The sequence below is a fragment of the Streptomyces sp. CBMA152 genome, from assembly GCF_014596475.1.
Taxonomy (GTDB): Bacteria; Actinomycetota; Actinomycetes; order Streptomycetales; family Streptomycetaceae; genus Streptomyces.
Window position 1 is genome coordinate 113,078 of sequence record NZ_MECJ01000002.1, and the last position, 56,644, is coordinate 169,721.

50 protein-coding genes and 2 riboswitches (1 of these 52 only partly in view) are annotated in these 56,644 nt (G+C 70.7%); of the genes, 24 read left to right on the forward strand and 26 right to left on the reverse strand.

Translation table 11 applies throughout. The features are described from left to right. Nucleotides 1–116 precede the first annotated feature (116 nt). Nucleotides 117–1,223: an esterase family protein gene (locus BG418_RS01535; protein WP_188271788.1), complete on the forward strand. Its 1,107-nt coding sequence runs from the start codon at nt 117–119 to the stop codon at nt 1,221–1,223. 63 nt (nt 1,224–1,286) lie between these two features. Here the strand turns inward: BG418_RS01535 and BG418_RS01540 are convergent, their stop codons facing one another. Next, nucleotides 1,287–2,150, reverse strand: a complete 864-nt coding sequence (locus BG418_RS01540) for a hypothetical protein (RefSeq protein ID WP_188271789.1) — start codon at nt 2,148–2,150, stop codon at nt 1,287–1,289. Between the two features lie 247 nt (nt 2,151–2,397). Here BG418_RS01540 and BG418_RS01545 point away from each other — a divergent pair, with 247 nt between their 5' ends. Further along, nucleotides 2,398–3,117, forward strand: a complete 720-nt coding sequence (locus BG418_RS01545) for a YcnI family protein (protein ID WP_188271790.1) — start codon at nt 2,398–2,400, stop codon at nt 3,115–3,117. Nucleotides 3,118–3,315: 198 nt separating this feature from the next. Next, nucleotides 3,316–5,691, forward strand: coding sequence for a penicillin acylase family protein (locus BG418_RS01550; RefSeq protein WP_223184203.1), 2,376 nt, complete (start codon nt 3,316–3,318; stop codon nt 5,689–5,691). A gap of 15 nt (nt 5,692–5,706) precedes the next feature. On the opposite strand, the gene BG418_RS01555 is transcribed toward BG418_RS01550, so the two are convergent. After that, the gene (locus BG418_RS01555; RefSeq protein WP_188271792.1) at nt 5,707–6,453 is read right to left on the reverse strand and encodes a hypothetical protein; all 747 of its coding nucleotides are present in this window, start codon (nt 6,451–6,453) and stop codon (nt 5,707–5,709) included. Between the two features lie 132 nt (nt 6,454–6,585). Beyond that, complete coding sequence (locus tag BG418_RS01560; RefSeq protein WP_188271793.1) at nt 6,586–7,347, reverse strand: TetR/AcrR family transcriptional regulator; 762 nt, start codon at nt 7,345–7,347, stop codon at nt 6,586–6,588. Nucleotides 7,348–7,835: 488 nt separating this feature from the next. Beyond that, nucleotides 7,836–8,043, forward strand: a riboswitch (cobalamin riboswitch). Between BG418_RS01560 and BG418_RS01565 the strand changes: the two genes are divergently transcribed. Further along, nucleotides 8,041–9,201 (forward strand): HoxN/HupN/NixA family nickel/cobalt transporter, encoded by a 1,161-nt coding sequence (locus tag BG418_RS01565; protein WP_188271794.1) that lies wholly within the window; start codon nt 8,041–8,043, stop codon nt 9,199–9,201. It overlaps the preceding riboswitch by 3 nt. On the opposite strand, the gene BG418_RS01570 is transcribed toward BG418_RS01565, so the two are convergent. Continuing rightward, nucleotides 9,194–10,033, reverse strand: coding sequence for an NAD(P)H-binding protein (locus tag BG418_RS01570; protein WP_188271795.1), 840 nt, complete (start codon nt 10,031–10,033; stop codon nt 9,194–9,196). The genes BG418_RS01565 and BG418_RS01570 overlap by 8 nt on opposite strands. Before the next feature lie 116 nt (nt 10,034–10,149). On the opposite strand from BG418_RS01570, the gene BG418_RS01575 reads away from it, so the two are divergent. Continuing rightward, entirely contained in the window at nt 10,150–11,151 is a 1,002-nt protein-coding gene (locus tag BG418_RS01575) for a YafY family protein (RefSeq protein WP_188271796.1), read from the forward strand. Nucleotides 11,152–11,212: 61 nt separating this feature from the next. On the opposite strand, the gene BG418_RS01580 is transcribed toward BG418_RS01575, so the two are convergent. Beyond that, nucleotides 11,213–12,082 (reverse strand): GyrI-like domain-containing protein, encoded by an 870-nt coding sequence (locus tag BG418_RS01580; RefSeq protein ID WP_188272291.1) that lies wholly within the window; start codon nt 12,080–12,082, stop codon nt 11,213–11,215. 294 nt (nt 12,083–12,376) lie between these two features. On the opposite strand from BG418_RS01580, the gene BG418_RS01585 reads away from it, so the two are divergent. From BG418_RS01585 to BG418_RS01595, 3 genes are all read left to right on the forward strand, one after another. Then, nucleotides 12,377–12,577 (forward strand): hypothetical protein, encoded by a 201-nt coding sequence (locus BG418_RS01585; RefSeq protein WP_188271797.1) that lies wholly within the window; start codon nt 12,377–12,379, stop codon nt 12,575–12,577. 149 nt (nt 12,578–12,726) lie between these two features. After that, on the forward strand, nt 12,727–13,824 hold the full coding sequence (locus BG418_RS01590; RefSeq protein WP_188271798.1) for a SagB/ThcOx family dehydrogenase: 1,098 nt from the start codon (nt 12,727–12,729) through the stop codon (nt 13,822–13,824). Beyond that, on the forward strand, nt 13,821–15,083 hold the full coding sequence (locus BG418_RS01595) for an MFS transporter (protein WP_188271799.1): 1,263 nt from the start codon (nt 13,821–13,823) through the stop codon (nt 15,081–15,083). The genes BG418_RS01590 and BG418_RS01595 overlap by 4 nt, the downstream gene beginning before the upstream one ends. Nucleotides 15,084–15,130: 47 nt before the next feature. Here the strand turns inward: BG418_RS01595 and BG418_RS01600 are convergent, their stop codons facing one another. From BG418_RS01600 to BG418_RS01615, 4 genes are read right to left on the reverse strand one after another with little or no spacing between them, the layout of a single operon-like run. Next, on the reverse strand, nt 15,131–15,562 hold the full coding sequence (locus BG418_RS01600) for a hypothetical protein (protein WP_188271800.1): 432 nt from the start codon (nt 15,560–15,562) through the stop codon (nt 15,131–15,133). Further along, nucleotides 15,559–17,511 (reverse strand): FAD/NAD(P)-binding protein, encoded by a 1,953-nt coding sequence (locus tag BG418_RS01605; RefSeq protein WP_317453461.1) that lies wholly within the window; start codon nt 17,509–17,511, stop codon nt 15,559–15,561. Before BG418_RS01605 ends, BG418_RS01600 begins: the two co-directional genes overlap by 4 nt. Nucleotides 17,512–17,531: 20 nt before the next feature. Further along, nucleotides 17,532–18,635 carry a 3-dehydroquinate synthase II gene (locus BG418_RS01610; protein ID WP_188271802.1) on the reverse strand — a complete coding sequence of 368 codons (1,104 nt, stop codon included), beginning with the start codon at nt 18,633–18,635 and terminating at the stop codon, nt 17,532–17,534. Next, nucleotides 18,632–19,417, reverse strand: a complete 786-nt coding sequence (locus BG418_RS01615) for a 2-amino-3,7-dideoxy-D-threo-hept-6-ulosonate synthase (protein WP_223184277.1) — start codon at nt 19,415–19,417, stop codon at nt 18,632–18,634. Before BG418_RS01615 ends, BG418_RS01610 begins: the two co-directional genes overlap by 4 nt. Nucleotides 19,418–19,910: 493 nt before the next feature. On the opposite strand from BG418_RS01615, the gene BG418_RS01620 reads away from it, so the two are divergent. Further along, the gene (locus BG418_RS01620) at nt 19,911–20,729 is read left to right on the forward strand and encodes an AfsR/SARP family transcriptional regulator (protein ID WP_188271804.1); all 819 of its coding nucleotides are present in this window, start codon (nt 19,911–19,913) and stop codon (nt 20,727–20,729) included. A gap of 107 nt (nt 20,730–20,836) precedes the next feature. Here BG418_RS01620 and BG418_RS01625 read toward each other — a convergent pair whose 3' ends face one another. Continuing rightward, nucleotides 20,837–21,889, reverse strand: coding sequence for a winged helix-turn-helix transcriptional regulator (locus BG418_RS01625; protein ID WP_188271805.1), 1,053 nt, complete (start codon nt 21,887–21,889; stop codon nt 20,837–20,839). Nucleotides 21,890–21,970: 81 nt separating this feature from the next. Continuing rightward, nucleotides 21,971–22,450 carry an Rrf2 family transcriptional regulator gene (locus BG418_RS01630; protein ID WP_188271806.1) on the reverse strand — a complete coding sequence of 160 codons (480 nt, stop codon included), beginning with the start codon at nt 22,448–22,450 and terminating at the stop codon, nt 21,971–21,973. A gap of 91 nt (nt 22,451–22,541) precedes the next feature. Between BG418_RS01630 and BG418_RS01635 the strand changes: the two genes are divergently transcribed. The 4 genes from BG418_RS01635 (at nt 22,542) to BG418_RS01650 (ending at nt 27,892) form a co-directional block, all read left to right on the forward strand. Continuing rightward, the gene (locus BG418_RS01635) at nt 22,542–23,819 is read left to right on the forward strand and encodes a CynX/NimT family MFS transporter (protein WP_188271807.1); all 1,278 of its coding nucleotides are present in this window, start codon (nt 22,542–22,544) and stop codon (nt 23,817–23,819) included. Nucleotides 23,820–23,989: 170 nt separating this feature from the next. Next, nucleotides 23,990–25,207, forward strand: a complete 1,218-nt coding sequence (locus tag BG418_RS01640) for an FAD-dependent monooxygenase (protein WP_188271808.1) — start codon at nt 23,990–23,992, stop codon at nt 25,205–25,207. 1 nt (nt 25,208) lies between these two features. Next, nucleotides 25,209–26,858 carry a class I adenylate-forming enzyme family protein gene (locus BG418_RS01645; protein WP_188271809.1) on the forward strand — a complete coding sequence of 550 codons (1,650 nt, stop codon included), beginning with the start codon at nt 25,209–25,211 and terminating at the stop codon, nt 26,856–26,858. Nucleotides 26,859–26,860: 2 nt separating this feature from the next. Further along, the gene (locus BG418_RS01650) at nt 26,861–27,892 is read left to right on the forward strand and encodes a methyltransferase (RefSeq protein ID WP_188271810.1); all 1,032 of its coding nucleotides are present in this window, start codon (nt 26,861–26,863) and stop codon (nt 27,890–27,892) included. A 4-nt stretch (nt 27,893–27,896) separates the two neighbouring features. Here the strand turns inward: BG418_RS01650 and BG418_RS01655 are convergent, their stop codons facing one another. Further along, nucleotides 27,897–29,213, reverse strand: a complete 1,317-nt coding sequence (locus BG418_RS01655; RefSeq protein WP_188271811.1) for an aldehyde dehydrogenase family protein — start codon at nt 29,211–29,213, stop codon at nt 27,897–27,899. A 289-nt stretch (nt 29,214–29,502) separates the two neighbouring features. Between BG418_RS01655 and BG418_RS01660 the strand changes: the two genes are divergently transcribed. Continuing rightward, nucleotides 29,503–30,150 carry an HAD family acid phosphatase gene (locus BG418_RS01660; protein ID WP_188271812.1) on the forward strand — a complete coding sequence of 216 codons (648 nt, stop codon included), beginning with the start codon at nt 29,503–29,505 and terminating at the stop codon, nt 30,148–30,150. A 63-nt stretch (nt 30,151–30,213) separates the two neighbouring features. Here the strand turns inward: BG418_RS01660 and BG418_RS01665 are convergent, their stop codons facing one another. From BG418_RS01665 to BG418_RS01675, 3 genes are all read right to left on the reverse strand, one after another. Next, nucleotides 30,214–31,527 carry an FAD-binding oxidoreductase gene (locus BG418_RS01665; RefSeq protein WP_188271813.1) on the reverse strand — a complete coding sequence of 438 codons (1,314 nt, stop codon included), beginning with the start codon at nt 31,525–31,527 and terminating at the stop codon, nt 30,214–30,216. Nucleotides 31,528–31,645: 118 nt separating this feature from the next. Beyond that, nucleotides 31,646–31,936, reverse strand: coding sequence for a hypothetical protein (locus BG418_RS01670; RefSeq protein ID WP_188271814.1), 291 nt, complete (start codon nt 31,934–31,936; stop codon nt 31,646–31,648). A gap of 20 nt (nt 31,937–31,956) precedes the next feature. Next, complete coding sequence (locus BG418_RS01675) at nt 31,957–33,627, reverse strand: sodium:solute symporter family protein (RefSeq protein WP_188271815.1); 1,671 nt, start codon at nt 33,625–33,627, stop codon at nt 31,957–31,959. A 295-nt stretch (nt 33,628–33,922) separates the two neighbouring features. Here BG418_RS01675 and BG418_RS01680 point away from each other — a divergent pair, with 295 nt between their 5' ends. Further along, nucleotides 33,923–35,590, forward strand: coding sequence for an alkaline phosphatase family protein (locus tag BG418_RS01680; RefSeq protein WP_188271816.1), 1,668 nt, complete (start codon nt 33,923–33,925; stop codon nt 35,588–35,590). Between the two features lie 11 nt (nt 35,591–35,601). Here the strand turns inward: BG418_RS01680 and BG418_RS01685 are convergent, their stop codons facing one another. Next, nucleotides 35,602–35,799 carry a hypothetical protein gene (locus tag BG418_RS01685; RefSeq protein WP_188271817.1) on the reverse strand — a complete coding sequence of 66 codons (198 nt, stop codon included), beginning with the start codon at nt 35,797–35,799 and terminating at the stop codon, nt 35,602–35,604. An 18-nt stretch (nt 35,800–35,817) separates the two neighbouring features. Here BG418_RS01685 and BG418_RS01690 point away from each other — a divergent pair, with 18 nt between their 5' ends. The 4 genes from BG418_RS01690 (at nt 35,818) to BG418_RS01705 (ending at nt 38,987) form a co-directional block, all read left to right on the forward strand. Further along, nucleotides 35,818–36,372 carry a DinB family protein gene (locus BG418_RS01690; RefSeq protein WP_188271818.1) on the forward strand — a complete coding sequence of 185 codons (555 nt, stop codon included), beginning with the start codon at nt 35,818–35,820 and terminating at the stop codon, nt 36,370–36,372. A 205-nt stretch (nt 36,373–36,577) separates the two neighbouring features. Continuing rightward, nucleotides 36,578–37,252, forward strand: coding sequence for a class I SAM-dependent methyltransferase (locus BG418_RS01695; RefSeq protein ID WP_188271819.1), 675 nt, complete (start codon nt 36,578–36,580; stop codon nt 37,250–37,252). Nucleotides 37,253–37,592: 340 nt separating this feature from the next. Beyond that, nucleotides 37,593–37,777, forward strand: a riboswitch (cyclic di-AMP (ydaO/yuaA leader). A 4-nt stretch (nt 37,778–37,781) separates the two neighbouring features. Continuing rightward, the gene (locus BG418_RS01700; protein ID WP_188271820.1) at nt 37,782–38,597 is read left to right on the forward strand and encodes a transglycosylase SLT domain-containing protein; all 816 of its coding nucleotides are present in this window, start codon (nt 37,782–37,784) and stop codon (nt 38,595–38,597) included. A gap of 117 nt (nt 38,598–38,714) precedes the next feature. After that, entirely contained in the window at nt 38,715–38,987 is a 273-nt protein-coding gene (locus BG418_RS01705; protein ID WP_188271821.1) for a metal-sensitive transcriptional regulator, read from the forward strand. A 211-nt stretch (nt 38,988–39,198) separates the two neighbouring features. Here BG418_RS01705 and BG418_RS01710 read toward each other — a convergent pair whose 3' ends face one another. Together BG418_RS01710 and BG418_RS01715 are read right to left on the reverse strand one after the other, a co-directional pair. After that, the gene (locus BG418_RS01710; protein ID WP_188271822.1) at nt 39,199–39,402 is read right to left on the reverse strand and encodes a hypothetical protein; all 204 of its coding nucleotides are present in this window, start codon (nt 39,400–39,402) and stop codon (nt 39,199–39,201) included. 1,362 nt (nt 39,403–40,764) lie between these two features. Continuing rightward, nucleotides 40,765–41,409 carry a beta-glucanase gene (locus BG418_RS01715; protein WP_188271823.1) on the reverse strand — a complete coding sequence of 215 codons (645 nt, stop codon included), beginning with the start codon at nt 41,407–41,409 and terminating at the stop codon, nt 40,765–40,767. 364 nt (nt 41,410–41,773) lie between these two features. Between BG418_RS01715 and BG418_RS01720 the strand changes: the two genes are divergently transcribed. Continuing rightward, nucleotides 41,774–41,977, forward strand: a complete 204-nt coding sequence (locus BG418_RS01720; protein WP_018536328.1) for a cold-shock protein — start codon at nt 41,774–41,776, stop codon at nt 41,975–41,977. Nucleotides 41,978–42,236: 259 nt separating this feature from the next. Further along, nucleotides 42,237–43,763: a DEAD/DEAH box helicase gene (locus BG418_RS01725; protein WP_188271824.1), complete on the forward strand. Its 1,527-nt coding sequence runs from the start codon at nt 42,237–42,239 to the stop codon at nt 43,761–43,763. Nucleotides 43,764–43,797: 34 nt separating this feature from the next. On the opposite strand, the gene BG418_RS01730 is transcribed toward BG418_RS01725, so the two are convergent. From BG418_RS01730 to BG418_RS01745, 4 genes are all read right to left on the reverse strand, one after another. Beyond that, the gene (locus BG418_RS01730; protein WP_188271825.1) at nt 43,798–44,208 is read right to left on the reverse strand and encodes a GntR family transcriptional regulator; all 411 of its coding nucleotides are present in this window, start codon (nt 44,206–44,208) and stop codon (nt 43,798–43,800) included. Between the two features lie 12 nt (nt 44,209–44,220). After that, nucleotides 44,221–45,204: an ABC transporter permease gene (locus BG418_RS01735; RefSeq protein ID WP_188271826.1), complete on the reverse strand. Its 984-nt coding sequence runs from the start codon at nt 45,202–45,204 to the stop codon at nt 44,221–44,223. After that, nucleotides 45,201–46,145: an ABC transporter ATP-binding protein gene (locus BG418_RS01740; RefSeq protein ID WP_398997234.1), complete on the reverse strand. Its 945-nt coding sequence runs from the start codon at nt 46,143–46,145 to the stop codon at nt 45,201–45,203. The genes BG418_RS01735 and BG418_RS01740 overlap by 4 nt, the downstream gene beginning before the upstream one ends. Nucleotides 46,146–46,230: 85 nt before the next feature. Then, entirely contained in the window at nt 46,231–47,283 is a 1,053-nt protein-coding gene (locus tag BG418_RS01745) for a nitronate monooxygenase (RefSeq protein ID WP_317453462.1), read from the reverse strand. Nucleotides 47,284–47,834: 551 nt separating this feature from the next. Here BG418_RS01745 and BG418_RS01750 point away from each other — a divergent pair. Then, nucleotides 47,835–49,127: a helix-turn-helix transcriptional regulator gene (locus BG418_RS01750; RefSeq protein WP_188271829.1), complete on the forward strand. Its 1,293-nt coding sequence runs from the start codon at nt 47,835–47,837 to the stop codon at nt 49,125–49,127. A 188-nt stretch (nt 49,128–49,315) separates the two neighbouring features. Beyond that, entirely contained in the window at nt 49,316–49,981 is a 666-nt protein-coding gene (locus BG418_RS01755; RefSeq protein ID WP_188271830.1) for a DUF4232 domain-containing protein, read from the forward strand. Between the two features lie 6 nt (nt 49,982–49,987). Here the strand turns inward: BG418_RS01755 and BG418_RS01760 are convergent, their stop codons facing one another. After that, nucleotides 49,988–51,106, reverse strand: a complete 1,119-nt coding sequence (locus BG418_RS01760; protein ID WP_188271831.1) for a sulfite oxidase — start codon at nt 51,104–51,106, stop codon at nt 49,988–49,990. A gap of 199 nt (nt 51,107–51,305) precedes the next feature. Between BG418_RS01760 and BG418_RS01765 the strand changes: the two genes are divergently transcribed. Further along, a complete protein-coding gene (locus BG418_RS01765; RefSeq protein WP_188272292.1) occupies nt 51,306–52,685 on the forward strand; it encodes an FAD-binding oxidoreductase in 1,380 nt (459 codons plus the stop codon). A gap of 92 nt (nt 52,686–52,777) precedes the next feature. On the opposite strand, the gene BG418_RS01770 is transcribed toward BG418_RS01765, so the two are convergent. The 3 genes from BG418_RS01770 to BG418_RS01780 form a co-directional block, all read right to left on the reverse strand. Beyond that, nucleotides 52,778–54,127 (reverse strand): VWA domain-containing protein, encoded by a 1,350-nt coding sequence (locus tag BG418_RS01770; RefSeq protein ID WP_188271832.1) that lies wholly within the window; start codon nt 54,125–54,127, stop codon nt 52,778–52,780. Beyond that, nucleotides 54,124–54,993, reverse strand: coding sequence for a MoxR family ATPase (locus tag BG418_RS01775; protein ID WP_188271833.1), 870 nt, complete (start codon nt 54,991–54,993; stop codon nt 54,124–54,126). Before BG418_RS01775 ends, BG418_RS01770 begins: the two co-directional genes overlap by 4 nt. A gap of 132 nt (nt 54,994–55,125) precedes the next feature. Continuing rightward, nucleotides 55,126–56,644, reverse strand: the 3' portion of a protein-coding gene (locus tag BG418_RS01780) for a SpoIIE family protein phosphatase (protein WP_188271834.1). Its footprint extends 1,088 nt past the window's final position; 1,519 of the gene's 2,607 nt are visible here — the last part of the coding sequence; the start codon falls outside the window, past its right edge; it ends in the stop codon at nt 55,126–55,128.

Genomic DNA, 56,644 nt, shown 5'->3' on the forward strand with positions numbered 1-56,644 from the left:
TCAAGCCTTGATCTCGGTTCGGCAAATTTGGAACCCTTGTCCCGCCTTCGTCCATCCCCGGAGGCGGAACACGACCGTCGTGCCCCGCGGGGCAGAAGCAAGCCGGAGCCATTCTGATGTCGCACGCGTCCACCAGGACCAGGAGCGAGACATACCAGTCCCAGGGCCACCGCCGCGCCTCGAAGGCCCGGAGGTGGTTCTTCGTCGTGGCATCCCTCGTCCTGTTGGGGGCGATCGCCTGGCCGGTCATGAGCTATTTCCAGATACCGCCCTTCACGGACAAGGGCGACCCGATCTCGTACGGCAAGATCGACAACAAGCCCGGTGGCACCCCGCAGCAGCCCGCGGACTCCAAGACGCTCATGCCGACCGGACCGGAGGCCAAGTTCAAGATCTCCAGCACGCTCAGTAACGGCACGCACGTCGGTGTCGTGACGATCACCGGCAAGAAGTCGGGCTTCACCGGCAAGGTGTGGGTCTGGGCGCCGAAGGAGTACGACGACCCGAAGTACGAGAAGAGCGGTTTCCCCGTGCTGATCGCGCTTCCGGGCGGCCCCGGCTACCCCAACAACTACTGGATGGACAACAACCTCAAGCTGGAGTCGTCCATCTCCAAGTGGGCCGAGAGCGGCAAGGGCAAACCGTTCCTGCTGGCGATGCCGGTGCTCAACCCGCACCCCGACGACGGCGGGCTCTACTGGGACGGCAGCGACATCCCCAACCAGCCGAAGATGGGCACCTGGCTGACCGAGGACGTGCCGCAGCTGATGAAGGAGAACTTCCGCACGATCAAGTCGCGGGACGGCTGGGCGTTCATGGGTTCGTCCTCCGGCGGCTTCGCGGGCCTCAAGGCCGTCCTGAAGCACCCGGACAAGTTCAAGGCCGTCATCGCCTCGGGCCCGGACATCGTGCCCGACTCGCGGCTGTGGAACGGCCACCCGAAGGAGAAGGCCGAGAACAACCCCGAGGTGCTCTCCAAGCAGCTGATAGCCGCCAAGGGACCGGACGTGTACCTCGCGTTCCAGTACGGGACGAAGGAGAAGTCCGTCATCCCCAAGGTCGATAAGTACATCGCCACGTACGGGAACAAGGGGCCGATCCATACGCATCTGGAGGTCATCCAGGGCGGCGAGCACAACGCGGTCTCGTACATCAAGGGGATGGACGAGAGCAGCATGGCCTGGATCAGCGAACAGATCGAGGGACCCACTGCCTCGCAGTGACGCGGGGTGTGAGGTGTGAGCGGCGGCCGGGCTTGTGCCCGGCCGCCGTTTCCTTTGCGGCGGTCAGGCCGGGGTGCGGCGTATGCGGGCGCGGCGGCGCAGTACGCCGACGGTGCCCAGCGCGAGCGCCCCGGCGACCGCCCCTCCGATCAGCCAGGGGCCGGAGTGCGAGACCGGCTCACCGGCGACGGTGACCTGTGCGGTCACGGGTCGATGGCCGTGGCCGGCCATCACGGTGAGCGGGTACGTCCCCGGCCGAAGGTCGTGGCGCAGGTTGATGTGTCCCGCGTACAGCGTGGACCCGTCGTCGCACTTGCAGCCGGGGTCGTCCGGGCTGTCCGTCCGGATGGTCACGTCGTGCTCGAAAGCGGGTGACCTGACGACACGCGAGCCCCCGCTCTCGGAGAAGTGCTCGTCCGCGAGAACCACGACGACCTTGCTGCCCGGCCGTACGGGCTCGCCCATGCGCGTGGAGGGCGTCAGGACGCCGAACCGGCGGATCGTGAGCGAGTTGACCGGCGCGACCTCCAGCGGCGCCGTGGCGATGGCCCGGCCGTGGCTGGTGGCGGTGAGCGTGTACGTGCCCGGCTTGGCGTCGGCGCGTACGGGGTAGCCGCCCCTGGCCGGGACGAGAGCGGAGTCCCGGGAGCCCTTGCCTTCCGGGGTGAGGTGGATCGGCTTCGCCAGTGCGGGCGAGGTGACGGTGACCTCGTCCCACCCGGCGGGCATGTTCCGGATGCCGACCCCGAAGGAGTCACCGGCCTCGACGCGGTTGCCGCTGAAGAAGTCCAGCTCAGGCTTGGAGACGGCGCTCGCCGAGGCCGTGGGTGCGGGCGCGTCGGCCGACGCACCGGAGGCCGGGACCCACCAGGGGGTCAGCAGGGCGAGACCGATGACGGTCGCGGCCCGAACCGTGCTGCGCGACACCGTCGTTCCTTCCCCCGGATTCCTCCCGGGAAGTCTTCACCGGCGCTCACCGGCTTCTCCCGGAAGGGCGCTCAGAGGAGAAGAGCCCGGGCGGCCTTCGTGGGTTGCGTCGCTTTAACCAACCTTTACCTCATGGCCGTTGGGGGCGTCGGCGCCGGGCGGGTGGGGCTGTGTGCCCCACAGAGGCGGATGACACAATCCGCTGACCACGAGGGTCCCCACCCCACAGCGATACGGAGTTCCGGCCATGTCCCAGTACCACACCGCGCTCCGGCGCGCCCTGTCCCGCAGTGCCGTCGTCGCCGGGCTCGCGGCCGCCGGGGTGCTCACCGCCACGGGCGCGGCGTTCGCGCATGTCACCGTCCACGCGGACAACGCCGCCAAGGGGGCCACGGACGGTGTTCTGACCTTCCGGGTGCCCAACGAGGAGAGCGGCGCGGACACGACCAAGGTCCAGGTGGTCGTGCCCACCGATCACCCGGTGCTGTCGATGCTGGTGACCCCGGAGGGGGGCTGGACCGCGCAGGTGACCACCACCAAGCTGAAGACTCCGGTCAAGACCGACGACGGCACCATCAGCGAGGCGGTCTCGGAGATCACCTGGACCGGCGGCGCCATCAAGCCCGGCCAGTACATGGACTTCCATGTCGCATACGGGCAACTTCCCGACAACGCCGACCAGTTGACCTTCAAGACGCTCCAGACGTACTCCGACGGCAAGGTGGTCCGCTGGATCGACGAGAGCCGGCCGGGCCAGGACGAGCCCGCGAACCCGGCGCCCGTCCTCAAGCTCACCCAGCCGTCCAAGCCCGGAACCCAGCCGTCCGCCTCGGCCGCCTCCAAGGCCGACGCGTCCAGCAGCGACTCCACGGCCCGGGGCCTCGGCATCGCGGGCCTGGTCGTCGGAGTGCTCGGCGTCGCCGCGGCAGCCTTCGCGATCCGCAGCGCGAGGTCCGCACGCGGCTGACGTCGTCGGTGGGCGCGCCCGTACGCCCGTATCGCAGGCGAAATCCTTCTCAGGGTGTACATCCTTGGAGGCAGCGCCACGCGTCGATCTCGACCGCCGGGGTGATGGCGGCTGCCCGCCGCTCACGGCAGCCTTGCCCGCATGGTGAGAATGAGAAGCTCTGTGACGAGGCGTCAGAAGAGCGTATCCACACGGAGGTTGGCGCCGTCCGTCGTCGCGCTCTGTCTGGCGTCGGTCACGGCGGCGCTGCTGCCCGGATCCGCGTCCGCCGCCGCGTCGGGCCCGGCCGCGCGCCAGCCCACCGGTGACCACGGCTACACCGCCCAGATCCGCCGCACCGAATACGGCATCCCGCACATCCTGGCCTACGACTACGCGGGCCTCGGATACGGGTACGGCTACGCCTTCGCCCAGGACAACGTGTGCCAGCTGGCCGACGAGGTGGTGACGCTGCGGGGCGAGCGCTCCACGTATTTCGGCGCCACGGCCGACTCCGGCGACGGCACCCCCAACCTCGCGAGCGACACGTACTACCAAGGGGTGCGCAAGGCCGATACCGTACGGCAGTTGCTCGACCGCCCGGCACCGCTCGGGCCGACGCCCGAACTGCGCCGCATGGTCGAGGGCTACGCCGCCGGGTACAACCGCTATCTGTGCGACACCGGTGTGGCGAAGCTGCCCGATCCGACCTGCAAGGGAAAGCCGTGGGTCGGCCCGATCACCGCCACCGACATCTGGAGCCTCGTCCACGACGTCAACGCCAGCAGCGGAGCCGCCTCGTTCAAGCAGGCCATCGGCACCGCGACCCCGCCGGGTACGGCCAAGTCTTCGAAGCCCAAGCCGCTGTCGTCCCGTACGACCTCGGCCGAACGCGCCAAGAGCGACCTCGGCAGCAACGGATGGGCCCTCGGCCGTGATCTGACGCGCGGGCGGGACGGCATGCTGCTCGCCAATCCGCATCTGCCCTGGATCGGCAACTACCGCTTCTACCAGGTGCAGTTGACGATCCCGGGTGTCGTCGACGTCTCGGGTGCGGGCATCTACGGCACACCCGTCGTCGAGATCGGCCACAACCAGAACGTGGCCTGGACGCACACCACCAGCTACACCGACCACGCCGCCGTCTACCGCCTCACGCTCGCGCCCGGCGACCCGACGAGCTACCTCGTGGACGGCAAGGCGGTCCCGATGACCCGCAAGACCGTACCGGTCACGGTCCGGGGCGCCGATGGCAAGCAGTCCATCGTCACACGCACCCTCTACACCTCCCGTTACGGGCCGGTTCTCGCGGATGGCTGGACGGCCACCGAGGCGTACTCCCTGCGCGATGCCAACGCCGACAACCTGCGCTCGATGAACGAGTGGCTGGCGATGGGGAGATCGAAGAACCTCGCCGAGCTGAAGCAGGCGCAGCGCACCTACCAGGGCGTGCCCTGGACGTACACGATCGCCACCGACAGCAGCGGCACGGCGTACTTCACGGACTCCTCCGTCGTCCCGCACGTCGGCGACGACCAGCTGAAGCAGTGCGCCGTGCCGGGCGGCCACGACGATCTGCCCGTCGTGCTGGACGGCTCGCGCACCACCTGCGACTGGGGCAGCGACCCGGACGCGCTCGTGCCCGGCCTCTTCGGCCCGGCTCACCAGCCCCAGTTGACGCGTACCGACTACGTGGCCAACTCCAACAACGGCTCCTACCTCACCAACCCCGCAGCGCCGCTGACCGGTTACCCGAGGATGTACGACACCAGTGGCATCCCGCTGGGTCCGCGTGCGCAGCTCGGGCTCCAGATGATCGCGGGCCGCCGGGACGGCACCGACGGGCTCGGCAAGCCGGGGTTCGACCTGTCCACCCTTCAGGCGAGCATGCTCGGTGACCGCAACTACACCGCCGAGCTCGGCCGGGACGACGCGGTCGCGATGTGCCGTGCGCACCCCGTTCTGACGGCCACCGACGGCACCCTGGTCGATGTCCGCGCGGCCTGTGACGCGCTCGCCGCCTGGGACACCCGCGACGACCCGGACAGCCATGGCTCGGCGCTGTGGCACGTGTTCTCCACCGGCATCCGGCGCGGGCCGCACCAGTGGTACCGGGTGCCGTACGACCCGGCCCAGCCCCTCACCACCCCGCGCGGCCTCAACGGGGACGACACACAGGTGCGCAGTGCCCTCGCGGACGCGGTGCGGACGCTGGCGGCCCGCAAGGTGCCGGTCGACGCGCCCATCGGGAGTGTCCAGCGCTGGGAGGGGATCCCGCTGCCCGGGTGTTCCGGGGGCGAGGGCTGCTTCAACGTGGTCAACGCGTCCCCCGACTCGGGTCGCGGAGGCGGGACCGGACCGGTCGAGCCCGACGAGTACGCGTCCGGCTCCAGCTTCATCATGGCCACGCAACTCACCCCGCAGGGCCCGCGCACCCGGACGATCCTCACCTACGGCGAGTCCGCAAACCCCCGGTCGCCCCACTACACCGACCAGACCGAGCTGTTCTCCCGCAAGCAGTGGGTCACCGAACGGTTCACCGAGGCGGAGATCAACGCCGATCCGCACCGACAGATCACGACCCTGCGCCGCTGACGGTGGCGGGTCCGGTCAGGGGCTCGAAGGGCGGCCCGCGATCGCGTCGTACACCCTGATACGCAGACGGCGCCGCCAGCCCTCGCGCTCCTCCCGGGCCCGCGCCCGTTCGGCCTTGCGGCTGTCGGGCGGGTAGTGGGCCCGGGCCCAGGGCGAGCCGGGGCGGGCCAGGCGCAGGGCGCCGACCACGGCGAACAGTGGGACCAGGACGCCGAGCAGGCCGGTGAAGGCCTTGCCCTTGCTCAGGGCGACCAGCGCGAAGGCGGAGTTGACGCCGACCACGACCGCGTACGTCCAGCCGGAGACGGGAGCGCCGTCGACCGAGGCGTCGTTGACGCCGAACGGTGCCGCGCCCAGCAACAGCAGTCCGCAGACCGCCGCGCCGAGCACCACGGTGTCGACGGAGAGGCGGCCCTCCTCGGACCAGTAGACGTCCCGCAGATGCAGGATCAGGGCGAACTCGTCGAGTACGAGCGCCGTGCCGATGCCGAAGAGCGCGGCCTCGATCTCGGCCCACGGGCGCTCGCCGCCGATCGGCGAGGCGAGGCCGAGACCACCGATGATCATGAAGACCACGCCGAAGACGACATGGTGGATATGGAGCCCGCCGGGCGTGACGTTCTTGGGCCACCAGGAGACCTCGGCGCGGATCATCCGCACGCTGAAGCGGATGAAGAGGAATGCCCCGAGGAACCCGAGCAGCAGGAACAGCAGCGGCTGCTTACCCGGGTCCAGGATCTCGCTCCGGTACCAGTCGCCCATGGGTCAGTCCGGCCCGCCGGGCCGCTGCCGGTCGTCCATGCGGTCGGCCCTTTCTCGTGCCCCTCGCGCTGTGCGCAGCGTAACCAGGGCGGGGCGGACCGGCATGTCGAGGCGCCGCCGGACAGTGCCTCTTCAGCCGCTGGCGCCTCGCGCGCGGGCCAGGCGGGCTTCGAGGCCGTCGAGTACGCAGGCGAGACCGTCGGTGAAACCGTCGTCGCGGGCGCTGTCCACCTGCTGCTCGCGCTGGAGGGCGTAGAGCCTGCGCAGCCGGGGGTAGGGCTCGACGGCCCGTTCGGCGGCGGGCCACAAGCCCGTCACCCACTCCTGCTCGCTCATACCGCTGCGGGCGAGCGTGGTGAGCCAGGCGGCCTCGGTGGTCGACACCCCGATGGCATACGCGGCGACGGCGTTGACGGCCCGGTCCGCCGCCTCCAGGGTGAACCCGGCCCGCTCGAACACCCCCAGCAGACCCTCGGACATCCGCATCATGTTGGGCCCGAGCGCGGCCACCCCCGCCTCGCCGAGCACCGACACGATCCACGGGTGGCGGTGGAAGGCGGAACGCAGGCTCTGGGCGCAGTGGGTGGCGGCCGCGCGCCACTCGTCGGGGGTGTCCGTGGTGTCCGGGACCTCGATCTCGCCGTAGATCTCGTCGACGACCAGCTCGATGAGCTCGTCCTTGTTGGCCACATGGGTGTAGAGCGAGGTGGCGCCCGCGTTGAGGTGGCTGCCGAGCTTGCGCATGCTGAGGGCGTCGATGCCCTCGGCGTCGAGCAGTTCGAGGGCGGCCGACACGATGTGGTCCCGGCTCAGCGAGGGCTGCTCACGCTTGCGGCGCTGGGGGCGGGTCCACACGGAGGGGATGGTCCGCGGCGGCTGGGTTTCGGCCGGCATCCGGCCTCCTCTCTCTCGCGCCCCAGGGTATCGGCTCGGCGGCACGTTGTACGCCGACACGAACGGCGTACGCAGGACGAACAGTGTGTGGCGCGTAGGTGGGGAATCCGGCGCGCGTCAGGCCGCCCCGAGCCCCTGGCGTGGAAGCGGGGTGTCCGTAGGTCATCGCGCTGGTCGTCTCACCGGTGAGGCGACTGGCGGTGCTGCCGGAGAGACCGGCGTGGGTCTTCCGGGCCGTCGTCCGCCCGCCGCCGGCCGTCGCAATGGGTGCAGGTGTGGGGGTGCGAGGGCGGGGTGTTGAGCCAGTAGGCGCCCGCGAGTTCGGCAGGGTGGGCGCGGGCTCTCTCTTCGTGGGAAGGGTTCATATCCGGTCCAACTGCCCTTCCGCCGCCGGGGGGACGGGGTGTGGGCGCTCTGCAATCGGATCGTCACCCGCGCCGGAGGAAGTGCCTCCATTTGGGTGGACTTGCAGGTCAGGCGGACCCCACCTACGGTTGGCGAGCCGTGGTGTTCGGGAAGACCGGTGCAAGACCGGAGCGGCCCTCGCCACTGTGATCGGGTCCCACGTCGTCCAGGCCATGAACGGCTTCGGGTAGCCCGTCCCGTTGTGCCACTGGTGCCCGTGTGGGTGCCGGGAAGGCAGGGGCGGTGCGACACCCGTCAGCCAGGAGACCGGCCACGGCATCTCGCGAAATGATCCACGAGGTGCTGGAGCGTGAACGTATGACCCTGCCCACTCCGTTTCACTGGCGGCGTGAGGACACCGTCCGAACTGCCTGGCTGCTGGCGGTGATTGCTGCCCTGCACATCGTCGCGTTCGGGATCCTCTTCCTGCTGGTGGTGCCGCGTCACTACGAGGTCGGCTCGAAGACCTTCGGCCTCGGCCTGGGCATCACCGCCTACACCCTCGGCATGCGCCACGCCTTCGACGCCGACCACATCGCGGCGATCGACAACACCACCCGCAAACTGATGGCCGACGGCAAGCGGCCGGTGTCGGTGGGCTTCTGGTTCGCGCTCGGGCACTCCAGCGTGGTGGTCGTGATGGCCGCGCTGGTCGCCGGGGGTGCGCAACTGGCGGGCACCCTGATGAACGACGACTCGCGCACCCACCAGACGCTGGGCGTGGTGGGAACCACCGTCTCCGGCTCGTTCCTCTACCTCATCGCGGCCCTCAACCTGGTCGCCCTCGTCGGCATCCTGCGGGTCTTCCGCGCGATGCGCGCCGGGACGTACGACGAAGTGCAGCTCGAACAGCACCTGGACTCACGCGGGTTCATGAACCGCATCCTGGGGCGGTTCACCAAGTCGATCACCCGCCCCGGCCAGATGTACCCGCTGGGCTTCCTCTTCGGGCTCGGCTTCGACACCGCGACCGAGGTCACCCTGATGGTGATGGCGGGCTCCGGCGCGGCGGCCGGATTGCCCTGGTACGCCGTCCTGTGCCTGCCCCTGCTGTTCGCGGCGGGCATGAGCCTGTTCGACACCATCGACGGTACGTTCATGAACTTCGCCTACCAGTGGGCCTTCTCGAACCCGGTACGCAAGGTCTTCTACAACCTCACCATCACCGGCCTCTCGATCGCGGTGGCCTTCCTGATCGGCACGATCGAGCTGGTGGGCGTGCTGCACGACAAGCTCGACCTGAGCGACGGACTGACCGGCTGGGTCGCCGGACTCAACCTGGACAACGTCGGGTTCATCATCGTCGGCCTCTTCGTCGCTGTCTGGGCCGCCGCCCTGGCGTACTGGCGGCTGGCCAGGGTCGAGCAGCGCTGGGCGGTGCGGGTCGCCTCGGCGGAGGTGCCCGGCCAGAGCCGTCCGGACACGGCCGCACCCGCGGACGTCATCTGAAGGCCACGACGTTGTCCGCCGCCCAGGCGGCGAACGTACGCGGTGCCCGGCCGAGGATCCGTTCCACGGCCGGGCTCACCCGCCGCTCCTCGGCGGTGGGTTCGCCGAGGATGCCGAGCGTGCCCTCGACCGCCGGCTCCGGCATGAAGCGCAGCATCACCTCCCGCGCCTCGGCCCGGCTCTGCTCCACGAACCGCACCGGCACCCCCAGCGCGTCACCGATCGCACGGGCCTGCTCGCGCGGGGAGACCGGGGCCGGTCCGGTGAGTTCGTACGTCCGGCCCGCGTGGCTCCCGTCGCGCAGGGCCACGGTGGCGACGGCGGCGATGTCGGCCGGGTCGATCACGGGCAGGCCGACCTCGCCGAAGGGCGCGGCGACCGTCCGCTCCGAGTGGACCGAGGCCGCCCACATATAGGCGTTGGAGGCGAACCCGCTGGGCCGCAGGACCGTCCAGCCGAGGCCCGACTCCCGTACGGCGTCCTCGAAGGCGCGCAGCCGGGCGTGTGCGGGGGAGTGCGGCCGGGTCGCGGTGGCCTGCGAGGACTGGAGGACCACCCGCCGGACCCCGGCGGCCCGCACCGTGTCGAGGATCGCGTACGGATCGAAGCCCTCGCCGTCGCCGGGGACCAGCAGATACAGCGCGTCGGCTCCATCGAGGACGCGCTTGAGGCTCTCGGTCCTGGCCGGATCGGCCTGCTGGAACTCGACGTTGCTCGGCACGTTCCCGGTCGGCACGCGACGGGACAGCGCCGTGACCCGCTCGCCCGCCGCGGCGAGGGTGTGGACGAGGTGCCGTCCGACGTTCCCGGTGGCTCCGGTCACCACGATCATGATCTCTCCTGGATGGTCGGTGTGGCGCGGCTTTCGTTCCGCCGCGCTCGATCTGCACTCATCCTGGAAGCCAAACTGGCCATCTCCTGGCCAGTTTCCAAACGAGAATGATCGGTATGAGAGCCGATCGTCTGGTGGCGACCCTGCTGTTCCTGCAGACCCGCGGGCGCGTGACCGCGCGCGAGGTGGCGGCGGAGCTGGAGGTGTCCGAACGCACCGCGCGCCGCGACCTGGAGGCGCTGGCGGCCGCCGGCATCCCCGTCTACTCCCAGCACGGGCGGGGCGGCGGCTGGTCGCTGGTCGGTGGGGCCCGTACGGATCTCACCGGTCTTACCGCTGCCGAGATCCGCGCGATGTTCCTGGTCACGGGGCCGTCGGCGGCCTCGCTCGAACTGCGCACGGCACTGCGCAAGTTGATCCGGGCGCTCCCCTCGACGCTGCGGCCCGACGCCGAGGCCGCCTCGAAGGCCGGGGTCCTGGACGGCACGGACTGGTGGCGCCTGCCCGTCACGGCGGGTACGCCCCAACTGGACGCGTTGCAGCGCGCGGTGGTGGAGGGCCTGCGTATCCGGCTCGGATACGCCCGCCCCGGCAGCCCCGCCGGTACGCGCACGGTCCACCCGCTGGGCATCGTCACCAAGGCGGGCGTGCCGTATCTGGTGGCGGGCACGGAGGAGCGGGTGGGGGCCGATGAGGACGCGCCTCCGCCCGCCGCCGACACCGCTCACGCCGGTCTGCGCGTCTTCCGGCTCGACCGCATCACCTCGGTGGAGCTGACCGCCGACCCCGTCGTCCGGCCCGACGACTTCGACCTGGCCACGGCCTGGCGCGAGTTGGCAGCCCCGATGGAGGAACGGATGCGCGGGGCGACCGTACGGGGGCGGGCCGAGCCGTCGGCCGAACGCGTCCTGGCGATCCTGTTCGGCGGCCGTCTGCGCCTCGGCGACCGCCGGGCCGACGGCTGGCTGGAGATGGAGATCGACGGCCCGTCGCCGCAGATCGTGGCCGCGCAGCTGGCCGGGCTCGGCGCGCGCGTGGAGATCCTGGAGCCGCTCGAGGCCCGCGAGCGGCTGGCGGAACTGGCCGTCGAACTCGGCGCGTTGTACGGACGGCCCTAGGGTGCGCAGAACGGCCGTCGGGCCCGGGGCACACACCCGGGGCCCGACGGCCGTCCAAACGTCAGCGCGGGTCCCGCTCCACCGGGATCCACAGTGCCGCGTCGGAGTGTCCTGCCTGCTCCTGCGAGAACCGCACCCGCAGGATCTCCGGCCCCGGCCTGCTCCGGTACGGGTTGGAGGGGAACCACTCCGTGAACACGTCCCGCCACATGTGCTGGAGCGACTGCGGGAAGGGCCCGGAGTTCTCGAAGACGGCCCACGTGCCGGCCGGGACGGTGAGCGCGTCCAGGTCGTCGGGCGGGGTGAGCCCGGTCACCACGGCGTGGTAGTAGTCGAGTTCGGTGCCCTCCGCGCGGCTCGGGTCGAGGTCGTCGCTCACCGACACGATCCCCTCGGGGTCCTGGTCGGACAGACTGCTGATCCGCTCCACGGTCTCCCGGTCGATCCCCGCGATGAACTCGGCGATCGCCGGGTTCACCCCCTCGTGTATCAGGGGGACCCGGGCCTTCTTGCCGACCACCCGGAACTCGTCCTTCTCCACTACTCGGTATCGCATACTGCTGCTCCCTTCGACGATGAGACGGAAGGACATCCGGGGCTGGGAACTCAGGGCCGCACTGGTCCGCCGGGCCTCGCCCGGGCCGACACCGTGCACGGCCCGGAACGCCCGGGCGAACGCCTCGCCCGAGCCGTAGCCGTAACGGACCGCCACCTCCAGCAACGTCCGCTCGTCGGCGAGCACTTCGGCACCCGCGACGGTCATCCGCCGACGCCTGATGTACTCCGACAGCGGTATCCCGGCGAGTGCGGAGAACATGCGCCGGAAGTGGTACTCCGACGTCGCCGCGATCCGCGCCAGCTCGGCCGCCTCGATCGGCTGATCGAGACGGGCCTCGATGTGGTCCATGGCCTGGTTGAGCCGTTCCAGCACCCCGGCCTCCTTCCTTGTGATCACCACGTTAGGAAGGACCCAGTGTCCCCGACCCGACATTCTGTGCCCGAAGCGGTCGGGTGGGTACGCGGGTACGCCGGTCCGGGTACGCCGGTCCGGGTACGGGAAAAGCGTTCCGAGAAAATAGTGCGGGGCACCTTAATGCCCGGCTGTCGAGATCCGCTCAATATCCGGCCGGTAATTGTGTGGAGACGTTTCCGGGCAGGCGTCTTCGGCTGTCGGCATCGACGGAATGCCTCCCGAACTGGGCTTTCGTTGGCGCACGTTCTCCCCGTGGACGTTTTTTCGCCAGACGTCGTGACGCTTGTTGATGCCCGCCAACGAGGGGTCTATGTTTTGCGAGCGGCGGGAATCGGAACGCAAAAACCCTTCTCGCCGCGAGAGTCGAAACCAGGGAAGGAGGTGACAGAAATGAAGCTCGTCATCGAGATCGTCGAGGACAGCCGGGTGCTGGTGCACCACCCGGGCACCTGACATCGGCCCCATCGGGGCTGAATGCGAAAGAACGCGAAGGAACGCGAAAGTCCGGCTGTGATGCGGGCAGTGCATCACAGCCGGACGTCGTTTTTCGGGGCAGCGCCCCGCTGTTGCCACGGTATCGCCTAGCACGCCCGGGGAGAGTGATGAAGGTCCGTCGCTGTGAGCAGTTGGTCTGCCGCTGGCTCGTCGGCGGTCTGGAAGTGGCGATTCCCGGGCGGCGGCAGTGGATCCGGCTGACCGACGATTTACGCAGGGTGCTGGACAGAGCCGGTGAGGGCATCGAAATCGACGACCTCGCGGCCGCGTTCGGCGCCGAGAACGAAGCGGACGTACGCGACGCCGTGGCCGCGCTCACCGGGCTCGGCGTGCTCGTCGACGTGGACCGGGCGCCGGGCACGCCGCCCCTGTGGGAGCGGTGGGGCGCCCTGGCGCAGCGCATGCATCTGGAGGCGCGCGACGCCGACTATCTCGTCGACTCGCCGCAACGGGTGGAGACGGTCGACGCCATCGTCGCCGAGGGAGGTGCGCCGGGCGCGTTCAAGGAGTACCCCGACCGGCCCTCGCTGCCGCTGCCCCGCAGACCGCTCCCGCTGAACGCGCCCGTCGAGGACGTCTTCGCCCTGCGGCGCACCCACCGGCACTTCTCGGACGACCCGGTCACGCTCGACGAGCTCGCCACCCTGCTGTTCCACAGCTTCGCCCCCCACCGCTTCCTCGACGGCGGCGCGTTCGGGACCCAGCAGTGCCGGGTCAGCGCGTCGGCGGGGGCCCGGCACGAGGTCGAGGCGTACGTCGTCGCGTACAACGTCACCGGGGTGCCGCCCGGGCTTTACCACTACTCGGTGGCGCGCCACGCCTTGGAGCTGCTGGACGACGATGTCCCGCGCGAGCGAATCGCGTCGCTGACGTACCGTCAAGATGCCTCCTACGCCGGGGCGTTCACCGTGCTGACCACCGCCGTGGCCAATCGCCTCGCCTGGAAGTACCGGCATCCGCGCGCCTATCGGCTGTGGATGTACGACGCCGGGCACTATGCCCAGACCTTCGCGCTCACCGCCACCGCGCTGGGGCTCGGCCCCTTCCAGACCGTGGCGTTCGTCGACAGCGAGGTGGAACGGCTCCTCGGCGTCGACCCCGACGAGGAGTTCGCGGTGTATCTGCTCACGGCGGGCGTCCCCGAGGCGTCCGGCGGGCTGCTCCCGGCCGGCTTCGCCCTCCCGGCGCCCGGGCAACGCCGATGAAGGAAGACACCACCGCGCCCCAGGACCGCACCGACGAGGCCGGTCCCCTCGACGCGTCTAGGGGCGGCAGGCTGCGCGACCATCCGCAGTTCCTGCGGATGTGGCTGGGGCAGGCCGGCGGGGCCGTCGGCGACCAGGTGCTGCCCGTGGCGCTCAGCCTGTACGTCCTGCACCGGGGCGGCGGTGCCGGGGACGTCGGGCTCGTCCTGTCCGGCCGGGCCGTCTCGCTCGTCGTGTGTCTGCTCGCCGGGGGAGTCATCGCCGACCGGATGCGCCGCACCCGCGTGTTGATCGCCGCCGACGCCTTCCGCTCGGCGCTGCTCCTGCTCACCGCGCTGCTGCTGCCCGTACTGCCGCTCGGCCTGCTGCCGCTGGTCACCGCGCTCGTCGGGGCCGGTGAGGCGCTGTCGCGGCCCGCTTCGCGCTCGCTGCTGCCCAGGCTGCTGCCCGATGGGCTGCTGGAGCGCGGCAACGCGCTGGTGTCCGCCGCGCAGCGGGGTTCGGCCGTGCTCGGCGCGCTGGTCGGGGTGGCGGCGGTGAGTCTGATCGGTGTCCGGGCGGCGCTGTCGGTGACCAGCGTGATGTTCGCGCTCGCGGTGCTCGCCGTGCTGCGGGTCCCGGACACCAGGCCCTCGGCCGACTCCCGCGCGCCCGTGCTCGGCGAGGCCGCCGCCGGGATCCGCGCGATCCGTCGGCGCCCGTGGGTGATGGCGGTGATGGGCACGGTGTGTCTGCATCTGTTTGCGGGTTCGGCGACCGCACTCACGCTGCTGCCCGTGGTGGCGCGCCGCGACTTCGGCGGTGACGTCGCCTACGGGGTGGTGCTGGCCGCGATGAGTGTGGGCGGGCTGCCCGCGATCGCGCTGGCCGGACGGTGGCGGCCGACAGCGCGTGGCGCAGTGAGCATGGTGGCGCTGACGGGGTACGCCCTGGTGCCGCTCAGCCTGGCGGGGCCGTTCCCGCTGCCCGCCGTGGTGTGCTGCTTCGCGGTCGGCGGATTCGTCATCGAGCTCTACTTCATCTACTGGGTCTCGGCACTGCAACGCGCCTTCCCCGACGAGCTGTTGGGGAAGGTCTTCGCCTTGGACCAGCTCAGTGCCTATGCCCTGCTGCCCCTCGGCTACGCGCTGGTCGGGCCGCTGGTCGCGGCCGTCGGCGCGCGCGCCACCCTCCTCGGCGGCGGGGCCGTCGTCGCGGCGTCGAGCCTGCTGTGCCTAGCGGTGCCCGGCGTCGCCCGCCTCGCGGACGTGCCCAAGTGAGACGGGCGGGCTGACGGATTGAGGCCGGTGGGCATCGCCCGTACCGCTCACACCGCCGCCGCCAGATACCGCAGCGACACCGGCGCCCGCCGGACGACGGTCCTCGTCCGGGCCGCCAGGATCTCGCGCAGCAACTCCTCGCGCTGGTGCACGGAGCCCGGCCGCCCGGTGAGCACCCGGCGCCACGAACTGCTCCGGATCGGCGAACGGCCGTCCGGAGTGCGGTACTCGGCATGGCACTCCAGCAGGATCGTCCCCTTGGCGTCGGACGGCAGCCGGGACACCTCGATGCGTACCGATGTCTCGGGGAAGTCCGCGCGGACGGTGTCCAGGCGGCACGAGACATGGTGGGCGTCGGCAAGCCGAGGGTCCCCGATGATGAGGACGAAGCGGAGCGCGAGCCCCTCGGGCCGGGGCCTCGTGCGCCTGGGCTGCCCGCTGTCCGTACGGGAGGAGGTGACGTGGAGAGGGCGCGTCATGCCGTCACCTCGCTGAGCCGGCCGGCCGACGAGTGCACCGGTGCGAGTGAGAGGACCGCTCGGGCCACCGCGTCGGCGTCCCCGAGCAGCATCGAGTCGACCCCGGGGCGGGCCCCGGTGGCCGTCACCCAGTGCACGGACTCCGTCGGGACGCCGAAGGCGAAACGCCGCTGGTGCGCGCGGCCTTGGGCGTCGACCACGTGGTACGGCCTGCGGGTGACCTCCAGGCCGCCGGTCTCGTACGTACGACCGCAGGCGGCCGGTATGCGGAAGGGGCGGCACTGTCCGGTGTCCAGCATGCGGCGCAGCAACGGGTCGGCCGTCTCGCGTAGATCGGGCGCGGGCAGCCGGGCCTCGATCAGTGCCGACGCCCGATAGCGCGCGCCCGGCACGGCGGGCGATTCCACGACGAAGGACGGGTCGTCCCGGTCGACGCGGACCTGGATGCCCGGCCCCACCACCGTCAGGACCCCGGTCTCGATCAGCGCGGTCATCTCCTCGATACGGGAGACGGGCGGGCCGATCGACAAGAACGCGTTGAGCCGCGTGTACCAGCCGTCGAGTTCGTCCCGGTGCGAGTCGCCGTCCAGGCCCGCGTGGTCGACCACGAGCCTGATCTCGTTGCGCAGATCGCGCAGTACGTCGAGGGCGGCCTTGTGCGGGTCCGAGAGATTGCCGCCCCTGGCCCGCCGGACGTCGTCGCCCAGATACGCGAGCAGCCAGTCACGGAAGTCGTCCGGGCCGGTGAACGACCTCTTCCTGTATGGGAGTTCCGTGCGCTCCCAGTCCCATCGGTTGTCGTCCGCGACGCCGAAACGGCGTACGAGAGCGGCGCGGGCATCCTCGTCGGAGGCCGACGCGTACGCCTCGGCCAGCCGGGCGCCGTCCGCCGCGCGCCCCTGCTTGGTGAGCAGGCAGTGGTAGTAGACGGCTTCCACCTCGGCCGCGATCAGCGGCCACAACGACGTGGAGAAGTAGGGTCGTTCCCCGTCGTCGCGGCACTGCCTCAGCTTCTCCACGGTCTGCGGGGTCAGCAGCCGTGGTGTGTGGCGGCCGTGGGCGCCCTTCTCGTTCTCGCCGCGCGCCTGGTAGGGAAGTCCACGTCGGGAACCGGCGAGGAGACGGGGTTCGCGTCCGGACGGCAGATAGCGCAGTCGGCCGGGCCGGTGCGGATCGGGCTCGAACCGGCCGCCGCGCCCGCCGGTGAACAGCGCCATGTGGTCGAAGAAGCTGAGGCCGAGGCCGCGCAGCACCACCGACTCGCCTGAGCCGATGGGGGAGAGGTCCAGGTCGGCGGGGTTGGCCGGGGCCAGATACGTAAGGCCCAACGCCCTGGCCCTGCGCGCCAGGTCGGTGGTCGCCCGGGAGGGCACATGGCCGAGGGTGAGCACCACGGCGTCGAGCCCCGTCAGCACGGTGCCGTTGCTGAGCCGCAGGGTCTGCGCGCCGCTGTGGTCGTCGAGGGCGACCGCCGTCGAGCGGTGCACGACGACGGTGACATGCCTGGGTGCGCTGGTCACGATCGTACGGAAGCAGTCTTCGAGGTAGCGGCCGTAGAAGGCCCGCGTCGGGTAGTCGTCGCCACCCAGCCGATGTGCCTCGGCCAGGGTGGCGTCGGCGTAGCCGCCGAGGAGTTCCTGGAGTCTGCTCAGATCCCTCAGACCCCGCGCCCAGTCGTGGAGGCTCGGGCCGGTCTCGACCGGCCCGGCCATCTCCACTGAGGCGTCGGTGTAGACGGTGGCCTGGGACGCGACGGTGTTCATCAGCAGCTCGCGCGGCTGGTCGGTGCGCCATACGCGTCCGGCGCCGGGCCGTTCCGGGTCGACGAGATGGATCGTGACCGCCGTGTGGGAGGCGGCCGCGCGCTCGTTGGCGCAGAGTCGTTCCAGCACCGACAGGCCGCGCGGTCCGGCACCGACGACGCAGACGGTGAGCTCTGTGCTGCTCACGGAGCCTCCCCGGGCGGGCATCACTGTTCGAGGCAGAACTCGGCGATCGGGTAGCCGACATGGCGGTCCTCGCTCGGCAGGAACCCGAGCACCTTGTCGCCGGGCTTGAGCTCGGTGCTGTTGAGCACGGTGCCGCCGGGGCCGAGCACCCGTACGTGCCAGTCGTCCTGGAGGATCAGGTTGGCGGTGCGGCCGTCGGGTCCCACCGCGTCCACGGACAGCAGCGGACGCGACTCGATCTTCACGCGGCCCACGGTGACCAGCCGGGTCTTGCCGTGGATGTCCACGGCGGTGACCTTGCTGCCCGCCTTGAGCTCGCTGAGGTAGCTGGTGCGCGCGTCCTTGGCGAGGGTGTACGAGTGGATGGCGCCCGCGTTGACCCGGAACGGCCGGGTGGGCATGTACGGCAGTGGATGGGTCTCGCTGACGCACAGGATCATGCCCTTGGAGTGCGAACCGACCAGGATGCCCTCGTCCTTGCGGAAGTACGTGGCGGTGTCCACGCACGCCCGCTCGCCCATGCCGACATGGGCGGTGGCGGTGATCTCCAGCTCGACCAGTTCCAGGTCGGGCACGCCCGCCTCGGCCGCCTGCTTGAGCGCCGAGGCGTCACCGACCCGTACGGGAGCCATCAGGACACCGTCCGAGCCGAGTTCGAGGACACCGAAGATGATCTCGGCCTCCTCGACGTCCTGGGCGACGGTGATGAGACTGCCCTTGGCACTGGCGGCCGCGGCGATCACGATCTCCAGGGGGATCTTCGTGGGGTCGCGGAAGAGCAGCACGCTCCACTGGTCGGTGCGGCCGGAGCGGCAGGCGTCCTCCAGGGTCTCGGCGTCCACGATCTCCACGAACCGGCCGAACTCGATGTCCGGGTGCAGCGCGGCGAGTTCGGCGGGGTCGCCGTGTTTCGCCGGGTCGACGACGACCACGTCGGCGGCGCCGAAGTCCTCGGGCAGCGGTTGGCCTTGCGGGAAGAGGATCTTCTTCACGGTCGCCGGCAGATTCTCCAGGTCCGCGGTGTTCGCGGCGAGGATGCCGTCCACGCGCGCGTGGATCGCCTCCTCGATCACCGCCTGCCTGGCGGAGCCGACCGTGCGGATGTCGATCCAGCTGAGCTTCACAGCACACCTGCCAATCGCGTGGGGGAGAGGGTGAGTTCGTCGGTGCGGGAGCCGTGGACGATGTCCGCGAGTTCCCGTACGACCTGCCGTGGGGTGGGCGAGGTGAAGATCCGTCGCCCCACCGCAAGACCTTGGCAGCCGGACGCCAGGGCCGTGCGGGCGAAGTCGGGCAGGCTCTGGCGGCTGTCGGCGCCGCCCGCGACCAGGACCGGCACCGGGCAGCTGGCCACGACTTCGGCCATGCGCTCGGAAGGGCTGGCGACGACGGTCTTGACCAGGTCGGCACCGAGGTCGGCGGCCACGTTGACCACGTGGGCGACCAGTTCGGGCGAGGGGAGGCCGGTCATGCGCGGGCCCCGTGGATAGATCATCGCGAGCAGCGGCATGCCCCATCGGTCGCAGGCGGCCGCCACCGTGCCCAGATCGGCGAGTTGGGCGGCCTCGGTGTCGGAGCCGATGTTGACGTGGACGCTGACCGCGTCGGCGCCGAGGCGCACGGCCTCCTCCACATCGGCGACCAGGACCTTGGCGTCGGTGTCGCCGGCATGCACGGTGCTGGCGCTGAGGTGGACGATCAGCGAGCAGGTCGACAGGAGTTGGGGGTCGATCAGCCGCGCCCGGCCCTTGTGGACGACGATGCCGTCCGCGCCGCCCGCCACGAGATCGTGGACGAGATCGTGGAATCCGGCGGCCGTGGTGATCGGCCCGTCGGACACGGAGTGGTCGAGAGGAATGAGGAGAAAACGGCCGTCTCCATGACCGGAGAGTCGGGCCAGACGCAATGCGGTACCGGGTCGGGCGGTTCTCACCACGGGCTGCTCCTCGAACGGTTACTCGATGTCGGTTTGAGAAGATCCACAGGAAACCGGGCGGACAAACTTATTCCGTCCCCGCGTCGTTCCCGGTGTCGTTCCCCACGTCGTTTACGGAGTGCCAGCAGCGTGGCAAAGGCCGTTCGAGAAACTGTCGGTAAGACGTCGAAGCCCAGTTCAGTGCAGGTGTGCGCAGATATGCGCGAATGGTCCACGTTGGCCGGTTGTGCAAGTGGGGAATCTCCTCACTTGCACAAGACGGGCGGTCTCCATGGGCGGGAAGACTTTCCTTTTCCCGTACTGCGGGCCCGGCAGGAGTCTGTTTAATCGTGCCGAACTCTGTGTATCTTCAGGCCACCGTGATAGTCCAACCACGAGTTGCCGATACCTGGCGACCGGACTGCGCAATGGGGGAATTGTGTACCTTTCCGTGTATCCAGCAGACGGTCGACTCGACCGCCGCATGACGCCCGAGTCCCTACCCGACGAGAGTGGCCCGGACCGCATCGACTGCGGTGTCCTGGGCCCCCTGCGTATCGGCACCGGCCCGCGTGCCGAGGCGGTGACGGTCCCGCCGAAGATCCGTACCGTGCTCGCCATGCTGGTCGTGCACACCGACCAGGTGGTCCCGGTGTCGGCCCTGATGCGCGAACTGTGGCAGGAGCGACCACCCGTCAGCGGCTTACGCACACTCCAGACGTACGTCCTGAACTGCCGCAAGCTGCTCTCCCGCCTCACCGGTCTGCCCGCGCCCGCCATCACCCAGGACGTCCTGGTGACCAGAGCGGGCGGGTACGGCCTCAACGGCGCTCATGTGCGCCTGGACTGGCTGGAGTTCCAGCGGCTGGCGGAGCGCGGTGTGCGGGTCCTGGCCACGGGCGACGAGCCCGGCGGCATCGAACTGCTCGACGAGGCCCTCGGGCTGTGGCACGGCAACGCCCTCGCGGACGTACCGGCGGGCCCGGTCCTGGAGTCCAGGCGCCGGTTGTACGAGGAGTCCCGGCTCGGGGTCATCGGATCGCTCGCGGAGGCGCGGATCCGGGCGGGCCTGCACCAGGAGGCGATCACCCAACTCGCCGCCGCCACCAGTGAGTACGCCCTGCACGAGGGGCTGCACGCGCACTACATCCGGGCGCTCGCGCTCGGCGGCCGTCGCGCCGAGGCGCTGGGGGTCTTCCAGAGTCTGCGCGCGCGGCTGATCAGCGAGATCGGGATCGAGCCCGGCCATCCGCTCCAGCAGCTCCAGCTCACGGTGCTGAACTCGGGCTCGCTCGGTATGTGAACACCCCGTCGTCCCGGACCCGGTGGACGTCCGCCCGGGCGCGGGACACGCACCGGCCGGGCCACTGTCGGCGGTGGTCCGGCCGAAGCGCCACGGCCCCCGGGACATCACCACACCGTGTGGGCCCGGCGGTCGAGGGAGATGAAACCTTCCGGCGTCGAGGCCGTGTCCCGGAGCCGGGCCGCCAGGTCCTGCCACACCTCGGCGCAGGCGGTGGCCATCGCGGCGACCGCGTCGGCGCAGTGAGGCGGCACCGAGTCGGCCACCCGGTCCCACTGCTGGGCGTCCGCCATATGGATCTCCAGCATGCGCAGCAGCAGTCGGCCCGTCTCCGTCAGCCGCAGCGACGGGTCCCGGCACAGACTCCGGAACAGCGCCTCGCGGACCTCGGCCGACATCCGCAGCTGCGGACCCTGGTGGTCGGGGCAGGCAGTCGAAGGGCGTGCGGGCGCCGCCTGTTGGCCCGTACCCGCGGAGCCCACCTGGCGGCGCTTGGCGGGTACCGGGTCCTCCCCGCGTTTGAGACGTTCGCGCACATCGCGCACGGTGCCCGGGGAGATGCCCGCCTTCTGGGCGATCTCGCGCAGCGAGGCGCCGGGGTTCTCGGTGATGAGCCGGCCCGCGAGGCGGCGTCCCTCGGTGCTGCTGAGGGGGCGGACCCGGCCGTCCTTGCCGATCCTGGTGGACAGGCGCGCGGAGTCCGAGCTCATTCTGCGGCGCTGCGCGCCGACCGTCTTGGCCGACAGCCCGGTGACCGACGCGATGGCCCGGTCCGACCAGTTGTGGTGGGTACGGATGATACGGGCGGCCGCCGCCGTGCGGTCGGCGGGCGAGAGCGGCAGCCCATGCATGATGTTGGCCTCGACGGCGAGGATGAACGCGTCCTGCGGCGGACCGTCGTAGAACCTCGCCTGGATGGTGAGTCTGCCCCGTAACCGCGCGGCCTGCAGCCGGTGCATACCGTCGATGACCCGCATGGTGGGGCGGTGCACGACGATCGGTGGAAGCGGGTCCTCCGACTCGGCGAGCAGCCGGGTGTGTTCGCCGTTCTCGCCAAGTCGGCGAGGTGAGTCGGCCCGCAGCAGTCGGCTGATGGGCACCGTTTCCACGGCGGACAGGGCGGGTCCGGGCAGCGGGATGCGGCCGTCGGCGAAGCTCATGTTCCGTGCACCTCATGGAGTCGGGCTGCCGGGGCAGTCGGCGGGTGGGGCAGGGAGCGGGAGGCGTGCCTGGCGGTCGGGCTACTCGGAGCCGACCAGCCACTTCCGTACGTCCCGCTTGGCGGTTCCCGAGCTGTCGGCGTCGATCGTGTCGGCGAGTTCGGCGATGGTGATCTCTTTGAGGGCCGTACGCCACGCCTTGTCGGCGCTCTGCATGGCGCGGTTCACCGCACACGGCTTGGCGCACTCCTCGGCGGGCAGCGCCAGGGGGCCCTTGCGGCGGATCTCCGTGCAGCGGAAGGCAGGTTCACGTCCGTCGACGGCCTGGACGACGTCGAGGACGGTGATGTCCTCGGCGGGCCGCGTGAACGAGTAGCCGCCGGTCGGCCCGGGTGTGGAGCGCAGGATGCCGGCCTGGGAGAGGGCCTGGAGGTGTTTGGCGAGGTAGCCCGGCGGGACGCCGTGCAGCTCGGCGAGGCGGGCGGCGGGTACCGGGGCGCGGCTCTGGCCGAGGGAGACACAGCAGTGCAGGGCCCACTCGACGCCGTTGGAGAGCTTCATGACGCCAGGATAGCTATTCCGGTTATTAAGTGTCCGCGATTCTGCTATAAACACGGATACTAAGTGTCCGAGATTGCGGAAGGTGCAGGTCATGAGTGAGACAGAAGACCGGTTACAGACAGCGCCGAGCACCGGTGCCACCAACTCCGGGCCCCGCGCGGCCCCTTCGGCGGCCCAGGGGCGTACCGCTCTCGGCTTCGCCGCCGTCGCCCTGTTCGTGGCGGCGGCCAACCTGCGGCCCGCGATCGCGGCGGTGTCACCGCTGGTGGACCGGATCCGCGACGATCTGGGGCTGTCGGCGACCGGGGCGGCGCTGCTGACCACTATCCCGACGCTCGCGATGGGGCTGTGCGCGCCGCTGGCCGCGTCGGTCGGCCGAAAATGGGGGCTCTACCGGGGCGTCCTGATCGGGCTGTTCGTGGTCGGAGTCGCCACCGCCGCGCGCGGCCTCGGCCAGTCCACCTGGCTCCAGCTGTCCTGCGCGGCCGTGGTGGGCGGCGGAATCGCCGTCGCCCAGACCCTGTTGCCCGCCATCGTCAAAACGCGCTTCGCCGACCGGGCGGGCCTGGTCACCGGCATCTACACCGCGGGCCTCGGCCTCGGCGGCGCGGTGGCCGCCGGGGTCAGCGCCCCCCTCGCCGACGCCTTCGACTCCTGGCCCGGCGCACTCGCCTCCTGGGCCGTGCTCGCGGTCGCGGGCATCGTGCTGTGGTCGGCCGCCAAGAAGTCGCTCGGCCTGGAGCACATCGACGGCCCCAAGGGCCCGGCCACCTCGGGCCTGCCCTGGCGCTCCGCGCTCGCCTGGCGGATCACCGCCCTGTCGGCCGGCAACTCCGCCCTCTACTACTGCGAACTGGCCTGGATCGCCCCGCTGTTGCACGACGACGGCGGACTCACCGAGTCCAAGGCCGGATTCATGCTGACGGTGATGATCTCCATCCAGGTCGTGGCGATGCTCGGCGTCCCGGCCCTGCTCGGCGAGCGCGCCGACAAACGCCTGGGGCTCGCCGTCACGACCACACTGACCGCCGTGGGCTTCGTGGGCTTCGGCTTCAGCCCCGGCACCGGCACCTGGCTATGGGTCCTCGCCATGGGCATCGGACACGGCGGTCTGTTCACCCTGGTGCTCACCCTGCCCGTGGCGGCCAGCCGCGACATCGCCCAGGCGGGCCGCTTCAGCGCCATGGCCTTCTTCGTCGGATACGCGTGCGCGGCCGTCGGCCCCGTCGTCGTCGGCGGTCTGCGCGACGCCACCGGTGACTACCGGCTCGCCTTCGCCCTGCTGTCCGCCGTCACGGCACTGATGCTGGTGCCCATCGCCCGGCTCTCCCCGCACCACATCGAGAAGGCCCAGCGCGCGGGCGACTGACCCGCCCCGTACCACCTGACGAGGACCCTGCCCACGGGCGGGGTCCTCGTGCCATGTCCCGCCCCCACCCACGGAGTTGAGCGATTCTGCGGCTCGCTCTCGACAGCCCTCGGCGACCCTGGTGGCGGCAGCAACGCCGTACCGCGCCGATCCGATTCGAGAGGACGCGCATGGCCCACCGCAAGGCTCGTATCGCCATCGTGGGAGGAGGCATCGCCGGCCTGGTCACCGCCACCCTCCTGCACCGCACCGGTATCGACGTCCGGCTCTTCGAGCAGTCCCCGGCCTTCGGCGCGGTCGGCGCCGGCATCCAGCTCTCGCCCAACGGCGTCCGCGTCCTGCACCGCGTCGGCCTCGCGGACGCGCTCACCGCCACCGCCGTCCCGGCCCGCTCCATCGAGACCCGGCGCTGGGACGACGCGACCCCGATCGCGCGAGTGCCGCACGGCACCGCCTGCGGCGAACGGTTCGGCGCCCCCTACTACTTGATGCACCGCGCGGACCTCCAGCGCTCCCTGCTCTCCGTGGTGCCGCAGGACATCGTCGAACTCGGCAAGGGCTGCACCCGGGTCGTCGAACGTCCCGACGGCGTCGAACTCCACCTCACCGACGGCTCCGTGGCCCGCGCCGATCTCGTCGTCGGGGCCGACGGGGTGCACTCCGCCGTGCGCAAGGCCATCGTCGACGACCGGCCGCGCTTCTCGGGGTACGCGGTGCACCGGGGCCTTGTCCCGGCCGGGCTGGTGCCCTCCTTCCGGGACGACCCCCGGGTCCTGTTCTGGTTGGGACCCCGGCGGCACGTCACGTACTACCCCATCGAGGCGGGCGACACCGTGCACTTCAGCGCCGTCGGTGCCACCGACCGCCCGCCCGCTCCCGCCTCCACCGGAGGCGCCGTCGAAGACCTCGACGCGGCCTTCACCGGCTGGCACGACCAGGTACGGGAGGTCATCACGGCCGCCCGCTCGGTCACCCGCTGGGACCTGTACGACCGTGACATACCGCCCCGGTACGCCACCGACCGCATCGTCCTGCTCGGCGACGCCGCGCACCCGACGCTGCCGTATCTGTCGCAGGGCGCCAACCAGGCACTGGAGGACGCCGCCGTCCTCGCCCGGTGCCTGCTGGAGTGCGACCCGGGCAACTGGGCGCGGGCCCTGCGCCGTTACGAGACGCTGCGCCTGCCCCGCACCGCCGAGGTCCACCGGCGGGCCAGGGCCCTGGGCACCGCCTTCCACCTGCCGGACGGTCCCGACCAGGCGGCCCGCGACCGCGCGATGGGCGCCGACCAGAGCCTGGCCCACCTGGACTGGCTGTACGGATACGACGCCGCGGCCCCTGACCCGTCGTCGCCGTCCCCCGCCCCGAGCCTCACCCAGAGGTTCTGACATGAGGAGAACCAACACCGTGCACGCCCTGCTGCGCCGGGTCACCCGGGGGAACGGCTTCTACATAGGCGAGCTCTTCCACGCCGCCGCGCGTCGCAACCCCACGACGCCCATCACGCTCGACCGTCCGCTCCAGTGGGCCCCCGACCGCGGCCTCGACTTCACCGTCGGCCAACTCGCGGACCAGATCGATGACTTGGCGGCACGGCTGTGGGCCGCCGGAGTCAGGCCCGCCGACCGGGTCGCGCTCTACAAGACCGACAACTTCGACATCGCGCTGCTGGCCTGCGCGACCGCGCGCATCGGCGCGGTGCCCGCACTCCTCTCACCGGCCCTCGACGGGAGCGTGGTCCGCGAACTGCTCGCCCGGCTGGACCGGCCGTGGCTGCTCACCGACGGGGACACGCTCGGCGGGAAGTTGAGTGGTTCGCCGCTGACGGACGTCGTACACAAAACCCTCCTGTCGGCCGGAGAGGCACCCGAACAGAGCGACGGCACCCTGTCGTTGGCCGACTACGCGGGCGCGCGCCGCCGCGATCCCGTCTTCCTCCACCCCCACCAGCCGTCCCTGATCACCCACAGCTCGGGCACGACCGGCATACCGAAACTGGCCGTGCACTGCCCCGAGACGGGCTGGCACCGGCTGGTCCCGCAGAAGATCGTGGCCTGGCCGATCCGGGAGCGCGAGACCGCCGCGCTGTGCATGACGTTCGTCCACTCCCGCTTCTACCAGGGCCTCGCCATGTTCCTCGGCCACGGCAACCCGATGGTGATCGCCGTCGATCCCGACCCCGCGCACATCGGTCCGCTGTTCACCCGGACCCGGCCCGGATACATCGAGACCCACCCCAACACGTATGTCGACTGGGAGGAGTTGGCCGAGGCCCCGGGCGCGCCGCTGTCCAGCGTCCGTGTCTTCGGCGCCACCTTCGACGCCATGCACCCGCGCACCATCCAGCGCATGCTCGGAGCCTCGCGCCGCAACCGTCCGCTGTTCGTCCAGTTCTACGGGCAGTCGGAGATCGGGCCGATGGCCGGACGCTGGTACACCAGGCGCAGTGCCCACAAGGCGGACGGTCGGTGTGTCGGGCTGCCGCTGCCGGGCTTCATCTCCCTGCGGGTCGTCGACGACGCGGGCAAGCGGGTGGCGAGCGGACGCACCGGTCACCTCGAAGTACGCAGCCGCACCCGCATCCTCACCTACCTCGGCGAGGACGACCGCTACAAGAGCCAACTCCACGACGGCTGGTGGCGCGTCGGCGACATGGGCCACGTCGACCGCTGGGGGCTGCTGCACCTCATGGACCGCGAGGTCGACCGGATCGAGACCATGGACAGCAATCTCGCCGCCGAGGACCTGCTGATGAGCCGTCTTGAGGAGCTGCGCGAGATCGTGATCGTGGCGGGCCCCGACGGTGAACCCGTGCCCGTGGTCGCCACCCGGGGCGAGCGGCCCCTCGACCCGGGCCGATGGCGGCGGGCGACCTGGGACCTGCCCGCGATGGCCCCGTTCCGGCAGTTCCCCTTCGACGAGCTGCCGCGCACCTCCACCCGCAAGATCCAGCGCCCCGAACTCGCCCGGATCGTCAGGGAAACCCCACCCCCACCCATCGCGGCCGGACAGGGCCCGAGCAGCGAGGCGGGAGCATGACGATGGAGCACTCCGAAAGCTTCGAGGACCGCCACCTCGCGGGTCGTCGGCTCATCGAGCTGATGACCGGCTTCTGGAAGACCCAGGCCATCTACATCGCCACCGAGCTCGGCATCATTGACAAGATCGCGGCGACCGGCCGGGCCACGGGCGGCGAGCTCGCCCTGGAGACCGCGACCGATCCGGACGCGCTGAACCGGCTCCTGCTGTTCCTGGCCCGCCTGGACGTCGTCGTCGGCGACGAGCAGGAAGGTTACGCACTCACCCCGGTCGGTGAGCTGCTGCGCACCGACATCCGCGACTCGATGCGCGACCACGTCCGTATCTACGGCTCGCACTTCTACCCGGCGTGGGGCGCGCTGCCGCACGCCCTGCGCACCGGCCGGTCGGCGTTCTCGCAGGTGTTCGGCAGCGAACTGTTCCCCTACCTCCAGCAACACCCCGAGACCTCACTGACGTACGAACGCGCCATGGTCGCGGGCACCCCGTTCTTCGCCGAGGTCGGCCGCGCCTTCGACTTCTCCACGGCGCGCCGGATCGTGGACGTCGCGGGCGGCCACGGGGCGCTGCTGCACGAGGTCCTGACCCACAACCCGGGCCCGCGCGCGGTGCTGTTCGACGCGCCCCACGTCATCGAGGAGTCCGCGGCCCATCCGATCGCCACCCGCCACGCCGACCGGTGCGAACGCGTCCCCGGCAACTTCTTCGAAGCCGTACCGAGGGGCGGGGACGTCTATCTGCTCTCCCGCATCCTGCACTGCTTCGACGACGAGGCGTGCCGTCAGATCCTCACCAACTGCCGACAGGCCATGAGCCCGGACGCCCGTCTCGTCATCGTGGAGCGCATCCTCGGCAAGGACGCCGGTTCGTCGCTCGCCGAGGGGTACAACATGCACATGCTGGTGGTGCTCGGAGGCGGTCGCGAGCGGGACGAGACCCAGTACCGCACGCTGCTCGACAAGGCGGGTTTCAGGGTGGCGGACATCCATCCGCTGCCCCTGGAAACCCACCTCATCGTCGCCGCACCCCAATAGCCCCTTAGCTGAGCGCCTTCTCCAGGATCGCCTTGCGGTGGCTGAACGTCTCGATCGAGTAGCGGCCGTGGTAGTTGCCCATACCGCTCTCGCCGACGCCGCCGAACGGCAGGTCGGAGACGGTGAGATGGGCCAGCGGCAGGCCGATGCCGAGTCCTCCGGAGGTGGTTTCGTCGGCGAGGCGCCGCTTGGTGGTGTCGGACTCGGTGAAGGCGTACAGCGCGAGCGGCTTGTCGCGGTCGTTGATGAACTCGATGGCCTCGTCCAGGTCTGCGACGGTGACGATCGGGAGGACCGGGCCGAAGATCTCCTCCTGCATCACCGGCGACTTCGGGTCGACGTCGGCGAGGACGGTCGGCGCCAAGTACTTGGTGGCGCGGTCGCCCTGGCCGCCGATCACAAGGCGGCCCGAGTCGAGCAGGGAGCTCAGCCGGTCGAAGTGGCGCTCGTTGACGATCCGGCCGTACTCGGCGGACGCCTGCGGGTCGGCCCCGTACAGCGCCTCGATGGCGGTGACCAGGGCGGTTTCCAGGGCGCGGGCCGTCTCGGGGTCGGTGAGGACGTAGTCGGGCGCGACGCAGGTCTGCCCGGCGTTGAGGAACTTGCCGGCCGCGAGACGGGCGGCGACGGTGGCGATGTCGGCGTCCCGGTCGACGAACACCGGGGACTTGCCGCCCAGTTCGAGGGTGACCGGCGTGAGGTGCTGCACGGCGGCGGTCATCACGATGCGGCCGACGGCGCCGTTGCCGGTGTAGAAGATGTGGTCGAACCGCTCGGCCAGCAGCGCCGTGGTCTCCGGAATCCCGCCCTCCACCACGGCCACCGCGTCCGCGTCGAGATACTGCGGCAGCAGCCGCGCCAGCACGGCGGAGGTGGCCGGGGCCAGCTCGCTGGGCTTGGCGACCACCGCGTTCCCGGCGGCCAGCGCGCCGATCATCGGCGTGAGCAGCAACTGCGCCGGATAGTTCCAGGGCGCGATGACCAGGACGACACCCAGCGGGTCGTACTGCGTCCGGGCCGTCGCCTCACCCAGGTGCGCCGGTACGGGCGCGGGTTCCGGGCGCAGCCACTCGGCGAGGTGGTCCAGGGTGTGGTCGATCTCCCGGACGGTGAAGCCGATCTCCGTGCGCTGCGCCTCGGCGCTGCTCTTGCCCAGGTCCGCGTGGAGCGCGTCGACGAGCTCGCCGCCGCGCTCGGTCAGCATCTCGCGCAGTCGGCGCAGCTGCGTGGTGCGCCACTCGACGGGCTTGGTGCGCCCGGTGCGGAAGGTGGCGCGCAGCCGGGCCACGGTGTCGGCGGGCTGCTCCGGGATGGTGTTCATGGTGCCTCGCTGCTGGGGGACGCGTACCCGTCGGTCCGCGTCGGTGACGTCGAGCGATCAGCTCGATGTAAATGCCAACAGTTCATGGTGGAAAATAAATTCCCGCCGTGGGTGACCGATCGAGAACTGGGTTCATCTCGCGTCCACGAGAAATTTCCTACCGGCCAGTAGACATCAGGCCAGAAGCTGATCATTCTTGGCCGTGACCATGTCAATGCCGTGCGGTCCGGGTACCCGCCGACGCCCGGCGGGACTTCCCTGCTTCGTGACCGAGGAGCAAACACCCCCCATGCACCGCACCGCTTGGACGACGCGCGCCGTCGTCACGGTGGCCGCCGCGGCGACCGCCCTCATCGCCGTGCCCACCGCCTCCCAGGCCGCCCCGCGCACCGTCGCGGTCCAGTCCGCCACCTCCGGGGCGGTCACCGCGCCCAAGGGCGTCGACTACACGACCTGGCTGCACGACGTCGGTGCGGTCGTGGACGTGGCCCGCCCCTACCTCAAGCAGCGCCTCGCCGCGTCGCCCGCCGGGGAGAAGCCCGCGATCGTCCTCGACATCGACAACACGTCGCTGGAGACGGACTTCCACCACTTCTGGACGTTCCCGACCCCGGCCATCCAGTCCATGCACGACATGGTGCGGGAGGCGAACGCGGAGGGCGCCGCCGTCTTCTTCGTGACCGCCCGCCCCGGCATCATCGAGTCCCTCACCTCGTACAACCTCAAGGCGGTCGGGTACCCGGTCACCGGTCTGTACGTGCGTGACCTGGACGACCTGTTCGAGAACGTGGGCACGTACAAGACGGAGAAGCGGGCCGAGATCGAGGCGCGCGGCTACACGATCGTCGCCAACTTCGGCAACAACACCACCGACCTGGTCGGCGGCCACGCCGAGCGCACCTTCAAGCTCCCGGACTACAACGGCAAGCTGTCCTGACCGTCCGCCCCAAAAAGCAACAGGTGCCCCACGGCCTAGCCGTGGGGCACCTGCGCAGGTGGATCAGCCGAGCACCGGGAAGTTGCTGCGGAAGACGCCGCGCGGGTCGCGGCTGCGCTTGACCTCCTGGAGTCGGGCCAGCGCCTCGGGGGCGAAGGCGGCCGAGGCGGAGTCGCCGGGGGAGAGGTACGTGTACGGCTTGCGGCCGCTCACATACGAGCCGAGCGACTGGACCAGCGCGTCCTGGCGGGCGGTGATGGCGGCCGCGCGGTCCGGCGAGAACGGCACACCGAACATGGAGAGGGTGTACGGCTCCGTCAGCGGGCCCTGCGGGTTCCGCGTCGGCCGGGCGAACGCGCCCCCGAGGTGGCGGATGTGCACACCGAACAGCGGGTCGATCGGCTCCGCGAGCAGCGCGGCGGCGACCTTGTCGTCCAGGTCGGTCAGCAGCTCGGCGCGGGTCGCGCTCGGCCCGGGCTCGGTGGGCTCGCCGGTGATGGACCCGAGCTCGGCCACCGCGACCTCCCCGCGCGTGTCGGTGTTGGCGCCCTCGATCCCGTCGAGGAGGCGCAGCAGCTCCTTGCCCTCGGCCGCGTCGCCCAGGTAGGTGCTGTCGATCGTGACCAGCGAGGGCCCGTTCGGGATCTGCATCAGGTTGAACCAGGCGGTCAGCTCGTCCGGCGCCTCGGCGGTGATCCGGCGGAAGGCGTCCAGGACGCGGGCGGCCTGGCTGCCGTGCCACACCACGCGGCCGCCGTAGAGCGCGGGCGCCGGGTGCAGGTTGTACTCGATGGCCGTGACCAGGGCGTAGTCGCCGCCACCGCCGCACAGCGCCCAGAAGAGCTCGGCGTCGGAGTCGGCGGTGACGCGGGCCCGGGCGCCGTCGGCGGTGACCACGTCGAAGGCGGTGACACTGTCGGCGGCCCAGCCGAACTTGCGGCCGAACCAGCTGAGCCCGCCGCCCAGGGTGTAGCCGACGACGCTGACCAGCGGGGAGCTGCCGGGCACCCCGGTCAGACCGAGCGGCCCGGCCACCTCCTGGACCTGCCCGCCGAGCACACCGGCGCCGACGCGCGCGGTGCGGGCGGCGGCGTCGACGTGCAGCTCGTCGAGCTTGCCGGTGCGCAGCAGGATCACACCCTCCACGTCACCGCTGGCGCCCCGGCCGCCGGGCTGCGGGGCGACCGAGAGACCGGCCGCGGCGGCGTACCGTACGACGGCCGAGATGTCGTCGGCGTCGAGGGCCTCGACCACCGCGGAGACGGGCTGCTGCACGGAGAGGTTCCACGGCTGGCGTGCCTGGTCGAAGCCGTCGTCATCGGTCAGAAGGACGCGGCCGCGCACCTGGGAACGCAGCTCGGCGAGAGTCGTGCTCATGGTTCTTCCCTACTTCCTCGTCATGCGTGTGCCCCCGGAACCCTCCGGCCGGCTTTCGCGATCACTTCCCTGACGGAACCGGACCGGGAAATGTGACGGGAAGTGTGACGGAAGTGGGCTACGCCTCTTCGTCGGCCTCGTCCCCGGGCGTGGGCGTCGCGAGGGGGCGCAGCTTCAGCCAAACCAGGAAGAACAGCCCGAGGGCGAGCATCCCGAGCCCGGTCCACAGGTTGATGTCGACGCCCTCGGCCTTCTTCAGATCGGCGTCGGAGGGGTTGATCCCGGCGATCGTGACGATCACCCCGTACAGGGTGAACAGTCCGCCGATGATCCGGCGGATGTCGAAGAGCCGGGCCGCGGTGGCGGACTTCTTCTCCAACTCGGAGACTTCGCGCTGCAGTTCAGACATTTTGCGGGCCTTCGATCGGGTCAGAGCGAGTAGGGCAGGTAGCAGAGCGCGGCGAGTACCACCGCTCCCCAGCCGAGCAGCGCGGGCCTGCGGTACCAGGCGTCGTCGCCGTCGCCGGGCGGCTCCTCCAGACCCGGCGCGGTCGTCCCGTACACCAGACCCGCGAGCTCGGCCTCCGGCTTCGGCTCGGTGAAGAGGGTGACGACCACCATGACCAGCGCACCGGCGGCGAAGCCGACGATCGCGGAGACGAAGTTGGCGCCCTGGTCCGTGGGGATGGAGATGACGCCCTGCTTGTAGATCCAGAAGTAGTTGAGCATCGCCGCAGTGGTGCCCGCGAGCAGTCCCCACACACCGGACTTCATCGACGCCCGCTTCCAGAACATACCGATGACGAAGACGACGAACATCGGCACGTTGAAGAAGGAGAACAGGGTCTGGAGATACCCCATGATGTTGGAGAAGGACGAGGCGATGAAGGCAGTGCCGATCGAGGCGAGCACGCCGACCGCCGTGATCAGCCGCCCGAAGCGCAGGTAGTACGCGTCCGGCCGGTCCTTGCGCACGTACTTGGCCCAGATGTCGTATGTGAACACGGTGTTGAAGGACGACACATTGGCCGCCATGCCCGCCATGAACGCGGCGAGCAGACCGGTGACGGCGATCCCGAGCACACCGTTGGGCAGCAGCTCCTGCATCAGATACGGGATGGCGTCGTTGTAGGTGAGGTCGGAGCCCGGGGTGCCGATCTTCGGGACGAGCGCGGCGGCGACCAGGCCGGGGATCATCACCAGGAACACGATGAACATCTTCGGGAACGCGGCGATCAGCGGGGTGCGCTGGGCGGCGCTGAGGTTCTTCGCGGACAGGGCGCGCTGGACCTCGGCGAAGTTGGTGGTCCAGTACCCGAAGGAGAGTACGAAGCCGAGCCCGAGGATGATCGTCAGCCAGTTGGCGCCCAGCGGGTTGGCCTGGCCGATGCCCGTACCGCCCCATGCGGTGAGGTAGTTGTGGCCGTGTGCCGACTCCAGGTTGTCGCTGAGCGCGCCCCAGCCGCCGACCCGCTTGAGGCCGAGGACGACCAGCGGGATCAGCGCCGCGAGGATCACGAAGAACTGGAGCACTTCGTTGTAGATCGCCGAGGAGAGTCCGCCGACGGTGATGTACGCGAGGACGAAGAGCCCCGCGACGACGATGGCCACCCACTGCGGCCAGCCGAGCAGCGCCTCGACGACGATCGACAGGGCGTAGAGGTTCACACCGGCGATGAGGATCGCGGCGAAGGCGAACAGCGCCGAGCTGAGCAGATGTGCGGATTTGTCGAACCGCTGGAGCAGGAACTCCGGCACCGAGCGGACCTTCGAGCGGTAGTAGAAGGGCATCATCACCAGGCCGAGGAAGACCATGGCCGGGATGGCGCCGATCCAGTACCAGTGGACGACGGCCACGCCGTACTGCGCGCCGGTGGCGGCCATGCCCAGGATCTCGGTCGCGCCCAGGTTGGCGGCGACGAAGGCGAGCCCGGTGACCCAGGCGGGCAGCGACCGCCCGGAGAGGAAGAAGTCGAGGCTGGTCTTCACGCTGGCGCGGGCGGCGAAGCCGATGCCCAGGACCACGACGAAGTAGATCGCCAGGATCGTGTAGTCGAGCCCGTTGGTGGGGAGCCGCAGTCCATCGGCCAGATATTGCATACGTACCCGCTTCGTCGCGCGAACTTGATCGGAACGGAACCTACGCCTCGACGGTCAGAAACTGAACGGTTTTGTTGGGAATGTTTGTTGGATTGTGATCGAGCTCGCGGAGAGGTGTGGGGCGGGTGTGAGCCGGACCGCGTACGGGGCGGCGGAACCTTGGCTCGCACATGGGCCGTTCCATACCGGCCATGCCCTGGCCGTTCACCGTTCCGCCCCGCCCGATACACACACCCTCACTACTCATGGGGCACACCCCCCCAACCCCCGGTTCCACCTACGTCAGGGGAAACCCGTGAACCGCCGCTTTCTCCGGCTCGCCGCCACCTTCGGCGCGGTCGGCGCGCTCGCCGGAACGACCGCGCTCCAGGCCGGCGCCACCCCCGCCAAGCAGCATGGTGCCGCCGCCCGGCACGTCTTGCTGATCTCCGTGGACGGCCTGCGCCAGGCCGACCTCGCCCGCTACACCGCGCATCACCCGCACTCCGCGCTCGCCCGCCTGGTACGCGGGGGAGTGCAGTACACGCACGCCGCGACCACCACGCCCTCGGACTCCTTCCCCGGGATGACCGCCCAGGTCACCGGTGGCGGCCCGGGCACCACCGGCGTCTACTACGACGACTCCTACGACCACTCGCTGCTCCCGGCCGGCACCACCGACTGCGCCCACACCAAGCCGGGCGCCGAGGTCGACCTCACCGAGGACCTCGACAAGGACAAGTCGGCGCTCGACGCCGGCCAGGGCCTTACCGGCCTGCCCGGCAGCATCCTGAAGATGACCGGCCGCCCGGGGACGCTGATCAACCCGGCGGCGCTGCCGGTGGACCCGAAGACCTGCAAGCCGGTGACGCCGCACGCGTATCTGCGGGTCAACACCGTCTTCGACGTGGCGCGCAAGGCGGGTCTGCGGACCGCGTGGTCGGACAAGCACGCCGCGTACGACATCCTCAACGGGCCCTCCGGCAACGGCATCCAGGACCTGTTCACCCCCGAGGTCAACTCCAACGCCATCGGTTTCCCGAAGGGGACCGACTGGACCAAGGACAACCGGGCCACCGAGCAGTACGACCACTACAAGGTCCAGGCCGTCCGCAACGAGATCGACGGCTACGACCACAGCGGCACCCACCGCACCGGCACCCCTGCGGTCTTCGGCCTCAACTTCCAGTCCGTCTCGACCGCCCAGAAGCTGCCGTCCTCCGACGGCCTCAAGGGCGGTTACGCGGCCAAGGACGTGCCCGGGCCGCTGGTCGCCAAGAACCTCGACTTCGTCGACAGTGAGATCGGTTCGCTGGTCGCCGAGTTGAAGGCACGGCACCTCGACGGCAGCACCACCGTCATCCTCTCCGCCAAGCACGGGCAGTCGCCCGCCGACCCCACCGCGCTCACCCGCGTCGACGACGGGCCGCTCCTCGACGGCCTCAACGCGGCCTGGAAGAAGGCGCACCCGGGCGCGGGCGACCTCGTCGCGCACAGCGCGGACGACGACGCCATGCTGCTGTGGCTCAACGACCGCTCGCAGGCCGCCGCCGAGTTCGCCAAGACGTATCTGCTCGCGCAGAGCGGTACCGGCACGGACATCGACGCCAAGCCCAAGGCGTTCACGCGCGGCGGTCTGGCGACGGTGTACGCGGGCGCCGCGGCGGCCCGCCACTTCGGAGTACGCCCCGGTGACTCGCGCGTCCCGGACGTCTTCGGCGTGGCCCAGTACGGAGTCGTCTACACCGGCGGCACCAAGAAGATCGCCGAGCACGGCGGCGCCGCCCCCGACGACGTGAACGTCCCGCTGGTCGTCTCCGGCGCGGGCACCCCGGCGGGCGTCCGTGACGCGGCACGCGTCCACACCACCCAGATCGCCCCGACCATCCTGGCCCTGCTCGGCCTGGACCCGCGCGACCTGGCGGCCGTACGCCAGGAGCACACGCGGGTGCTGCCGCTGCACCGTGGCGCAACCCACCGTTGAATGAGGTGAATTCACGCCCATAGGGTCACGGGCGTGCGCATACGCCTTATCGCCGTGGCCGTCGTCGCGAATTGCGCGGCGGCCGCGTGCTTTTTCCCTTTGCCCAGGTGCTGGGCGAATTCCTGGTCAGTGAGCCAGTTCGACGAAATGGTGTCGAGTTCGATGAGGCTCACGTTCTGCGACTTGAGCGTATTGATCACGGACTTCATGCGGTCGATCATGGGGTCATGACGAGCCCACGCAGCAGACGAGCCCAATTGTTCATCGACGTCGAGCGGGATCGCCGGTTCAGCAGCAGTGCCACCGTCGACGAGCGGAGCATGCTCGTCGACTTCCTGGCCGCTCAGCGCACGACGCTGGAGCTGAAGTGCGCCGGTCTGGAAGCGGAGTTGTCCCGGCGTTCCGTGGCGCCCTCCACGCTCTCGCTGCTGGGGCTCGTGCGCCATCTCGCCGATGTCGAACGCCGGTGGTTCCGGCAGGTCCTGGCCGGACAGGACGCGCCGCTCCGCTTCTCCTCGGCGGCGAACCCCGACGGCGACTTCGACGACGCGGTGGCCGACCCGGCCGTCGTCGCGGAGGCGTGGGAGGCGTGGCGTGCCGAGGTGGCGTTCGCGGAGAAGTTCGTCGCCGAGGCGCCCCATCTCGATGTCGGTGGCGAGGACGCGTGGCGCGGACCGGTGTCGCTGCGCTGGGTCGTCATCCACATGATCGAGGAGTACGCCCGCCACAACGGCCACGCCGATCTGCTGCGCGAGCGGATCGACGGGGCGCGCGGGATGTGACCGGGGGCGGGGCTGTGACCAGGGTGGACGGTCTCGCCACCCGAATCCGCGGTTGCACAGTAAGGAGTCCTGTCGTCATTGCTCATGTTTTATGTTGTTGATCAACGGGCCACTAGCCCGAGGCACTTGGGACGTGCTTGAGCGGGGCCTGGGCCGGGGTCGGCCACGGGGGCCTGTGCGATGACGATGACGAAAGGCGCACTTGATGACTGTCACTGCCGCAGAGAGCTTCGAGGCCGTGTACCGGGGCGAGGGGGCGTTCGCGCTGCCGCCGTGGGACATCGGCGAGCCGCAGCCCGAGTTCGTGCGCCTCGTCGAGGCCGGGGATGTCAAGGGGCGCGTTCTCGACGCGGGCTGCGGGACCGGCAGCCTGGCCCTCTACCTGGCGCGCCAGGACCTTGACGTGGTGGCGCTCGACTTCTCGCCGACGGCCGTCGAGTCGGGCCGGCGCAAGGCGGCCGACCAGGGCGTGAACGTCGAGTTCGGCGTGGCGGACCTGTCGGCCGTGGAGGGCTACGACGCCGAGTTCGACACCATGCTGGACTGCGCCCTGCTGCACGCGCTGGAGGAGCCGGAGCGCGGGCGCTACATCCGCGAGCTGTTCCGGATGGCGCGGCCGGGCGGCGTCGCGCACATCCTCACGTTCTCCGAGCGCGTCCCCGACTTCGTCGAGGTCGTCAAGGGCATCGGCCCGCACCGGGCCACCAAGGACGAGCTGCACGGCGAGTTCACGGCGGCGGGCTGGGACGTGCTGTCGATCGAGCCGGGCACCATCGTCGGGCAGATCGCCGTCACGGAGATGGCCTCCGAGCTGGGCGCCGAGGTCACCACCCGGATCGACCTGCCCTCCTGGCTGCTGAAGGCCCGGCGCCCGCTGTAGGCCGCGCAGGCAGTTGCGTAATGTCCGAAATGGTCCAGCAAGGTCGCTTTCTTGCTTATTTCGCTAATGGTGCCAGTGCAGGCGATTACGTAAATTAGGCGTCATTTACGCGCTGCCGGGCGAAACGTTATTCCCGGCCCGGGGAAGTGAAGTGGGTCACGTGGTCGGTCGCAGGCCCGGAGTCGGCGGCCGACCCATTTCCTTTGTGGCGAAGGGGAGTTGAGGATTCCGGCCGGGCGCGTGCCGGACCCCTGCATTCCAGTGGATCTTTCTCTGGTATGGCGCGGTGAATTCGGTCCTTGTTTCGCCCGGACCTATTCGCTTACGGTCACGGCTAAATCCGGATGGACCGCCGAATCCTGCCGCTGTCCGGAACCTCCCACACACACGAATGGCAGGAGCGGGGGACCCAGGTACGCCGCCGGTCCGGTTTCCGGAACGGCTCGGGGTCAAGCCGCGTGCGCCGCGGCCGGGCATCTCCTGCCCGAACCCGACAGCTCACCTCGCAGGCGAAGGAGAGGAATTCGCCATGGCCGCAAAGGGTAAGCACCGCCGACCCAAGTCCAACTCCCTTACCCGTGGCCTCGCCGCCGCCGGTACGGGGGGCGCCGCACTCGTCATTCCGGTGATGGGTGCGACCACCGCCGGTGCCGCGCCCGCCGTGACGCACTCCGCCCCCACCATGAAGGCGACGGTCCTCGCGGCCGCCAAGCCGGCCGTGGTGAAGGCCGTGGCGAAGAGCGCCCCCACCAGCTACTCGGTCGTCGTCGGTGACTCGCTCGCCAAGATCGCCCACGACCTCGATGTGAGCGGCGGCTGGAAGGCGCTCTACCAGGACAACCGCCAGGCCATCGGCGGCGACCCGACCATGATCCACCCCGGCCTCACGCTGACCATCGGCAAGCAGGCCCAGGCGTCGACCGCCACCACCGACCGTACGGCCACCACCGCCCGCGCCGACCGTTCCGCGCGCTCGACCACCCTCACGCAGGCCACCGCCGCCGTCGCGAAGACGGCGTCGTACACGAACAACCTCGACGGGTGGATCCGGCAGTCGCTGGACATCATGGCGCAGCACGGTATTCCGGGCAGCTACGACGGTATCTACCGCAACGTCATGCGCGAGTCGTCGGGCAACCCGCTGGCCATCAACAACTGGGACTCCAACGCCGCCGCCGGAATCCCGTCCAAGGGCCTCCTCCAGGTCATCGACCCCACCTTCCAGGCGTACCACGTGCCCGGCACCTCGACGGACAGCTACGACCCCGTCGCCAACATCACCGCCGCGTGCAACTACGCGGCGAGCCATTACGGGTCGATCGACAACGTGAACGGCGCCTACTGACCGGACCTCGGGCAACAGGTCACCTCCCGCACCGCCACGGGGCGCCTCGGCGCCCGGTCCGGCGATACCCCCGGGGGTACGCTGACACGGACGCGCAGCGAGGAGGGATCCACGCCCATGGCCAGGACCGTCGACGAGGAAGCCACCACCGCCGTACTGAACCGGCTGCGCCGTGCCCAGGGGCAGCTCGCGGGTGTCATCGCCATGATCGAGGCCGGACGCGACTGCAAGGACGTCGTCACCCAGCTCGCCGCCGTGTCCCGCGCGCTCGACCGCGCGGGATTCAAGATCGTGGCCGGCGGTATGCGCCAGTGCATGGCGGCGGCGGACGGCGAGACCCCGCCGATGACCGAGGCCGAACTCGAACGCCTCTTCCTCGCCCTCGCGTGACGGGGGAGCCCCCCCATTCGAATGGGCAAAGTGCTACGTGTCGGCGCGGTGAGCCCCCATAATGCTGTCTCGCGTGACGGAACGGTCACGGAGAGCAGGGGGCGGCATGGCGACGTCGTCAGCTGATGGGGGCAGTGGGTCGCTGTACGAGAGGGCGAGCGATCTGCACCGGCGGGGCAGGCCGGAAGAGGCGATACCGCTGCTGCGGGAGTCACTGGGAGAGCTGTCGGAGGACGTTGCCGGGCGCTATGCGCTGGGGATCCGCCTGACCGATGTGGGAAGGACGTCCGAGGCGCAGACCCAGTTCCGTCGCGTCCTGGACATCGAGCCCACGCACTACCAGGCCGCGTACCGGCTGGGCCGACTCCTCCAGGGCGACGCGGATCTGGCGGGGGCGGCGGAAGCGTACCGTCAAGTCCTGTCGTCCACAGCTGAGTTCAGGGATACGGCGGCGCGGCTGCGGGCGTGCGAGGTCGCGCCCGGCGCCACTCGGACGTCGGCTCCCGGGGGAGCCCCGCCGCCCGGTATGCCACCGCCCCCCCGGTATGCCGCCCTCCGGGATGCCGGTCGTGGGGCGGGCCGTCGTGCCGGGGCCGCCCGCCCTGCGCGCCCGGTCCGACGCCCATCGGGTCGCGGACCGGGGCCGTCCCATCACAGCAGTGCACCTCCAGGCCCGCCACCTCGCCACCGCGATGATCCTGGCCGCCGGCGCGCTGGCCGTGTTCGGCATCGTGTCGCAACACGCGCACGAAGTGCACCGGCTCGGACTGGAGTTGGTGCTGCCCGTCGCGCTGGTGCGATCGCGTACCAACGGCGCGGACTTCTACGAGTACGGCGTTGACGTGAAGTCCGGCTTCGTCCGTCGCAAGGTTCAGTTTGTCTGGTACTACCAGATCGTGGAATCACCCACGTATGTGCGCACGTTCGGTACGTACGTGACCAACACTGCTTCGCTGGGCCTGCGTTACAACGAGGCCGGGGCGTCGTCGACGGTCCATGTGTTGCTGCCCGGCATCGGCACACCATCGCGGGTGCGGGAGTTGGGCCGATATGTGGAGTCCCGGGCAGCCGCCGTCGAAGTCGAAGGCGGTGGCACCGAATCCGTCGCCCGCGAGGGGGGGGGACGCGGCTGTGCCGCCGTCCTGGGGAGCGTGTGTGGCGCCGCTCGTGCCGGTGGAGGCGTCTGTTCCGTACTCATCCGGGGTCGGACCCGCATCCCCATCGGGCGTGTCCGGGGCGTCCCCGGAGGTGCCGGTTCGATGACATCGGCAGGGCCTGTGTGGTGGAGATCCTTGCCGTGTTCCGCCTGCGGCCGGTTGTCGTGGGGCTGCACCTTGTCGGCCCAGTGGGCGGTGTGGTGGCCTGCCGCCGGGTCCTGCGAAGGCGTGGTCGGGGTGGGGGTAGGTGCGGCGGGATGCGGTGTCGAGTGCCCTGGATGCGGAAGGGTGGGATGCGGTGTCGGGTGCGCAGGCGGTGTCGGCTCGTTGAGGTGGGTGGTTTCGCCGACCTGCCAGCCCGGAAGCGGCTGATGGTGCATGGGGTCGGCGGTTGTGTGATGGTCCGTGGTGGGGCGAGCCGCGCCGGACGTATCCGACGAGTCACCGTCCCCGTGGTCGCGCCGACCCGGCGCGAACCTCCTCCACATCCCGGGCCTGCCCTGGTTCCCACCGCAACCCCGGCCCCGACTCCCGCCTGCCCCGCCCCCACCCATGACCCGCACCCCCGACACGTTGCGCTGTGCACTGTCCCCCAAGTGTCGTGAAATCACGGCGAGTTGTCACTGTCCGCGAGACACCCGCAGCATCGGCACCTCGAACGACATCTCCGATACGTCTGGTTGCGGCGGCGGGTGGTAACGGCCCGCGCTGACCGACAGGTTGACAATGAGGTGGGCCCGCCAGTGCCGTCCCACTCCGCGCTGGTCGGAGAAGACGGACACACCGTTGATCCACCAGGTGACCGACCCCGCGCCGAACTCGACCTTCAGGTCGACGAGGCCGCCGGGGTGGACGGCCGGGTCGTGGTGGTAGTGGTGCGCGGCTCTGACGTGGTTGGACAGTTCCAGCAGATCCGGGTTGTCGGGGTGGTACTCGAACACGTCGATCTCCTGGCCGCCGTCCCGCCACGTCCAGATCGCGGGCCATGCCCCCATCTCCTGCGGGAGCCGTACGCGCGCGTCGAGTACGTCCCCGGCGCACACCATGAAGTCCTCGTCGCTGCCTTCCGTGGTCAGCAGTCCAGTGCTCCACGTCCCCTCGGGGCGGCGCCGCGCTCGGAACGTTCCGGTGCGGCTGTAGGAGGGGTCGGTGACCAGGTGGTCCAGCTTGTCGTCGCCGGGGTTGACCGGACCGCCGTCCGGATACGCCCAGGAGCGGCCCGCGACCCACTGCGTGGGCGAAGCGAAGTCGGAAGTGAAGAGCACGGCCACACCCTGTCACGAACCGGGCACGCTCCGGTGTGCAGCGGTCCCCAGGCCCGCCGCGCACCCCGTGCAATGTTCTTTACGTAAGCAAATATCTGATGCGACCGTTCGAAAATCTGGGCAATGGGCGGCGAAGTTTCCGGGTGGTCCAGGTGAAAATTGAGCATTTGCTGTACGGGGCGACCCTGCCGTGCTACTGTTGATCCAGTTGCAGTTGTGGTTCCCAAAAACTTCAAGTGCCTTGACGGTCTTTCCGTCGGGCACTTTTGTATTTCCGGTGCTTTTCCGGACGGGGCAATCATCACGGCGACGCCGAGGTCCGCACAGTGTGGACCTCTGGGCACTGCCCCGAAGGAGATATGACATGGCTACTGGCACCGTGAAGTGGTTCAACGCGGAAAAGGGCTTCGGCTTCATCGAGCAGGAGGGTGGCGGCCCGGACGTGTTCGCCCACTACTCCAACATCGCCACCCAGGGCTTCCGTGAGCTCCAGGAGGGCCAGAAGGTGAACTTCGACGTCACGCAGGGCCAGAAGGGCCCGCAGGCGGAGAACATCGTTCCCGCCTGACGCGATTGACGCTCAGATTTGACGCAGCTGGGGCCCGCACCTTGTGTACGGGCCCCAGCTCGTTGCTGTCTGCGGGGCCGTGCCCGCCGCGCCGTGAACGGCGCCTCACGCACTGCACGGATCACCTGACGCCGACCCGGGCCCCGTCCCCGGCTCCGGCCTCGTATTCGTCTTTTCTTTCGGCTCGTTCTTGCGATTCCCCGGCCGTTGGTCCGGTTGTGAATTCCTCGATACGTGCCATATCGAGGAAGGTTCTCCTTTGAACCGTTCAGCTCGCACGAACGACCGTTCCTTCGGCGCCCGCAAGGGTGGTGGCTCCGCCGGTTCCGACCGGGGCGCGCGCTTCCGTCCGCAAGCCTCCGGGCGCTCCGGTGCCTCCGGTGGCCGTGGCCGCCGTACGACCGCCCCGCAGGGTGAGTTCACGGCGCCCGAGACGCTGACCCCCGCGCTGCCCGCCGTCGAGGCGTTCGCCGAGCTGGACATGCCGGCCGAGCTCGTGAAGACGCTCACCGACCTCGGCGTGGACACCCCCTTCCCGATCCAGGCCGCCACGCTGCCGAACTCGCTCGCCGGTCGCGACGTGCTCGGCCGGGGACGCACCGGTTCCGGCAAGACCCTCGCGTTCGGTCTGGCGCTCCTGGCCCGTACGGCAGGAAAGCGTGCCGATTCGAAGCAGCCGCTGGCCCTGGTCCTCGTCCCCACACGGGAGCTGGCTCAGCAGGTCACCGACGCGCTCACTCCGTACGCCCGCTCCCTGAAGCTGCGCCTGGCCACGGTCGTCGGCGGTATGTCGATCGGCCGCCAGGCCGGTGCGCTGCGCTCCGGCGCCGAGGTCGTCGTCGCGACGCCCGGACGCCTGAAGGACCTCGTCGAGCGCCGGGACTGCAAGCTCGACCGGGTGAACATCACCGTCCTGGACGAGGCCGACCAGATGGCCGACATGGGCTTCATGCCGCAGGTCACCGAGCTGCTCGACCTGGTACGCCCCGACGGCCAGCGGATGCTGTTCTCGGCCACGCTCGACCGCAACGTGGACCTGCTGGTCCGCAAGTACCTCCACGACCCGGTCGTCCACTCCGTCGACCCGTCGGCCGCGGCCGTCACCACGATGGAGCACCACGTGCTCCAGGTGCACAGCACCGACAAGTACGCCACGGCCACCGAGATCGCCGCCCGCGAGGGCCGGGTGATCATGTTCCTGGACACCAAGCACGCCGTCGACCAGTTCACCAAGCACCTGATGAGCAGCGGTGTACGGGCGGCCGCGCTGCACGGCGGGAAGTCCCAGCCGCAGCGCACGCGCACCCTGGCCCAGTTCAAGGACGGGCACGTCACCACGCTGGTGGCCACCAATGTCGCGGCCCGGGGCATCCACGTCGACAACCTCGACCTGGTCGTCAACGTCGATCCGCCGACCGACCACAAGGACTATCTGCACCGCGGCGGCCGTACCGCCCGTGCCGGTGAGTCCGGCAGCGTCGTCACCCTGGTGCTGCCCAACCAGCGCCGCGAGATGAGCCGCCTGATGTCCGACGCCGGGATCCGGCCGCAGGTCACCCAGGTCCGCTCGGGCGAGGCCGAGCTGAGCCGTATCACCGGCGCCAAGAAGCCTTCGGGCGTCCCCATCGGGGGCGGGGCTCCGGTCACCGAGCGCCCCAAGCGCGGCGGTGCCCCGTTCCGGGGCATGGGTACTTCTCCGGGCCGCTCGGGCGGCTCGCGCCGTACCACCGAGGCCCAGCAGCTCGCCGAGGCGCGCAAGGCGGCCCGGGTCCGGCGCTCGGCGTAACGCTGTACGCGTCACACCGAACGCCGGGAGCCGCTCAGGGGGTGGGGGTGTGCGTCGGCGGGGCCGTCGGATAGGTCTCGCCGAGCAGGGCGTCGAAGAGCGTGGTGACCTCGTGCGCGGTCAGTCCCTCCTCCTTCGCCCGGCGCATCCACTCCGCGAGCCCGGCCCGCAGAGGTGACTCCGGTGCGGTCTGCGGGGTGGCCAGGGAGCGGGTGATGAACGTGCCCGCGCCCTGACGCACCTCGACCAGGCCGGAGCGTTCCAGCTCCCGGTAGGCCTTTAGGGTGGTGTTGGGGTTGACCTTCGTGCTGGCGGCGACCTGCGCCGCGGTGGGCAGTTTGTCGCCCTCGGTCAGTGCCCCCATGCGCAGCGCCTGCTCCACCTGATGCACGATCTGGAGATACGCGGGCAGGCCGCTGCGGCGTTCGATGCGGAAGACGACCACGGTGCCGCGTCCTCAGAGCGCCCGGCGGCGGGTCCGCCACAGGACGAGGGCGACGAGCAGCGCGCTCGCCATGAACAGCACGGCGGCCGCGGTCCACTGCAGGGTGGCCATCTGGTCGTAACCGAAGTACTCCCAGACCGAGTTGACGATGCCCTTCTGGGCCCGGCAGGCGTCCGCGTCCGCGTGCACGCAGGTGCCGTACCCGTAGAGCTTGCCGGACGCGGTGCCGACCCACTGGTCGAGCTGGTGCGCGCCGTTCGGCACCGGAGGGTGCTCGGCGTGGAGCGGGAACGCGATCCGGCGCGGGGTGGCGAGGTAGGGCTTGAGGTAGTCGAAGAAGATGACGAAGGCGGACGCGCCGAAGAACGTCAGGGTCATGGCGGTCACCGCCCGGCGTACCAGGGCGCCGATGGCGAGACCGAGCGCCATGGTGAAGAACGCCATCGCGACCAGCATCGGGCCGGTGGTGGTCAGCACCGAGTCGTCGTACCAGTCGGTGGAGACGAAGGGGCGGGCGGCGTGCCAGTACCAGGTCAGCATCGCGCCGAGAACAGCGGTCGTCACCGCGGCGAGCCCGAAGGCGAAGCCCAGCTTCCAGCGCAGCCAGCGCATCCGGGTCACCGACTGGGTGGTCACCAGACGCGCGGTGCCCTGTTCGTGGTCGGCGCTGATGAGCGGGGCGGCCAGGAAGATACCGAGCAGCAGCGGCAGGCCCACCGCATACCCGGCGATGTCGTTGAAGGTGTTCCCGGTGCGCTCGCGCAGGGCGGGGTCGATGGCGTCGGCGGACGTGCCCGGCCACCCGGCCGCGTGCATGTTGTCGAGCATCGTGCCGCGCTGGTACGCGATCCAGAGCGAGCCGAGCACGGTCACGGCGAGCCAGAAGAGCAGTGGCACCCGGTGCTGGCGGGCCATGAGCCAGGCCAGTCCGCGCAGCCTGCGGGGCTTGGCGGGGGCATCCGTCGTGTCGACGGCGGGGCGGGTGAGCGTGCTCATGCGGCGTGGTCCTCTCGGTGGCTGGGAGCGGCGGCCGGGGACAGCAGCGCGGGCGCCTCGGGGTTGCGGAGGTAGGCGAGCAGCACTTCTTCCATGCCGGGCTCGGAGAGCTGCCAGTCGCCGGTCAGCCGTCCTTCGTGGCGGACCATGGCCGTGAACTGCCGCCCCGCGGTGCGGACTTCGATCGCGGTGTGGGTGGCCAGGGCGGCAGGGAGTCGGCCGTCCTCGGTGACGCCGGTGACCAGGGTGTGCATCGGCACCAGTTCGTCCGTCTCACCGGCCATACGGATGCGGCCACCGGAGAGGACCAGCAGGTAGTCGCACATGTGCTCAAGCTCGCTGAGCAGATGGGAGGACATCAGGACCGTGGTGCCGCGTTCGGCGGCCTCGGCCATGAGCAGCGAGCTCATCTCGTCGCGGGCGAGCGGGTCGAGATCGGCCATCGGCTCGTCCAGGAGCAGCAGATCGGGCCGCTTCCCGAACGCGAGCGCGAACGCGACGCGGGTGCGCTGACCACCCGAGAGGGTGCCGATGCGGGCGTCCATGGGGATCTGCCCGCCGTGCACGATCCGCTCGGCCGCAGCCTGGTCCCAGCCCGGGTTGAGCTCCTGGCCGAGCCGCAGGGTCTCGGCCACCGTGAACCGCTTGAACAGCGGCTTGTCCTGGCTGAGGTAGGCGTACCGGGGCAGCGCCTCGGGCGAGTCGGCCGGGACGCCGAAGATCCGCAGCTCGCCGGTGGTCGGCTCGGTGAGCCGGGTGGCCAGGCTGAGGAGGGTGCTCTTGCCGGCGCCGTTGGGCCCGACCAGGCCGCAGACGCGCCCGGCCGGAATCCGGAAGGAGCAGTCCTTCAGCGCCCAGCCCCGATGGTATTTCTTCCCCAGCCCACGGGCCTCCAGGGCCCACTGGGTAGCGGCCGCGCCAGGAGTGGTCATGCCTCGCACGCCTCCCCCTTCCATGATTCCACTAGTTGACTAGTGGAATCATGGTCTTCGTGGCGAGGACGTGTCAAACGAAGGAGGGCGGCGTTTACGTGGGCGGCAGCACCGAGCGCGTCTGCTCCCACAGATCGCGGGTGATCTCGGCGGCCGGAGCGGAACGGGCCAGGCGGTGACGCACGCCCGCCCACAGATGCAGCCGCTCCGCGTCCCCGTTCTTGGCGGCCGCCGCGCGCAGGCCCCGGGTCAGATGGTGGACCTGCGGATACGCGCTGGGGGCGGCCGCGTCGTGGGCGTCGATGAACTGGTTGCGCAGGCCGCGTGCGGGCCGTCCGGAGAACGCCCGGGTGGCGACGGTTTCGGTGAAGCGCGGGTCTATGAGCGCGTCCTGGTGCGTACGCGAGGCGCCGGATTCGTCCGCCCGCAGATACACCGTGCCGAGCTGCGCCGCGACGGCACCGGCCCGCAGCACGGCGGCGATGTCCTCGCCGGTGCCGAGCCCGCCCGCCGCGATCAGCGGGAGCCGCACCCGCTCGCGGACGGCCGCCAGCAGATCGAGCAGCGGCACGTCCTCGGGCCGGGCCGCGACGTCGTGCGTGCCCCGGTGCCCACCGGCCAGCGGACCCTGTACGCAGAGCGCGTCCACCCCGCACGCCTCGGCGGCCACGGCCTCGGCCACCGTGGTGACCGTCCCGATGAGATGGCTACCGGCCCGATGCAGGGCCTCGACCGCGTACGGCGTGGGCAGTCCGAAGGTGAAGGAGACGACCGGAACGGGCTCGCGCACCAGCACGTCGAGCTTCGCGTCCCACTCGTCGTCATCGGCCTCGTCGGTGGGGACGGGCAGCTCGATGCCGTACGCGGCCGCCTCGGGCAGCAGTTCTTCCCGATAGGCGGTCACGGCGTCGGCAACGGACGGGGCGGGCGGACCCGGTACGAAGAGGTTGATCCCGAAGGGGCGGGACGTCAACTCCCTGGTTTTGTCCAGCTGTTCGCGCATGCCCTGCGCGGTGCGGTATCCGGCGGCGAGGAAGCCGAGACCGCCTGCCTCGCTCACGGCGGCGGCCAGTTCGGGTGTGGAGGCGCCGCCCGCCATGGGGGCCTGCACGAGGGGGATGGTCAGGTGGTCGGGCTGGAACGGCACGGTCGTCCTCCAGAGGGTTGCGGGTTGCGTCGGTCGGGGAATGGGTCGGTCGTGGATCGCGTCGTCGGACGTATCGATCATGCCTGCGGTGGCCGGGACCACGGCAGCGTCAACGGGGCGGATTTCGGCCACTGAGGGAGCGCGAGGTCGGACCGTGACGGACCGGCACCCCGTACCGGCGGTCACGGCGTCGTTCCGGACAGACGCACTCTTCGGTCGTACGAAGCGAAACCCTCCTGCCGTGCGGGGAAGCGGCCTGGCGGGGCCCTCTCACGGGATGAGAGCCGACCGGTGCGCGGATCACGGAACGCGGTCGGTCACATGAGCCGAACCGGCGCCGCTGACAAGGGGTTTGGACGATCTGGGACGACTTTGGACGGCTTGGTCGCCGTGGCGCACGTATCCGAATGGGGCCTGTGGCCATCCCATGAGCGGGGTCGGCGGGCGGGTTGATGGCCGAGGGATCCATATCGTCCGTACACGTGTGCGGCGTACGATTCCGGCCGCCCGCCGGTCGATGCGGCCGTGGGCCACGGAGATATGGGGGAATCATGTCCGGCGTAGAACGGGACAGATCGCAACGGGACGACGGTGGGGTGCCCGATCCGGGGACGCTCACCACGGTGGGGGAGTTCGTCCAGGCGCTCCGGGTCATCAAAGCGGTGGAGAGCCTGTCCCTGCGGGAGTTGCAGCGGCGCAGCGGCTTGCCGAGGACGACCATCGCCCATGCGCTCAACGGGGAACGCCCGTCACTTCCGCCCTGGGACCGGGTGTTGGCGCTGCTGCGGGCGTTCGGCGTGCCGGAGGGCGAGCTGGGGCGATGGAAGGACACCTGGACACGGATCCGGCTCACCTCGACACGGGGAGCGGCGGCGGAAGCGGGTGCGGAGGCCGGTGCGGAGCAGGTCGTGACCCTGATCGAGCCCCTGGCGCACGCGGCGGCCACGGTGGAGGCGGCCGCGGCGGACATGGCCGAGGTTCCCGAGGCGCCACGCGCCCGGTTCGGCCCGAGGAAAAGGCTGGTCGTGCCGGCGGGCCTCCTCGCCGTCGGCGTGGGCGTGGGGGCGGCTGTGGTCTTCGGGATGACCGGAGCGTCGAAAAGCCCGGACCACACGTCGGCGGGCGCGGTGGCGGCGGCGACCTGTTCGCCCGGCCTGGGCGGGCAGGTCTCCGAACCGCTGCCGCCGAAGCCGACGCAGGGCGACGCCGTGCCCGAGCCGCCGAAGCAGCACCCCGCCTGGGTGGCGCGCCCCGCCTCGGACGCGCAGATCCTCGACGACACCGATGTGGATCTGCCGATCACCACGCCGGTGCGGGCCGGGGACGCGCTCGTCGTCAGCGTCATGCTGACCAGTACGTGCCCGGGCCGGGTCGAGGTGACGGACACCAAGGGGGACGAGTTCCGCATCGCGGGCGACGTGACCGACGCGCGGCGCCACCGGACCATGGTGTTCGTGGGCTTCCGCGTCCATCCGCTCACCACGGCCGACACGATCCGGGTGATGTATCCGCACGCCAGCAAGTACCACGTCGCGGTGGACGAGTTCCGCGGCATCAGCGAGGTGGTCGGCCACGCCCAGAGCCACGGGGAGGCCGGCGGGGCGTCCTTCAGCACGAACTACGTCAAGCTCGACTGCGCTCCCGGGGATCTCCTGGTGGCGGCGGTGGGCACCAACAGCGGCAGCGCGCCGGCGTTCGTGGGCGACTGGACCGCGCTGCCCGTGCTCAGACTGTCCTCCTACCGGCTGTCGACCGCGTACCGCATCGCCCCGCAGGACCGCGTGTGCGCGGCCACCGGCAGGACCACGGCCCAGTGGGGCGCGCTGGCGGTGTCGTTCCGGTAGAACACACCGATCGCGTACGTCCGCGAGGGCCGGGTCCCCGTCGGTCCTCGCGGACGGGGTGCGGGGTGACACTGTGCCGTTCGTGTAACCGTCGCGCCACAGCGGCGTGTACCCGTGAACCGGCAGGCGGCCCGCGGTGTGTTGACCGGCGAGTGCCGGTGCGTACTGGCCGTACCCATGGGGGAGACATGCAGAGCAAGAGCGGGCGTCACGCGGTGATGGTGGCGGCGGTGGCCGTGGTGGCCGGTGTGCTGGTGGTCGGCTGCGACCCGAGCGGCAACGGTGGCGGGTCGGGTCCCGGCAACGGTGCGTCCACGGCGCCGAGCGCCAAGAGCACGCCGGACCCCACGGCACCCTCCGCGAAGACGCCCGCGTCCACGGGTACGGGCACCGCGTCCAAGCACGCCACCGCGCACTGCACCATCAAGGACGTGAAGGTCACCCCGGCCCACCAGGCGGCGAAGCGCCCGTCGGGTACCGGCACGGGCGCGGCGGTCGTCGGTGTCGTGAACACCTCCGCCCACCCCTGCTCGGTGAAGGGTTTCGTGACGGTGGCGGGCGCGGGCAACGGCGCGCCGGGCAAGAACGTTCCCCTGACCGTGCACCACTCCGGCACGGCGTCCACGGTCGTGCTCGCCCCCGGTGCCCAGGCTTGGACGAAGCTCACGTTCGTGCAGGTCCAGGGCGAGGGTGACGGCTACTGCAAGTCCGGGTCGACGCCGTACTCGTACCCCACGATGGTGATCGGTGTGCCCGGTGCGGGCGCGCATCAGACCGCCATGGACGACGGGGTGTTCGCCGAGTGCGACAACACCGTCACGGTCACCGCGCTGTCGCACACGAAGCCGTCCTGAGCCCGCTCACCCCTCACTCGGGCAGTACACCGCGATCCGCTGGACGAGGTTGTTGGCGAAACCACCCCGGTTCCAGGGCTGGGTGAGCGGCTGGGTGTTGCCCGCGGCGTCGGTGGCGCGGGCGCTCAGGACATGGTCGCCGGGGGTGGCCGTCCAGGGCGCGTGCCACCGCCGCCAGGCCCAGTCGTGCCCGTCGGGCGGGGTGAGTTCGGCCTCGTACCACCCGCGCCCGTCGTCCGTGCTCACCTCCACTGTGGTGACGGGAGCACGGCCCGACCATGCGCGGCCCTCCAAACGCATCGGGCCCGGACGTACGACACGGGCGCGGGTCATGAAGTCGGGGAAACCCGGCGGGATCATGAGCGCGCGCGGGGCGATCCGGGTGACCGGCTCACCCGGCTCGTCGGCCGACTGCCGCAAGCGATAGGCCACTTGCTGCTGGAATCCGGTGTACGGGGTGTCCGTGAGCTCGATGTCGCACAGCCACTTCACCTGCGCCATGCCGTACCACCCGGGCACCACCAGCCGCAGCGGGTAGCCGTGTTGGGGCGGCAGGGGAGCGCCGTTCATCGCGTACGCCACCAGCGCCTCGGGGTTGCTCGCCAGGGCGTCTGCTAGAGGCAGGCTGCGCCGGTAGTCCTGCTCCACACCGCGCTCGACGCCGTGGTCGGCGCCGGTGAAGACGGCCTCGACGGCGTCCGGCCCGACCCCGGCCTCGTTGAGCAGCGTGCGCAGCGGCACGCCCGTCCACTCGGCCGTCCCCACCGCCTCGACCAGCCACGGCTGGCTCACCGGCCGGGGGGTGAGCCGGGCCCGGCCGTTGCCCGCGCACTCCATGGTGACCCGGTGGGTGACAGGTGGGAAGGACCGCAGGGCGGCCAGGTTCAGGGTCAGCGCGGTGCGCACCCGGCCGCGCACGGTGAGTTCCCAGCCGTCCGCGGCGCCGTCCGGGATGTCGTAGTGGACCAGCACGTAGTGCAGGCCGGGCGGGGTGAGGTCGTACCGCAGGGCTTCCAGTGGCAGCCCGTGGTTGCGGGTGGCGAGCGCGAGTTCCTCGGGGCTGATGCCCTCGGCGGGGTCGGCGAGACGCCCCGGTGGACTGATGTCACCGATGCGGCCGTTCATGTCCCCATGGTCTCCCCTCGGCCGGGAATTGCGAGTCCGGGCGTGCGGGCGGACGCTGGAGATGTCAGCCCTGTGGCGCCCGCTCACGGCCGTGGCCGACGAGGACGCCGGGGCACCGGCGCGCGTACCCACCGGCGGCCCAGCAGGGGAAGGGCCGGGCGGCGTACGGGACCGTACCGTGCCGCTGAAGGAGATCGCCATGGACGGCACGACGCTGGAGGCGATGCGGACCGTGCTGCGCGGTCCGGTCATCGGCCCGCAGGACGCGGAGTACAACGAGGCCCGCACGATCTACAACGCGATGATCGACCGCCGACCGGCCGCGATCGTACGGTGCCGGGACGCCGGGGACGTCATCGACGCGGTCGACTTCATCCGCGACCACGGCCTCGAACTGGCAGTGCGGGGTGGCGGACACAGCGGTGCGGGCCTCTGCCTGGTGGACGAGGGCGTCACCGTCGACCTGTCGCCGATGCGGTGGGTGCGCGTCGATCCCGCGGCGGAGATCGCGCAGGTGGGCGGCGGCAGTGTGCTCGGCGATCTCGACCACGCGGCCCACGCGTTCGGGCTCGCCACCCCCGCCGGCATCATGTCGACGACAGGCGTCGGCGGGCTCACCCTCGGTGGCGGACACGGCCATCTGACCCGCAAGTACGGTCTGACGGTGGACAACCTGCTGGCGGCCGACGTGGTGCTCGCCGACGGCAGTTTCGTCACCGTGGACGAGCGCAACCACCCGGATCTGTTCTGGGCACTGCGCGGCGGCGGCGGGAACTTCGGTGTCGTCACCGCCTTCACCTTCCGGCTGCACCCCGTGCACACCGTGGTGCTCGGGGTGACCGTGTGGACGCTCGACCGCCTTGCCGACGTGCTGAAGTGGTACCGCGAGTTCCTGCCGCAGGCGCCGGACGACCTGAACGGGTTCTACGCGGAGCTCGTCGTCCCGCCGGGGCCGCCGTTCCCGGAGGAGATCCACGGGCAGAAGATGTGCGGTGTCGTGTGGTGCTGGACGGGCGACCCGGACCAGGCCGAGAAGACCCTGGAACCCGTCAACGAGCCCGGCCCGCCCACGTTCCACTTCACCGCGCCCATGCCGTACCCCACGGTGCAGAGCATGTTCGACGAGCTGATCCCCAAGGGTCTGCAGTGGTACTGGCGCGGCGACTTCTTCGACCGCATCACAGACGCGTCCATCGATGTGCACGCGAAGTACGCGGAGGGGATTCCCACCGGGTTGTCGACGATGCACCTGTACCCCGTCGACGGTGCGGCCCATCGGGTGCGCGCGGGCGACACGGCCTGGGGGTACCGGGACGCGGTCTGGTCCGGGGTCATCGGTGGCATCGACCCCGATCCGGCCAACGCGGAGACCGTGCGGCAGTGGTGTGTGGACTACTGGGAGGAGTTGCATCCGCACTCGATGGGTGGGGCGTATGTGAACTTCATCGGGGCGGGGGAGGGTGCGGACCGGGTGAAGGCAACTTACCGCGACCAGTACGAGCGCCTGGCGGCGGTCAAGGGTACGTATGATCCGCGCAACCTGTTCCATGCGAACCAGAACATCGAACCTGCGCGGTAGCGGTGATGTTGCTTGTCTGCGGGCCGGTGGGGGCTTGTCGCGCAGTTCCCCGCGCCCCTTAAGTGACCCCACTGGGCAAGCGCGCCGGGGCGTCAGACTGGTAGTAGGCGGGCTATCAATGCGCTCAGTTGCTGCGCGTTGCGGCACGCGTGCATCTCTGCCACTTCCGCGTACGCCAGCGCCGCCGAGTCACCCGTCGACCAGAGCGACGGTTGCTCGGGGTTGAGCCAGTACACGCGGCGGGCCCGTGCCGTGATGCGGCGTAGGGCGGGGACGTTCGGGTCGGTCATGTTGGTGCGGGCGTCGCCGAGGATGAAGACGGCCGTGCGGGGGCCGACCGCGTTGAGGTGGCGTTCGGCGAACTCGCCGAGCGCGGTGCCGTAGTCGCTGCTGCCGTGCCAGCCCGTGACCGCTGCTTCGGCGAGGATGCGGCCGCCGAGTCCTGCCGGGTCCGTACTTCCGTGTCTGACAAGGCTCGTGACCTCGTCGATGCGGTTGACGAAGGCGAACACGCGCACCTTGGAGAACTGGTCGTGGAGCGCTTGGACGAGGAGCATCGTGAAGTTGGCGAAGCCCGCCACCGAGCCGGAGACGTCGCAGAGCAGGACGAGTTCCGGGCGGGCCGGTCGCCTGCGGCGCAGGACCGGGCGCATGGGTACTCCGCCGGTCGACAGCGAGCCGCGCAAAGTGCGGCGCAGATCGATCTGTCCGCGTGCCGCACGCCGTCGGCGCGCCGCGAGACGGGTGGCGAGCTTGCGGGCCAGGGGGTGCACCGACCTGCGCAGTTCGTCGAGTTGGGCCCGGCCGGCGAGGAGGAAGTCGACGCGGTCGGCGGTGGGCGGCAGCGCCCGGCGGGCGATCTCCTCGGCGCCGCGCCGTTCGGCGACCCGGCGGCGCGCCTCGGTGCCGACGCGCTGCCGGAACGCCTCGATCCGGCGCCGGATCTCGTCGTCGGTGAGCCGGTCGGTGAACGCGGCCCCCTCCGCGCCCTGTCCGAGCGTCGCCCGTACCCGCGCGAGCAGGGTCTGGGGCCGCAGCCGCGAGAGGGTCTGATGGGCCGACCAGCCGTCCGAGCCCGGTGACGACCCGTATCCGCCGAGGCTGTCCACGGCCTCGCCCGCCAACTGCCCCAGCATCGCCTGGTCGTTGGCGGCCAGCGCGGCCGCCAGCCGGTCGCGCAGGTCGGCGGTGTCGCCGCCGGAGTGGTCCGGCGCGCCGACGCGGAGCGGGAAGTACAGATCGAAGACCGGGTCGAAGACGGCGCGTTGGCCTTCCTGGTGGAGCAGGGCGGCGGCGAGACCTTCCCGTATCCGCTCCCGGTCGTCGAACCCCAGGACTTCCAGGACGGCCGCCGCGTCGACGGTCTCGCCCGTTCCGATCCGGATGCCGTGGGTGCGCAGGCTCCGCACCAGCTCGGTGAGCCGGTCGGGCAGGGCGGTCACACGGCGTCCAGGTCGAGCTTGGCGGCGGCCTTCAGCACGTCGTCCTGGTGCTTGAGGATCACGCCGAGGCTGTCCCGTACGACGTTCTCGTCGAGGGTGTCGGCGCCGAGGGCGAGCAGGGTGCGCGCCCAGTCGACGGTCTCCGCGACCGACGGGGCCTTGCGCAGGTCCATCGCCCGCAGTGCGCCGACCACGCGTACGACGGAGGCGGTGAGGGCGTCGTCGAGGCCGGGCACCCGCATCCGGACGATCCGGCGCTCCAACTCCTCCTCGGGGAAGCCGATGTGGAGGAACAGGCACCGGCGGCGCAGGGCCTCGGAGAGCTCGCGGCTGGCGTTGGAGGTGAGCACCACGAACGGGCGGCGGGTCGCGGTGATGGTGCCGAGCTCCGGCACGGTGACCTGGAAGTCGCTGAGGACTTCGAGGAGCAGCCCCTCGACCTCGACGTCCGCCTTGTCGGTCTCGTCGATCAGCAGGACCTTGGGGTCGGAGCCGCGGATCGCGGTGAGCAGCGGGCGCGGGAGCAGGAACTCCTCGCTGAAGATGTCGGTACGCGTCTCGTCCCAGGACTCGTCGCGGCCCGCGGTGATCCGCAGCAACTGCTTGGCGTGGTTCCACTCGTACAGCGCGCGGGACTCGTCGACGCCTTCGTAGCACTGGAGCCGGATCAGCTCCGCGCCCGCGGCCTGGGCGACGGCCTTGGCGAGCTCCGTCTTGCCGACGCCCGCCGGGCCTTCGATCAGGAGGGGTTTGCCGAGACGGTCGGCGAGGAAGACGGTGGTGGCGACGGCGGGCGAGGCCAGATAGCCGGTCTCGGCGAGGCGCGCCGAGACGTCGTCCACGGACGTGAAGTACCCGGTCGTCATGGGGTGTTCTCCTGGTCTCCGGCTCGGTGCGACGGTGCTCCGGCCCTCGTACTCGATCAGTACACGAGCTGGACCACAACAGGGCGACGCTGTTTGCGGTGAACGTCACGGCGGTGGTGCGGCCTTCCCCGGCTACGGGGCCGACGGCGTCGCGCGGCGTGTGGTGAGCAGGAGGGCGATGTCGTCCGGGCGGTCCGTCGTCTGGCGGGCCTGCTCGATCAGCAGATCCGCCGTGCCGGTCAGGGACGCGCCGCCCCGGCGGGTGGGGGCGGCGGCTTGGGCGAGGGCCGCGCGGAGGCGTTCGATGCCCGTGTCGATGTCGGTGCCGGGGTTCTCCACCAGCCCGTCGGTGTACAGGGCGAGGACGGCGCCCGGCTCAAGGCGCAGCTGCGTCACCGGGTACGCGGCCGTCGGGTCCACCCCGAGCACCACGCCGCCGGGCAGGTCCAGGACCTCGGTGGCACCGTCGGGGTGGCGCAGGAGCGGCTGCGGATGCCCGGCGCGGGCCGCCTGCGCCAACCCGGTCCCGGGGTCGAGGCGGATGTAGCAGCAGCTGGCGAACTGGCCCGGGTCGAGATCGATGAGCAGCCGGTTCGTCCCGCTCATCACCTCCTGCGGGGAGTGCCCGCCGAGCGCGAACGCCCTTACCGCGCTGCGCAGTTGACCCATCGTGGCGGCGGCCTGCACACCGTGCCCCTGGACGTCGCCGATGACCAGGGCGAGACCTTCGCCCGCCTCGATCACGTCGTACCAGTCGCCGCCCACGTCCATGCCCTGGGTGCCGGGCAGATAGCGGCCCGCCGTCTCCACCTGCGGGTGCGCCGGGAGGCGGTGGGGGAGCAGGGCCGCCTGGAGTCCACGGGCGAGAGCCGCCTCGGTGTCGTAGCGCTGGGCCCGCTCCAGGGCCTGGGCGATGAGCCCGGCGAGCGCGGTGAGCACCGTGCGTTCCTGTGCGCTGAACGTACGGGGGATGTCGAAGCCGAGGATGCAGGAGCCGACCGGGCGGCCGGAGGCGATGAGCGGCAGGAAGGCGCGGGCGCCCTGTTCGGCGTCGAGGGCGATGCCGGGGTAGGCGGCCGCCAGTTGCTGCATGGACTCGAAGAAGAGGGGGCGGCCGGTGGTCAGCGTCTCGACGCCGGGGAGGCGGACGTCCAGGCCCACACCGTCGAAGGGGTCCAGGAACCCCTGGGGGAAGCCGGTCTCCCAGGCCAGGTAGAGGCGGCGCTCATGGAGCAGGTAGATGGCGAGCCGGCGGCCGCCGAACGCGGGCAGCAGCTCCCGCATGACCACGGCGGACACCTGCCGGGCCGTGACCGCCTCGCTCAGCGCGATGGCGAGGAAGAGCGGCGGATACAGCGTTGCGGTCGCGTTCGCCACCGCCTCGGGAGGGGGCGCGGTGCCCGCGGAATCCGCCAGGGACGCGAGCGCGGTCGGCGGCAGGGGGCCGACGGCCGCCTGGTCGGCCGCGGCGTCCACGGGCCCGGCCCCGCTCGCCGGGTCGGCCGTGGAGGCGCCCACCGTGTCCGGGTCGTGCCCCAGCGGGACCGCCGTGAAGGTCAGGCCGTCCGGGCCCGGGTAGGCGGAAAGGGACAGCCATTTGTCGTACCCGGGCCGCTCCTCCGGCAGCCCGTTGTCCGGCCGGGGGCGCCTG

What these genes read in the sequence shown, in the direction of transcription:
- BG418_RS01555 (WP_188271792.1), bottom strand. Translation starts at nt 6,453, where the DNA reads ATGGGCGACTGGTACCGGAGCGAGATCCTGGACCCGGGTAAGCAGCCG.
- BG418_RS01650 (WP_188271810.1), top strand. Translation starts at nt 26,861, where the DNA reads ATGGAGCACTCCGAAAGCTTCGAGGACCGCCACCTCGCGGGTCGTCGG.
- BG418_RS01535 (WP_188271788.1), top strand. Translation starts at nt 117, where the DNA reads ATGTCGCACGCGTCCACCAGGACCAGGAGCGAGACATACCAGTCCCAG.
- BG418_RS01655 (WP_188271811.1), bottom strand. Translation starts at nt 29,213, where the DNA reads ATGAACACCATCCCGGAGCAGCCCGCCGACACCGTGGCCCGGCTGCGC.
- BG418_RS01565 (WP_188271794.1), top strand. Translation starts at nt 8,041, where the DNA reads ATGATCCACGAGGTGCTGGAGCGTGAACGTATGACCCTGCCCACTCCG.
- BG418_RS01775 (WP_188271833.1), bottom strand. Translation starts at nt 54,993, where the DNA reads ATGACGACCGGGTACTTCACGTCCGTGGACGACGTCTCGGCGCGCCTC.
- BG418_RS01695 (WP_188271819.1), top strand. Translation starts at nt 36,578, where the DNA reads ATGACTGTCACTGCCGCAGAGAGCTTCGAGGCCGTGTACCGGGGCGAG.
- BG418_RS01665 (WP_188271813.1), bottom strand. Translation starts at nt 31,527, where the DNA reads ATGAGCACGACTCTCGCCGAGCTGCGTTCCCAGGTGCGCGGCCGCGTC.
- BG418_RS01720 (WP_018536328.1), top strand. Translation starts at nt 41,774, where the DNA reads ATGGCTACTGGCACCGTGAAGTGGTTCAACGCGGAAAAGGGCTTCGGC.
- BG418_RS01660 (WP_188271812.1), top strand. Translation starts at nt 29,503, where the DNA reads ATGCACCGCACCGCTTGGACGACGCGCGCCGTCGTCACGGTGGCCGCC.
- BG418_RS01600 (WP_188271800.1), bottom strand. Translation starts at nt 15,562, where the DNA reads ATGACGCGCCCTCTCCACGTCACCTCCTCCCGTACGGACAGCGGGCAG.
- BG418_RS01575 (WP_188271796.1), top strand. Translation starts at nt 10,150, where the DNA reads ATGAGAGCCGATCGTCTGGTGGCGACCCTGCTGTTCCTGCAGACCCGC.
- BG418_RS01590 (WP_188271798.1), top strand. Translation starts at nt 12,727, where the DNA reads ATGAAGGTCCGTCGCTGTGAGCAGTTGGTCTGCCGCTGGCTCGTCGGC.
- BG418_RS01645 (WP_188271809.1), top strand. Translation starts at nt 25,209, where the DNA reads ATGAGGAGAACCAACACCGTGCACGCCCTGCTGCGCCGGGTCACCCGG.
- BG418_RS01750 (WP_188271829.1), top strand. Translation starts at nt 47,835, where the DNA reads ATGTCCGGCGTAGAACGGGACAGATCGCAACGGGACGACGGTGGGGTG.
- BG418_RS01625 (WP_188271805.1), bottom strand. Translation starts at nt 21,889, where the DNA reads ATGAGCTTCGCCGACGGCCGCATCCCGCTGCCCGGACCCGCCCTGTCC.
- BG418_RS01685 (WP_188271817.1), bottom strand. Translation starts at nt 35,799, where the DNA reads ATGAAGTCCGTGATCAATACGCTCAAGTCGCAGAACGTGAGCCTCATC.
- BG418_RS01640 (WP_188271808.1), top strand. Translation starts at nt 23,990, where the DNA reads ATGGCCCACCGCAAGGCTCGTATCGCCATCGTGGGAGGAGGCATCGCC.
- BG418_RS01620 (WP_188271804.1), top strand. Translation starts at nt 19,911, where the DNA reads ATGACGCCCGAGTCCCTACCCGACGAGAGTGGCCCGGACCGCATCGAC.
- BG418_RS01735 (WP_188271826.1), bottom strand. Translation starts at nt 45,204, where the DNA reads ATGAGCACGCTCACCCGCCCCGCCGTCGACACGACGGATGCCCCCGCC.
- BG418_RS01760 (WP_188271831.1), bottom strand. Translation starts at nt 51,106, where the DNA reads ATGAACGGCCGCATCGGTGACATCAGTCCACCGGGGCGTCTCGCCGAC.
- BG418_RS01630 (WP_188271806.1), bottom strand. Translation starts at nt 22,450, where the DNA reads ATGAAGCTCTCCAACGGCGTCGAGTGGGCCCTGCACTGCTGTGTCTCC.
- BG418_RS01690 (WP_188271818.1), top strand. Translation starts at nt 35,818, where the DNA reads ATGACGAGCCCACGCAGCAGACGAGCCCAATTGTTCATCGACGTCGAG.
- BG418_RS01675 (WP_188271815.1), bottom strand. Translation starts at nt 33,627, where the DNA reads ATGCAATATCTGGCCGATGGACTGCGGCTCCCCACCAACGGGCTCGAC.
- BG418_RS01765 (WP_188272292.1), top strand. Translation starts at nt 51,306, where the DNA reads ATGGACGGCACGACGCTGGAGGCGATGCGGACCGTGCTGCGCGGTCCG.
- BG418_RS01755 (WP_188271830.1), top strand. Translation starts at nt 49,316, where the DNA reads ATGCAGAGCAAGAGCGGGCGTCACGCGGTGATGGTGGCGGCGGTGGCC.
- BG418_RS01595 (WP_188271799.1), top strand. Translation starts at nt 13,821, where the DNA reads ATGAAGGAAGACACCACCGCGCCCCAGGACCGCACCGACGAGGCCGGT.
- BG418_RS01635 (WP_188271807.1), top strand. Translation starts at nt 22,542, where the DNA reads ATGAGTGAGACAGAAGACCGGTTACAGACAGCGCCGAGCACCGGTGCC.
- BG418_RS01545 (WP_188271790.1), top strand. Translation starts at nt 2,398, where the DNA reads ATGTCCCAGTACCACACCGCGCTCCGGCGCGCCCTGTCCCGCAGTGCC.
- BG418_RS01705 (WP_188271821.1), top strand. Translation starts at nt 38,715, where the DNA reads ATGGCCAGGACCGTCGACGAGGAAGCCACCACCGCCGTACTGAACCGG.
- BG418_RS01560 (WP_188271793.1), bottom strand. Translation starts at nt 7,347, where the DNA reads ATGCCGGCCGAAACCCAGCCGCCGCGGACCATCCCCTCCGTGTGGACC.
- BG418_RS01700 (WP_188271820.1), top strand. Translation starts at nt 37,782, where the DNA reads ATGGCCGCAAAGGGTAAGCACCGCCGACCCAAGTCCAACTCCCTTACC.
- BG418_RS01670 (WP_188271814.1), bottom strand. Translation starts at nt 31,936, where the DNA reads ATGTCTGAACTGCAGCGCGAAGTCTCCGAGTTGGAGAAGAAGTCCGCC.
- BG418_RS01570 (WP_188271795.1), bottom strand. Translation starts at nt 10,033, where the DNA reads ATGATCGTGGTGACCGGAGCCACCGGGAACGTCGGACGGCACCTCGTC.